Source organism: Pseudoduganella sp. UC29_106 (assembly GCF_044055365.1).
In the GTDB taxonomy this organism is placed as follows: domain Bacteria; phylum Pseudomonadota; class Gammaproteobacteria; order Burkholderiales; family Burkholderiaceae_D; genus Rugamonas.
The window spans coordinates 5,163,362-5,219,379 of record NZ_CP171977.1; the positions used below are offsets into that span (position 1 = coordinate 5,163,362).

General features: G+C 62.7%; 51 protein-coding genes, 1 tRNA gene and 7 pseudogenes (2 of these 59 running past the window's edge). 19 read left to right on the plus strand and 40 right to left on the minus strand.

The window, feature by feature from the left end:
* Both ACHMW6_RS25890 and ACHMW6_RS25895 read right to left on the minus strand, forming a co-directional pair.
* Positions 1 to 96 carry the beginning of a FlhC family transcriptional regulator gene (locus ACHMW6_RS25890; RefSeq protein WP_395401156.1) on the minus strand. It extends 471 nt beyond the left edge of the window, so the window shows 96 of its 567 coding nt (coding positions 1-96); the start codon lies at positions 94 to 96; the stop codon falls past the left edge of the window.
* 18 nt (positions 97 to 114) lie between these two features.
* On the minus strand, positions 115 to 441 hold the full coding sequence (locus ACHMW6_RS25895; protein ID WP_395401158.1) for a hypothetical protein: 327 nt from the start codon (positions 439 to 441) through the stop codon (positions 115 to 117).
* A 330-nt stretch (positions 442 to 771) separates the two neighbouring features.
* Between ACHMW6_RS25895 and ACHMW6_RS25900 the strand changes: the two genes are divergently transcribed.
* Positions 772 to 1,467, plus strand: coding sequence for a helix-turn-helix transcriptional regulator (locus ACHMW6_RS25900; protein WP_395401160.1), 696 nt, complete (start codon positions 772 to 774; stop codon positions 1,465 to 1,467).
* 98 nt (positions 1,468 to 1,565) lie between these two features.
* Here the strand turns inward: ACHMW6_RS25900 and ACHMW6_RS25905 are convergent, their stop codons facing one another.
* The 5 genes from ACHMW6_RS25905 to ACHMW6_RS25925 form a co-directional block, all read right to left on the minus strand.
* Positions 1,566 to 2,327, minus strand: a complete 762-nt coding sequence (locus ACHMW6_RS25905) for a DUF932 domain-containing protein (protein WP_395401162.1) — start codon at positions 2,325 to 2,327, stop codon at positions 1,566 to 1,568.
* Positions 2,246 to 2,620 (minus strand): hypothetical protein, encoded by a 375-nt coding sequence (locus ACHMW6_RS25910; protein WP_395401164.1) that lies wholly within the window; start codon positions 2,618 to 2,620, stop codon positions 2,246 to 2,248. Before ACHMW6_RS25910 ends, ACHMW6_RS25905 begins: the two co-directional genes overlap by 82 nt.
* 103 nt (positions 2,621 to 2,723) lie before the next feature.
* Positions 2,724 to 3,806, minus strand: a complete 1,083-nt coding sequence (locus tag ACHMW6_RS25915; RefSeq protein ID WP_395401166.1) for a toprim domain-containing protein — start codon at positions 3,804 to 3,806, stop codon at positions 2,724 to 2,726.
* 17 nt (positions 3,807 to 3,823) lie between these two features.
* Positions 3,824 to 4,132, minus strand: coding sequence for a hypothetical protein (locus ACHMW6_RS25920; RefSeq protein ID WP_395401168.1), 309 nt, complete (start codon positions 4,130 to 4,132; stop codon positions 3,824 to 3,826).
* A 95-nt stretch (positions 4,133 to 4,227) separates the two neighbouring features.
* Entirely contained in the window at positions 4,228 to 4,722 is a 495-nt protein-coding gene (locus ACHMW6_RS25925; RefSeq protein ID WP_395401170.1) for a hypothetical protein, read from the minus strand.
* Between the two features lie 430 nt (positions 4,723 to 5,152).
* On the opposite strand from ACHMW6_RS25925, the gene ACHMW6_RS25930 reads away from it, so the two are divergent.
* The 4 genes from ACHMW6_RS25930 to ACHMW6_RS25945 all read left to right on the plus strand — a co-directional run bounded on the left by ACHMW6_RS25930 (position 5,153) and on the right by ACHMW6_RS25945 (position 8,614).
* Entirely contained in the window at positions 5,153 to 5,839 is a 687-nt protein-coding gene (locus ACHMW6_RS25930) for a DUF1845 domain-containing protein (protein ID WP_395401172.1), read from the plus strand.
* Positions 5,840 to 6,028: 189 nt separating this feature from the next.
* A complete protein-coding gene (locus ACHMW6_RS25935; protein WP_395401094.1) occupies positions 6,029 to 7,078 on the plus strand; it encodes an IS481 family transposase in 1,050 nt (349 codons plus the stop codon).
* 148 nt (positions 7,079 to 7,226) lie between these two features.
* Complete coding sequence (locus ACHMW6_RS25940; protein ID WP_395401174.1) at positions 7,227 to 7,643, plus strand: hypothetical protein; 417 nt, start codon at positions 7,227 to 7,229, stop codon at positions 7,641 to 7,643.
* Positions 7,644 to 8,506: 863 nt separating this feature from the next.
* Positions 8,507 to 8,614, plus strand: coding sequence for a helix-turn-helix transcriptional regulator (locus ACHMW6_RS25945; protein WP_395408713.1), 108 nt, complete (start codon positions 8,507 to 8,509; stop codon positions 8,612 to 8,614).
* A 121-nt stretch (positions 8,615 to 8,735) separates the two neighbouring features.
* On the opposite strand, the gene ACHMW6_RS25950 is transcribed toward ACHMW6_RS25945, so the two are convergent.
* Positions 8,736 to 8,812 (minus strand) — tRNA-Pro (locus ACHMW6_RS25950).
* 64 nt (positions 8,813 to 8,876) lie between these two features.
* Between ACHMW6_RS25950 and ACHMW6_RS25955 the strand changes: the two genes are divergently transcribed.
* Complete coding sequence (locus tag ACHMW6_RS25955; RefSeq protein ID WP_395401176.1) at positions 8,877 to 9,701, plus strand: SIR2 family NAD-dependent protein deacylase; 825 nt, start codon at positions 8,877 to 8,879, stop codon at positions 9,699 to 9,701.
* A 61-nt stretch (positions 9,702 to 9,762) separates the two neighbouring features.
* Here ACHMW6_RS25955 and ACHMW6_RS25960 read toward each other — a convergent pair whose 3' ends face one another.
* The 3 genes from ACHMW6_RS25960 to ACHMW6_RS25970 form a co-directional block, all read right to left on the minus strand.
* The gene (locus ACHMW6_RS25960; RefSeq protein WP_395408714.1) at positions 9,763 to 10,467 is read right to left on the minus strand and encodes a fumarylacetoacetate hydrolase family protein; all 705 of its coding nucleotides are present in this window, start codon (positions 10,465 to 10,467) and stop codon (positions 9,763 to 9,765) included.
* 9 nt (positions 10,468 to 10,476) lie between these two features.
* Positions 10,477 to 11,088, minus strand: a complete 612-nt coding sequence (locus ACHMW6_RS25965) for a TetR/AcrR family transcriptional regulator (RefSeq protein WP_395401178.1) — start codon at positions 11,086 to 11,088, stop codon at positions 10,477 to 10,479.
* Positions 11,089 to 11,184: 96 nt separating this feature from the next.
* Positions 11,185 to 11,448: a hypothetical protein gene (locus tag ACHMW6_RS25970; protein WP_395401180.1), complete on the minus strand. Its 264-nt coding sequence runs from the start codon at positions 11,446 to 11,448 to the stop codon at positions 11,185 to 11,187.
* A 98-nt stretch (positions 11,449 to 11,546) separates the two neighbouring features.
* Between ACHMW6_RS25970 and ACHMW6_RS25975 the strand changes: the two genes are divergently transcribed.
* Complete coding sequence (locus ACHMW6_RS25975; RefSeq protein WP_395401182.1) at positions 11,547 to 11,750, plus strand: GNAT family N-acetyltransferase; 204 nt, start codon at positions 11,547 to 11,549, stop codon at positions 11,748 to 11,750.
* A gap of 7 nt (positions 11,751 to 11,757) precedes the next feature.
* Here the strand turns inward: ACHMW6_RS25975 and ACHMW6_RS25980 are convergent, their stop codons facing one another.
* From ACHMW6_RS25980 to ACHMW6_RS26005, 6 genes and pseudogenes are all read right to left on the minus strand, one after another.
* Positions 11,758 to 13,146: a TolC family protein gene (locus ACHMW6_RS25980; protein WP_395401184.1), complete on the minus strand. Its 1,389-nt coding sequence runs from the start codon at positions 13,144 to 13,146 to the stop codon at positions 11,758 to 11,760.
* A gap of 1 nt (position 13,147) precedes the next feature.
* Positions 13,148 to 16,279 (minus strand): efflux RND transporter permease subunit, encoded by a 3,132-nt coding sequence (locus ACHMW6_RS25985; RefSeq protein WP_395401186.1) that lies wholly within the window; start codon positions 16,277 to 16,279, stop codon positions 13,148 to 13,150.
* A gap of 17 nt (positions 16,280 to 16,296) precedes the next feature.
* A pseudogene (locus tag ACHMW6_RS25990) lies at positions 16,297 to 17,507 on the minus strand (efflux RND transporter periplasmic adaptor subunit).
* A gap of 174 nt (positions 17,508 to 17,681) precedes the next feature.
* A pseudogene (locus tag ACHMW6_RS25995) lies at positions 17,682 to 19,558 on the minus strand (MFS transporter).
* 87 nt (positions 19,559 to 19,645) lie between these two features.
* Positions 19,646 to 20,566, minus strand: coding sequence for an AbrB family transcriptional regulator (locus tag ACHMW6_RS26000; protein WP_395401188.1), 921 nt, complete (start codon positions 20,564 to 20,566; stop codon positions 19,646 to 19,648).
* On the minus strand, positions 20,476 to 20,709 hold the full coding sequence (locus tag ACHMW6_RS26005; protein ID WP_395408715.1) for an AbrB family transcriptional regulator: 234 nt from the start codon (positions 20,707 to 20,709) through the stop codon (positions 20,476 to 20,478). Before ACHMW6_RS26005 ends, ACHMW6_RS26000 begins: the two co-directional genes overlap by 91 nt.
* Here ACHMW6_RS26005 and ACHMW6_RS26010 point away from each other — a divergent pair.
* Positions 20,630 to 20,926: a hypothetical protein gene (locus tag ACHMW6_RS26010; RefSeq protein ID WP_395408799.1), complete on the plus strand. Its 297-nt coding sequence runs from the start codon at positions 20,630 to 20,632 to the stop codon at positions 20,924 to 20,926. The genes ACHMW6_RS26005 and ACHMW6_RS26010 overlap by 80 nt on opposite strands.
* On the opposite strand, the pseudogene ACHMW6_RS26015 reads toward ACHMW6_RS26010, so the two are convergent.
* From ACHMW6_RS26015 to ACHMW6_RS26060, 10 genes and pseudogenes are all read right to left on the minus strand, one after another.
* Positions 20,884 to 21,945 (minus strand): annotated as a pseudogene (locus ACHMW6_RS26015) (ABC transporter ATP-binding protein). The gene ACHMW6_RS26010 and the pseudogene ACHMW6_RS26015 sit on opposite strands and share 43 nt — an antisense overlap.
* A 27-nt stretch (positions 21,946 to 21,972) precedes the next feature.
* Positions 21,973 to 23,738: pseudogene (locus ACHMW6_RS26020) on the minus strand (ABC transporter permease).
* A gap of 11 nt (positions 23,739 to 23,749) precedes the next feature.
* Positions 23,750 to 24,844, minus strand: a pseudogene (locus ACHMW6_RS26025) (ABC transporter substrate-binding protein).
* Entirely contained in the window at positions 24,841 to 25,011 is a 171-nt protein-coding gene (locus ACHMW6_RS26030) for a hypothetical protein (protein WP_395401190.1), read from the minus strand. The pseudogene ACHMW6_RS26025 and the gene ACHMW6_RS26030 overlap by 4 nt, the downstream one beginning before the upstream one ends.
* A complete protein-coding gene (locus tag ACHMW6_RS26035; protein WP_395401192.1) occupies positions 25,008 to 25,502 on the minus strand; it encodes a hypothetical protein in 495 nt (164 codons plus the stop codon). The genes ACHMW6_RS26030 and ACHMW6_RS26035 overlap by 4 nt, the downstream gene beginning before the upstream one ends.
* A gap of 12 nt (positions 25,503 to 25,514) precedes the next feature.
* The gene (locus ACHMW6_RS26040) at positions 25,515 to 25,745 is read right to left on the minus strand and encodes a hypothetical protein (protein ID WP_395401193.1); all 231 of its coding nucleotides are present in this window, start codon (positions 25,743 to 25,745) and stop codon (positions 25,515 to 25,517) included.
* Positions 25,746 to 25,822: 77 nt separating this feature from the next.
* The gene (locus ACHMW6_RS26045; protein ID WP_395401195.1) at positions 25,823 to 25,945 is read right to left on the minus strand and encodes a hypothetical protein; all 123 of its coding nucleotides are present in this window, start codon (positions 25,943 to 25,945) and stop codon (positions 25,823 to 25,825) included.
* Positions 25,900 to 26,310 carry a porin gene (locus ACHMW6_RS26050; RefSeq protein ID WP_395401197.1) on the minus strand — a complete coding sequence of 137 codons (411 nt, stop codon included), beginning with the start codon at positions 26,308 to 26,310 and terminating at the stop codon, positions 25,900 to 25,902. Before ACHMW6_RS26050 ends, ACHMW6_RS26045 begins: the two co-directional genes overlap by 46 nt.
* Positions 26,294 to 26,659 (minus strand): porin, encoded by a 366-nt coding sequence (locus ACHMW6_RS26055; RefSeq protein ID WP_395401199.1) that lies wholly within the window; start codon positions 26,657 to 26,659, stop codon positions 26,294 to 26,296. Before ACHMW6_RS26055 ends, ACHMW6_RS26050 begins: the two co-directional genes overlap by 17 nt.
* An 80-nt stretch (positions 26,660 to 26,739) precedes the next feature.
* Positions 26,740 to 26,871, minus strand: coding sequence for a porin (locus tag ACHMW6_RS26060; protein ID WP_395401201.1), 132 nt, complete (start codon positions 26,869 to 26,871; stop codon positions 26,740 to 26,742).
* Between the two features lie 115 nt (positions 26,872 to 26,986).
* Between ACHMW6_RS26060 and ACHMW6_RS26065 the strand changes: the two genes are divergently transcribed.
* Together ACHMW6_RS26065 and ACHMW6_RS26070 are read left to right on the plus strand one after the other, a co-directional pair.
* Positions 26,987 to 27,673 carry a response regulator gene (locus ACHMW6_RS26065; protein WP_395401203.1) on the plus strand — a complete coding sequence of 229 codons (687 nt, stop codon included), beginning with the start codon at positions 26,987 to 26,989 and terminating at the stop codon, positions 27,671 to 27,673.
* Positions 27,673 to 29,118 carry a sensor histidine kinase gene (locus ACHMW6_RS26070; protein ID WP_395401206.1) on the plus strand — a complete coding sequence of 482 codons (1,446 nt, stop codon included), beginning with the start codon at positions 27,673 to 27,675 and terminating at the stop codon, positions 29,116 to 29,118. The genes ACHMW6_RS26065 and ACHMW6_RS26070 overlap by 1 nt, the downstream gene beginning before the upstream one ends.
* On the opposite strand, the gene ACHMW6_RS26075 is transcribed toward ACHMW6_RS26070, so the two are convergent.
* The 3 genes from ACHMW6_RS26075 to ACHMW6_RS26085 all read right to left on the minus strand — a co-directional run bounded on the left by ACHMW6_RS26075 (position 29,093) and on the right by ACHMW6_RS26085 (position 31,039).
* Positions 29,093 to 29,614, minus strand: coding sequence for a hypothetical protein (locus tag ACHMW6_RS26075; protein WP_395401208.1), 522 nt, complete (start codon positions 29,612 to 29,614; stop codon positions 29,093 to 29,095). The two genes, ACHMW6_RS26070 and ACHMW6_RS26075, sit on opposite strands and share 26 nt — an antisense overlap.
* Positions 29,614 to 30,420 carry an MFS transporter gene (locus ACHMW6_RS26080; RefSeq protein ID WP_395401210.1) on the minus strand — a complete coding sequence of 269 codons (807 nt, stop codon included), beginning with the start codon at positions 30,418 to 30,420 and terminating at the stop codon, positions 29,614 to 29,616. Before ACHMW6_RS26080 ends, ACHMW6_RS26075 begins: the two co-directional genes overlap by 1 nt.
* 262 nt (positions 30,421 to 30,682) lie before the next feature.
* Positions 30,683 to 31,039 (minus strand): MarR family winged helix-turn-helix transcriptional regulator, encoded by a 357-nt coding sequence (locus ACHMW6_RS26085; protein ID WP_395401212.1) that lies wholly within the window; start codon positions 31,037 to 31,039, stop codon positions 30,683 to 30,685.
* 274 nt (positions 31,040 to 31,313) lie between these two features.
* Here ACHMW6_RS26085 and ACHMW6_RS26090 point away from each other — a divergent pair, with 274 nt between their 5' ends.
* The 4 genes and pseudogenes from ACHMW6_RS26090 (at position 31,314) to ACHMW6_RS26105 (ending at position 35,181) form a co-directional block, all read left to right on the plus strand.
* On the plus strand, positions 31,314 to 32,735 hold the full coding sequence (locus tag ACHMW6_RS26090; RefSeq protein ID WP_395401214.1) for an ATP-binding protein: 1,422 nt from the start codon (positions 31,314 to 31,316) through the stop codon (positions 32,733 to 32,735).
* Positions 32,725 to 33,285: a hypothetical protein gene (locus ACHMW6_RS26095; protein WP_395401216.1), complete on the plus strand. Its 561-nt coding sequence runs from the start codon at positions 32,725 to 32,727 to the stop codon at positions 33,283 to 33,285. The genes ACHMW6_RS26090 and ACHMW6_RS26095 overlap by 11 nt, the downstream gene beginning before the upstream one ends.
* Positions 33,282 to 34,664: pseudogene (locus ACHMW6_RS26100) on the plus strand (sigma 54-interacting transcriptional regulator). The gene ACHMW6_RS26095 and the pseudogene ACHMW6_RS26100 overlap by 4 nt, the downstream one beginning before the upstream one ends.
* Positions 34,665 to 34,869: 205 nt before the next feature.
* Complete coding sequence (locus ACHMW6_RS26105) at positions 34,870 to 35,181, plus strand: BON domain-containing protein (protein WP_395401218.1); 312 nt, start codon at positions 34,870 to 34,872, stop codon at positions 35,179 to 35,181.
* 224 nt (positions 35,182 to 35,405) lie between these two features.
* Here ACHMW6_RS26105 and ACHMW6_RS26110 read toward each other — a convergent pair whose 3' ends face one another.
* Both ACHMW6_RS26110 and ACHMW6_RS26115 read right to left on the minus strand, forming a co-directional pair.
* A complete protein-coding gene (locus tag ACHMW6_RS26110; protein WP_395401220.1) occupies positions 35,406 to 36,728 on the minus strand; it encodes a homoserine dehydrogenase in 1,323 nt (440 codons plus the stop codon).
* Positions 36,729 to 36,755: 27 nt separating this feature from the next.
* On the minus strand, positions 36,756 to 37,985 hold the full coding sequence (locus ACHMW6_RS26115; RefSeq protein WP_395401222.1) for a pyridoxal phosphate-dependent aminotransferase: 1,230 nt from the start codon (positions 37,983 to 37,985) through the stop codon (positions 36,756 to 36,758).
* A gap of 142 nt (positions 37,986 to 38,127) precedes the next feature.
* Here ACHMW6_RS26115 and ACHMW6_RS26120 point away from each other — a divergent pair, with 142 nt between their 5' ends.
* The 3 genes from ACHMW6_RS26120 to ACHMW6_RS26130 all read left to right on the plus strand — a co-directional run bounded on the left by ACHMW6_RS26120 (position 38,128) and on the right by ACHMW6_RS26130 (position 41,084).
* The gene (locus tag ACHMW6_RS26120) at positions 38,128 to 38,505 is read left to right on the plus strand and encodes an Mth938-like domain-containing protein (protein ID WP_395401224.1); all 378 of its coding nucleotides are present in this window, start codon (positions 38,128 to 38,130) and stop codon (positions 38,503 to 38,505) included.
* A gap of 108 nt (positions 38,506 to 38,613) precedes the next feature.
* Positions 38,614 to 39,078, plus strand: coding sequence for a peroxiredoxin (locus tag ACHMW6_RS26125; RefSeq protein ID WP_395401226.1), 465 nt, complete (start codon positions 38,614 to 38,616; stop codon positions 39,076 to 39,078).
* 236 nt (positions 39,079 to 39,314) lie between these two features.
* Positions 39,315 to 41,084 (plus strand): PhoH family protein, encoded by a 1,770-nt coding sequence (locus tag ACHMW6_RS26130; protein WP_395401228.1) that lies wholly within the window; start codon positions 39,315 to 39,317, stop codon positions 41,082 to 41,084.
* A gap of 144 nt (positions 41,085 to 41,228) precedes the next feature.
* Here ACHMW6_RS26130 and ACHMW6_RS26135 read toward each other — a convergent pair whose 3' ends face one another.
* Positions 41,229 to 42,623: a serine hydrolase gene (locus ACHMW6_RS26135; protein WP_395401230.1), complete on the minus strand. Its 1,395-nt coding sequence runs from the start codon at positions 42,621 to 42,623 to the stop codon at positions 41,229 to 41,231.
* 17 nt (positions 42,624 to 42,640) lie between these two features.
* On the opposite strand from ACHMW6_RS26135, the gene ACHMW6_RS26140 reads away from it, so the two are divergent.
* Positions 42,641 to 42,841, plus strand: coding sequence for a heavy-metal-associated domain-containing protein (locus tag ACHMW6_RS26140; protein ID WP_395401232.1), 201 nt, complete (start codon positions 42,641 to 42,643; stop codon positions 42,839 to 42,841).
* A 2-nt stretch (positions 42,842 to 42,843) separates the two neighbouring features.
* Here ACHMW6_RS26140 and ACHMW6_RS26145 read toward each other — a convergent pair whose 3' ends face one another.
* A complete protein-coding gene (locus ACHMW6_RS26145) occupies positions 42,844 to 43,563 on the minus strand; it encodes a glutathione S-transferase (protein WP_395401233.1) in 720 nt (239 codons plus the stop codon).
* A gap of 102 nt (positions 43,564 to 43,665) precedes the next feature.
* On the opposite strand from ACHMW6_RS26145, the gene ACHMW6_RS26150 reads away from it, so the two are divergent.
* Positions 43,666 to 44,427 carry a sulfite exporter TauE/SafE family protein gene (locus tag ACHMW6_RS26150; RefSeq protein WP_395401235.1) on the plus strand — a complete coding sequence of 254 codons (762 nt, stop codon included), beginning with the start codon at positions 43,666 to 43,668 and terminating at the stop codon, positions 44,425 to 44,427.
* Here ACHMW6_RS26150 and cueR read toward each other — a convergent pair.
* The 6 genes and pseudogenes from cueR to ACHMW6_RS26180 form a co-directional block, all read right to left on the minus strand.
* Positions 44,389 to 44,811: pseudogene (cueR, locus tag ACHMW6_RS26155) on the minus strand (Cu(I)-responsive transcriptional regulator); the annotation flags it as partial. The gene ACHMW6_RS26150 and the pseudogene cueR overlap by 39 nt on opposite strands.
* 2 nt (positions 44,812 to 44,813) lie before the next feature.
* Positions 44,814 to 47,054, minus strand: a complete 2,241-nt coding sequence (locus tag ACHMW6_RS26160; protein ID WP_395401237.1) for a heavy metal translocating P-type ATPase — start codon at positions 47,052 to 47,054, stop codon at positions 44,814 to 44,816.
* Positions 47,055 to 47,123: 69 nt separating this feature from the next.
* Entirely contained in the window at positions 47,124 to 47,966 is an 843-nt protein-coding gene (locus tag ACHMW6_RS26165) for a FecR domain-containing protein (RefSeq protein ID WP_395401239.1), read from the minus strand.
* On the minus strand, positions 47,935 to 53,748 hold the full coding sequence (locus ACHMW6_RS26170; RefSeq protein WP_395408716.1) for a beta strand repeat-containing protein: 5,814 nt from the start codon (positions 53,746 to 53,748) through the stop codon (positions 47,935 to 47,937). The genes ACHMW6_RS26165 and ACHMW6_RS26170 overlap by 32 nt, the downstream gene beginning before the upstream one ends.
* A complete protein-coding gene (locus tag ACHMW6_RS26175; RefSeq protein ID WP_395401241.1) occupies positions 53,630 to 55,402 on the minus strand; it encodes a ShlB/FhaC/HecB family hemolysin secretion/activation protein in 1,773 nt (590 codons plus the stop codon). The genes ACHMW6_RS26170 and ACHMW6_RS26175 overlap by 119 nt, the downstream gene beginning before the upstream one ends.
* Before the next feature lie 174 nt (positions 55,403 to 55,576).
* On the minus strand, positions 55,577 to 56,018 hold the 3' portion of the coding sequence (locus tag ACHMW6_RS26180) for a hypothetical protein (protein ID WP_395401243.1). The gene runs 206 nt beyond the window's last position; 442 of the gene's 648 nt are visible here — the last part of the coding sequence; its start codon lies off the right edge, out of view; the stop codon is at positions 55,577 to 55,579.

Sequence of the window (56,018 nt, forward strand, 5' to 3'; positions counted from 1 at the left end):
GATGCGAGACACAGTTCGCATCCGCGCCCCCATTTCCACGCAATCCTTCGCCAGCTGCAGCGCCCGGATATGCGTTTCCGCGAAAACGGCACTCATGATCGGCGGCCCGCTGCGCTAGCCTGCCGACGTGGCCAGCAGCTGATCAGCATTCACAGGTTGGCAGGTTCCAGCCGCACAGAGCAGCATTGCCAAGGCGGGTGGCGCATCAAGGAGGTCCGCCAGGTTGTCGACTGGTTTGAACAGGCTTTCGTGCGGCATGTTGGCCGCCAGCAGCTGCAGTTCGACCGTGGTCATCTCGGTCAGCTTGGTCGCTGTCTCAGGATCAAGGTGGAATTTGTAGATGGTTGCCAGGCGCTCGCTGCGCAGGCAGGCTTGAATCGTCGTGAGGTAGTTCAGGTTAAGGAACTGCACATCCGTCACTTGAATGGAATTTTCCATCATTGCACCTCCATTCTGCCCCGTCAGCCCGAGGCGTGGTCATCACTCCGGTACCGATATCGCGCCGTTATGGCTCGCTACCAACACCGCGCCCAAGAACTCTGTGCGATGCAGCAACCGGCGCTATGTCAACGGTGAGGCTATACCGCGGCTCGCCGCCGGTCAATAGCAACTGCTGCTTGTGTGCACAGCAAAACGAAACTGATCTTGACTTTGATACACACTAAGGTAGATCCTTACGTCTTATAGCATCTTGAAATCTTCGACTGCTATTTGTAGCAATTGCTAAATTCCTGCTCTCTCCGTTCGCCTTGCCCTTCTACCGAGCACAATATGGAGACACACCAGCGCAACGTTCCGCTCACCCGGCCCCAGGCGCAGCAGATTGATCTTCACCTCGTTCCCGGCGTTTGCAACCGACTGATCGCGGAGATGGCGTTACGCGACGTCTCGCAACACCAGCAAGTGCACTATCTCAGTGAGATCACTGGCCGTGCCTTGCAAACCGTCTCGCGCTGGATTGATCCCGACAAGCCCGGCATGCCGGACCTGCGGTCGCTCGCCCTCCTCTCCCTGCAGTTTGGTGTTGACGCAAACTGGCTCCTCGGCCTGTGCGCCCACCGCATGCCGTTCAGGGTTGATCTCCTGCCCGCGTTATTGGTGGCGCAATTGGCGCCCGAGCGCCCAGAGTCGTCGGACTGGCTAGGTCCCCTGTTAGGCAAAACCTTGGGGTTCGCGGCGCACTCGATCGCGACCATGCATGGCAACGATATGGCGCCCGTCATCCAGGACGGCTCTCCCTTCTTCTTCGACGGCACCGTCACCAAAGTCGATTCCAACGGCATCTATTACCTCCAATACCGTGGGCAGCCCCTGGTTCGCCATATAGAAATCCGCATCGGAGAAGGCTTCCTTCTCCGATGCGAAAACGCCCAAAACGAGCCGACCAAGGTGTGTGATCTGGACACGAGCCCCGACCTGCGCATACTCGGCCGCGTGACGCTGGCCCTCAATGCCTGCCGGCTGTAACCACTGTCATCCTGTCGACGCCGCAGGTGCCGGGCTTCTTCCGTTGAACAGTTCAACGGTGAAGCCCGGCAAACTTCAGCGATCAACAGCAGTGAGACTTAAGCAGCTTCCACCAATTGCGTCCAGTCACTCTGGCTCAATTCCAGCAACTTGCCACCGAGCTCCTCGAATTCCGTCGCACGATCATAGTCCTCGACTTCCTGCGAGTAGCCTGTAACGGCGTTGACGAGGCCATAGCCATTCAGGTGATGTTCGGAGATCAGATGTCGCAAAATACCCGCGCACTCGACCTCATTCAAGGCATACCGGTTGGCCAACACCTCGACGACCTTGACCGGATTGCCAGTGATCTGGATGCCCATGGTCTTGCGCATCTTCTCCGAAATCAGCTGGAACGTGGTTTCAGACACAGCGGTCTGCACCAGATCCCGCACCTTCAGGAAGATCGCCTCGTCTTCTGCTTCCAGCGTGTCATCCTGATACACCAGCACCGATTCGTCATCGGAGACGAGCGCCCGGCCGGCGTGGTTCTTGCGCATGCTACGGTCGGCCATGATCAAGCCATTGCTGCACACCAAGCGGTATAGCAGCGGCTCCACGCGCAGCGTTCCGCAACCGACTTCCGAATTGCTGACAATGACGCCGGCCTGCAGTATGTCGCCCGGCGCCACCTCGCATTCGAGCTTCGAGCTGACTACCTTGAGGTACAGCTTCGATTCAGTCAGTTCGACTGATTCGAACCGCGCACCAGGCAGTTCCTTCAGGATCGGCATCACGCTCATGGCGAGATCGAAGTTGTCCAGGCGACGGTAACGCGTGGACAGGAACGCCCGCGCCCTGCCGTCGAGCGTACGCACCATGAGCTATCCGGTGCGTTAATACGCAGCCAGCCGTTGATATTTTGATCCAACAGCTCCGGGGACTGTTCCCGCATCAGCTTGAAGTAGGTGAACGGTATGTTCAGCTTCTTCGCTAGCTGGGAGCAGGCCAATTCGCTGAGTGGGTACCGCACTGCGCCCTCTGCCTCGTCGACAACCAGACCACAATGACGGGACTCGAGCGTCGCGCTGTGCATCATCTTTGCGGGAACGATCAAGTCCCTTTTCGCGGCAACCTGACGTTCGAGTTCGGTCGCCAGGTCAATCAGTTTCACGTCCAGTCTTCATGATGGAACTCCAGAGAAAGATGCGGACGACCGGCCCCTACCGGGGGACGGCCCCCGCGGGGTTGAAATCGATCCGACAAAAATGCCGGTGCTAAGACGTGCCAGAGGGCACACACTCAAGGCTTCGTCGAAGCCTCAAAACGCAGTAACAAGAAGCGCGTTCACAGCGATCAGGCGGCCCGTTCAATGACCGTCTGCTGCGCAAGTACATTTGCCCAATCAGCGCCGGCAGCTCGGGGGATGAAACTTCCGCCGTGCGCCGCTCACCAACTACCCGCTTTTTGAGGAACTGCCGCGCCAGCCCGAACGCAGAAGCCTGACCATCAAACATGGCATCGGCGTCGTTGTCGCCATAAACACGCAGTCGGCGAACCTCGTCCGGAATCCACATGCGCTCCAGGTTTCCAGCGCAGATCCCCGACCAAATGGGTTGGCCTGTCCGCTTCAAGATGGCCAGGCCAGTCTCGATACCTTCACAGACCGCGAGATCGGGGCCAGAAGGCGCCAACCTAATCGCGCCGCCATCGACGCCGCCGCAAAGCAGCTTCTTAGCGTTCCTGCCCGGGACCTTCTGTCCGTTCTGCAGGTACGTGCGGTGCAGCGACACGACCTCGCCATGCCGGTCATGAATACATGCGACCATGGCGGGGTAGCGAGACACCAGCGCTGACTTCCCAGTCTGGGCGTCCAGCTCGTAATATCCCAGCGAAGCATGCGTTCGCAAGGCGTCGGGGTATTCAGACATTCCCAAACCCCGGTTATGCAGGTAGCGGTCCACCTCGTCACCACGCTCGATGGGCGTGGTCTCGGACAGAATTCGCTGAATGAGCGCGGGAATGTCCTTGGGCATCGCCGCGGCGGTAGCCAGCGCAGGCTGCATGCACAGACTCCGTTCAACGCGACAGAGCGCAGTCGCTGCACTCCATCCGAAGTAGCCCATGAGCAGCTTGAACCCGCCCCCTGCGCCACAGGCCCGGCACACATAGTTCCCGTCGCCGAACTTGTCCGTGTATTGAAACCGGTCGGTACCGCCGCATCCCGCCAGGGGACACGGCTGGTTCTTCCGGTTCAGCACTTTCTCATTCACTCCCAACGCAAGCAGCAGGTTCGTCCAGCGCCCGAATGCGTTGGTGCGCGCCAGCTGGAAGCGTGCTTCGAACTGTTCCTTGGTCATGACGCCTCCAGGAACGGTCAGCCGGCCAGTCGCCGCGTGAACAGCATGCCGCTCCTGAGGGCATGGCCAATCAGCGCGTCCATCATCAGACGGCGTGGCAGGTACATCGCTCGGCTTCCAGTGTCTCGTCCCATGTTGCGAATGACGAAGCCACCGAATTCAAGCGAGATCCTGACTGGCCTGTCCTGGCTGCGGATATGGAACAGCCGGCCCTGGCAGCCCGTAACGATCTCGCTTTCTTTCACCAGATACTCCAGTTCGCTCAGGGCGTGCACTTGTACGTAATGCTGGTCCGAGCGTAGAGCAATCGAAATTTCTTCAGACATGATGATCTCCTTTCACATGCGCGGCCGACCTTACGTCGACCGAATAGGCCTGGTCGTCCGGTAAACAAGCGAACTAAGAAAACAGGTCATTGCGTTCACTGTGGCGCTTGACCTCTTCGTTGAGCCACTGGGGGATTCTTCGCGAGGCAGTCGGCCACCCAGTTAGGGTTTGCCATGACCGCTTCTTGAACCCATTTCGGATAGGTACTGATCGTGGCCTCCAGCCAGCGACGCAAACGCACCCGCAGCCAGTCGCGCAGCTCCTCCGGGTCCAAAGACCCAATGAAGGGCAGTTCCGAGAGCGGACTGCATGACACAACACGAAGGCAGTTCACGAAGGAGAACGGCTTGGTATCGCGATCGGGGTCAGTAAACACCCATCGGATGATTTCGAACTTCTCGGCCAATGGCGTGCCTGGACTACTAAGCAGCCTGACCTTCTGCAGCAGCCACCAATGCAGGCGCACGACATCTTCTTCCGAAAATTCTATTGGAGTATCGTCGTTCAGCAACTGATGCCATGGATCGGCAGCGGGATCACGGCTTGAGGGCACGCGAACACCATCTGCCATATGGGCGGACTGGTTCATGATTGTCTCCCTGAGAAATGAAGAGCGAGACAATCATCCCGATGGGATGGTTGTCCCATGAGGATCGAAAAGACGCCGGCACTTACCGGCAAAAGAAAGGACTGGCTTGACTGCTACGGCGCGATGCCGTTCGGGACGGGCTGCCAGCTACCGTCGGGGAATCCGGGAAGATAGAGTTCGCTACCGCAGCCACCCGCCAATGGAACCAGGCCATGAGAAATCGCTGCGCCTAACGTTCAATCTAGGAAATGGAATTAGCAGCGTCAATCCTCGTTCAACGAAAAGGAATAGGCTGCCCCCGTTCACAGACATACGCGCATGCGATACCAATGGCACGGCGAAAAAGGGCAATTCCGTACGCACTTTTCTGGTTGCGTGCCCTTCTCTATCCAGTCAGGATCGGAACTACACGACACGTGCGGAGGGCACCGTGAACTCACCAACCGAAGCGAAACTGACGATCAAGGCTGACCACGGCGCAACCAACCGCAAGTTGCTGGCCCGTCAAGCCGCGGCCGACCTGACACGAATTGAATCTGCCAGCCGCAAGATCAGCATCCATCTATCGAGCCCGGAAGGCAAGCGTCTCTATCTCCGCTGCTTCGACATTACGCAGATGAACCTGCATTTCATCGCGGTGTTCGCGCGCATGAAACTGCCTGGGGAAGACGTTGATAAAGTTGAAGCGGAGCTACGCCAGCTTTTCGACTCCCGCCTCGCACGGCTTAACCAATCGCTCGTGGACATGGAGGCGAAGTGCCAAGCCAACGGCATCATAAGTCTGGCGACCTACGACGTTGAACCCATGCTCATCGAGGCTAAGGTATATTCAACACTCGGCCGGTTGCTGCTCGAGATGATCGGAAAAATCGATCAGCTCATGCCAATGCTCGAGACACTTTGTATCGATGAGGCAATCTCTACAGGCCAGTTGAACGTCGAAAAATCACGGACGAAAAAGAATGTGCGCGGCGCAGCAAGCGCAACGCGCATGCTTAGGATGGCGCTCGAAAAGCGTATCGCAGCATCAGACGCCGTCCTGAGTCAACGTTCCGGAGAACTTTCATCCGCCGAGCAAGCAATCATAGGTGTGAGAGATGCAATTTCAGAGAAGTAGCCGAATGTAAGGAAATTCATTCAGCAAGCAGGCTTTAGATGTAGGGCTCACGCGAACGGCTGCGCAAGCCATTACTTGTAGTAGTTCAGATCTGATCGTACAGTAGGGCCTTGCCAAGGGTGGGGTTACCCGGTTTGATAGAGGTGCGAATCTTTATTAAACCAGCGTGAAAACGCAAGGAGTAACCCCATGCGTAGTTTTCCTCAGAACGTCATTAAACACAAGGTCGGCCTGCTAAATTTGGCGACCGAGCTTGGCAACGTGTCCCGTGCCTGCAAGGTGATGGGATTTTCCCGTGATACCTTCTACCGGTATCAGTCGGCAGTCGAGTCGGGCGGTGTGGATGCCCTGATCGATGCCAATCGCAGAAAGCCCAACATCAAGAATCGGGTGGACGAGGCAACCGAAGCTGCGGTCCTAGCCCTCACCCTGGAGCAACCTGCGTATGGCCAACTGCGGGCCTCTAACGAGCTGCGCGGGCGTGGTGTGTTCGTTTCACCTTCCGGCGTGCGCTCGATCTGGATGCGCCACGACCTTGAGTCATTCAAGAAGCGGCTGCTAGCCCTTGAGCGTCACGTAGCCAAGACCGGCGACGTTCTTACCGAAGCACAGGTAACAGCATTGGAGCGAAAACAAGATGACGACCTGGCATGCGGTGAAATCGAGACTGCGCACCCAGGCTATCTCGGAAGCCAGGACACCTTCTATGTAGGAACGATCAAGGGCGTGGGCAGGATATACCAGCAGACCTTTGTCGACACCTATTCCAAGTGGGCAGCCGCCAAGCTCTATACGACAAAAACGCCGATCACCGCTGCAGACTTGCTCAACGACCGTGTCCTTCCATTCATGGAAGAACACGGAATGGGTGTCATCCGGATTCTGACCGACCGGGGCACCGAATACTGCGGCAAGGCAGAGCACCATGACTATCAGCTCTACCTAGCCTTGAATGAGATCGAGCACACCAAGACGAAGGTACGGCACCCGCAAACCAATGGCATCTGCGAGCGCTTCCACAAGACGGTGCTGAACGAGTTTTACCAGGTGAATTTCCGCAAGAAGATCTACCGCAGCATTGCAGAACTTCAGGTAGACCTGGATGACTGGGTCTATCGCTACAACCACGAGCGGACACACCAGGGCAAGATGTGCTGTGGGCGCACACCGATTCAAACCCTAATTGACGGAAAGGAGGCTTGGCGCGATAAAATCAGCGCATTGAACGACGGAATTTGACCTGACAGAACCGACGTCAAACCGGGGCACTGTCAGATCAGATCGCGACTACTACACATTAAAACATCTTATCACCCGCCTGTTCACGATCCTTCCAGACCAAGCTAAACACTATCTTAAGACCGCCGAGACAGGTAATAATATTCCGATGATGTTAGCAATTTCAGCTGTTGATTGGGCTAAAGAGGTGCCTCTAAAGGAACTCCTTGCAAGGGAATATGCCAGCCAAAGTAGTCTCAATACAGAAAAAGTCATCGAGACTCTGCAGAACACCGTTTCGTTCGGATTGCCCGCACTGTTATCACCGATCTATGCGATGTATGCTCCCAATTCGATCATGCTCTCCGCAATGGAGCGCGGAGCGTACCAACCAGGAACAATTGAACAAATCAATAACAATGTTCCCCGTGAGACTGCTATTGCAGTACTCAAACGTGCGAAGAGCCAAGGCATTACGCTAAACACGCTCCCAGAAGTTGTTCACTACCTTCGTCGCACAAAAGTACAATATTGGAGTGCGATCCAATTTAGACATCTTGTTCCGGTCGAGGACATCCTTCAATGAGTTCCCTCGGCTCAATCTGAACAGGGCACATGAGGAGCCCATCAAGTAACATCTGCGCAAACGGCATGGCAATGCATTTGTTCCTAAACAGAGCAATGAATTGTGCCTTAGTAGCCGTAGAGCAAGCCTTAACAGCTAACGCCCGATCCCTCGCGGACCTCTTCCCATCGTTGAAAAGGAGACGGTGGCCGGATCGGGTGCCGCCTTCGAGCTCCTCTTCCAGCACTAGACATCCGTAGCCTATCCAAGTTCCAACGGCGCTGCTTGCATGCGTTTTCCGGTACACGCAAATTGACTACATCAGCCAACTGTCTTAGAGTGCACCAGCAGTAGCTGGCCCTGCTGAAGTGGGCGAGCCTTCTCCAAATCTCCTGGCTTCGCGACTAATCTTCTCGCACACGCGTTGCAAGCCAAGACGTCTGTTTCACATCTTCAGTTCGATTGCCCTCGATTGCTCCGTTGCGTTTGACGATATGCGAGCGAACATGTCCACGTAAATCGAACCGCCAAGGACTGAAAAATCAGTCGGCACATCCGCCCACATTCGAAGACTGAAGGAGACCGAAATGTGTAATTACGTGTTCTTCATTTGCACTTTAAACGCGGTGTCGTCGCTTGTCCCCCCTCCATGCGAAGAGTCATTTGCCGCTATGCCCTCGTGCCTTGAGACATTCATAACCAATAGACTAACCGATGCTATCGCCGCATCACCCAGTGGGACCAATACTGGTGCACAAACCTTTATCCACGAGACCCATGAGGAGCCGATATGACTACCGTCAAAAAATTCCTGCGGCTGCCGGCGGTCATCGAGGGCGACGGGATGGTCCCGCACGACCATCTGGAGAAAGGTGAAGGCAGGTGTGCTTCCGGCGCCCATCCCTATCGGCCCCAACACCATCGCATGGGATGCGGCGGAGATCGCCCAGTGGCAGCAGCAATGCATCGACATCAGTCGTAAAAGTGCCTGATGGTTTCATGCGATGCCATCGCGTCAATTCCGATGCCACGAAATTGGGGGGGAAATGGGGGGGAAATTTCCCAGAAACGAAAAAGGCCAATCTGACGATTGGCCTAAGTCCTTGATTCTAATGGTCGGGGCGAGAAGATTCGAACTTCCGACCCCCTGCACCCCATGCAGGTACGCTACCAGGCTGCGCTACGCCCCGACTCGAGCCACGCATTATAGCAGAGCAAATTCAATTTTTGCCAACTTTGCCTCATACTAGGCGCATGATGATCGACACTGCCCTTATTCTGCACGCATCTGAACTCATCCGGCAGGCTGACGGCCTCGTTGTGGCGGCTGGCGCGGGCATGGGCGTGGACTCGGGCTTGCCTGATTTCCGGGGCAACGCGGGCTTCTGGCAGGCTTACCCTGCCCTCGGCAAGGCGAAGATGGAGTTCACGCGGGTGGCGTCGCCGGCGACGTTCCGGCGCGATCCGGCGCTGGCCTGGGGGTTTTATGGACACCGCCTGGCGCTCTATCGCCACACCGTGCCGCACGAGGGCTTTGCGATCCTGCGGCGCTGGGCGGAAGCGATGCCGCAGGGCGCGGCTGTCTTCACCAGCAATGTGGATGGACACTTCCAGCGCGCGGGCTTCGAGAACGTGTACGAGTGCCACGGTTCGATCCATCACCTGCAGTGCCTGCAGCCGTGCAGCGCCGATATCTGGAGTGCGGATGGCTTTATGCCGGATGTCGATAACGACGCGTGCCAGCTTCTGAACTCGCCGCCGCATTGTCCGCATTGTGGAGGGCTGGCGAGGCCGAATATTTTGATGTTTGGGGATGGTGAGTGGGTGGAGCAGCGCAGCGCGGAGCAGGCGGAGCGGCTGGGGAATTGGCTGGATAAGGTGCAGCGTCCGCTGGTGATTGAGTTGGGGGCGGGGACGGCGATTCCGTCGGTGCGCTATTTCAGCCAGCAGGTTGTGGCGAGGGGGGGACGGCTGATTCGGATTAACCCCCGCGAGCCGCAGGTGTCGAGCGTGCGGGATGTGGGGATGGCGGCGGGGGCGCTCGACGGGTTGAGGGCGATTGCGGGGGCTTTGGATTAGAACCAAGGGCAAGAGCTGGTGTCTGCCACGATGTGGCAGACACCTGGTTCACGGCGCGGGCTTAGGCGTATTTGACCGAGATGCTGGACAGGCCTTCGACTTGGCCGATCATCAGTTGGCCGCGCTGGACGGCGCCGACGCCTTCGGGGGTGCCGGTGAAAATCAGGTCGCCGGGTTCGAGCTTGAAGAGCGTGGACAGATTGGCGATGGTTTCGCTGATCGACCAGATCAGGTGCGTTACGTGGCTGGACTGCTTTACCGCGCCGTCCACGGAAAGCGAAATCGCGGCGCGCGCGACGTCGCCGGCTTCCGCGGCGCGGCGGATCTCGCCGACGGGCGCCGAATAATCGAAGGCCTTGCCGATCTCCCACGGACGTCCGGCATCTTTCATCTTCCCTTGCAGGTCGCGGCGCGTCATGTCCAGGCCCACGGCATAGCCGAAGACGTGGGACAGCGCATCGTCAACGGCGATGTCCGCCCCGCCCTTGCCGATGGCGACCACCAGCTCGCACTCGTAGTGGAAGTTATTGGTCAGCGAAGGGAATGGCAGTTCGACGGTCGCGCCGGGCGCCACGGGCACCACGGCGTCGCCCGGTTTGCAGAAGAAGAATGGCGGTTCGCGGTCCGGATCGGAACCCATTTCGCGCGCGTGGCCCGCGTAGTTGCGACCGACGCAGTAGACGCGGCGCACCGGGAAGCGTGCATCGGTGCCGGCGACCGGCAGGCCCGCGATGTGATGCGGGGGGAAGACGTATTGAGTGCTCATCATGCTCCTTCAGGTGAATAGCAAGGTCCGGCAGACCGCCTGGAAGCGCGGCAGCAGGCCGTCCGCATCCAGGCCGGGATTATGCAAAGCGCGCAGTTGCAGGCCCTGGAACATCGAGATCAGGGTTTCCATGATGGCGTCGATGGTCTTGTCATCGGCGGGCAGGCCGTGCAATTCGCGTCCCTTGCGCAGGATACCGCGGAATTCCGTGCGTGCGCGCAGGTCCGCATCCTGCGCCACCGTCGCAATGCGCGGGTTACGCGAGGACTCGGCAAAAATCTCCAGCGGCAGCATCCAGTATTCGGGATCGAGATTCTGGCGTATATGCTGGGGCACTTCATCCAGCAGCGCCTGCAGCGGATCGTCGCTGGCTCCCAGGCCGCGGATCATGGTGGACACGCGCTCCATATCCTCTTCCACGAAGGCGATGATGATTTCGTCCTTGCTGTCGAAGTAGTTGTAGATATGGCCGGCGCTCATGCCGGCGGCCTTGGAAATTTCGGACATGCTGGCGCCGTGGAAGCCGCTGCGCTTGAAGCACGCTGCAGCCGCTTCCAGTACCTGGCGGCGGCGGTGGGCGGCGCGCTCTGGGTCGATACGGCGTTTTTCTGGAACGGTCATGGTGACGGGTATTATTCAGTAAGGCACCACTGTGCACATGCACAGCACATTTGTCAAACGGCAGGACTCGATTGCAAATTTACAACGACCCTGAATTTAGCGCGGGGGTCGCTCGTGCAGATGATATGATGGGTAAGCAGCTATCCGTTCTCCTTCCCTTGAAAGTGTAACGAAATGGCCTCCCGCACCACACGCACGATTGAAATGCGCCCTGCCGAAGCGGGCGACCAGCGTTTCATGCAGCAGCTGTACGCCAGCACCCAGAACGGCGAACTGCGCATGGGCGGCTGCGACGCCAATACCGAAGTCCTGCTGATCGGCCTGCAATTCAAGGCCCGCCAGACCTGGTTCCAGAATCACTATCCCCACGCCGACCTGGCCGTGATCATGGACCGCGACCGGCCCGTCGGCCGCCTCTACGTCGACTACGGCGTCGAGGAAATTCGCATCCTGGATATTTGCCTGATCCCGAATACCGCAACCGTGGCATCGGCCTCGGCCTGCTGCGCAGCCTGCAAGCCCAGGGCGCCCGCATGCGCGTGCCGGTGCGCCTCAGCGTGCTGCTCGGCAGCCCCGCCCAGCGCCTCTACCAGCGCTGCGGCTTCGTGAACCTGGGCGTGGACGGCCTCCACAACAGCATGGAGTGGCAGCCGCCACGCTGAACTTCCCTTAGCCCCAGCCGCCGCCCAGCACCTTGTACAGGGTGATCTGGTTGCTGGCCTTCGCCAGCCGGGCCGTGATCAGGCCCTGCTGCGCCGCATACATCGCACGCTGGGATACCAGCGCATTCAGGTAAGACTCGGCGCCCTGCTTGTAGCGGGCCTCATGCAGCTGGAAGCTCTTTTCCGACGCGGTGGTCAGCGCAACCTGCGACGCCAGGCGCTCGTCCATCGTACCGCGCTGGGCCAGCGCATCGGCCACTTCGCGGAAAGCGGACTGGATGGACTTCTCGTAGCGGGCCACGGCGATCTCGCGATCGGTCCTGGCAATCGACAGGTTGGCGCTGTTTACGCCGCCATCGAAGATTGGCAGGCGCACCTGCGGCATGAAGGTCCACGAACCGCTGCCGCCCTTGAACAGGCCGGAGAGGTCGCCGCTGGCACTGCCGGCGCTGCCGGTCAGGGTGATACTGGGGGAAGAAGGCCGCGCGCGCCACGCCGATATTCGCATTGGCCGCCTGCAGGCTGCGTTCCGCTTCCAGCACGTCCGGACGGCGCTGCAGCACGGTGGAGGGCACGCCTTCCGGCAGATCCGCCAGCTGGGCCACGTTGTCGATCGCCCCTTGCGGCAGCAATTCCTTCGCACCGGTACACCGACCAGCAGGGCCAACGCGTTTTCGTCGGCCGCTACCTGGGCGGTGTAGATTGCCATGTCGTTGCGGGCAGCTTCCACGCTGCTCTGCGCTTCGTACATGTCGAGTCCCGATGTGGCACCGGACTCAAAACGGCGCTTGCTCAATTCATAGGAAATCTGCTGGCTTTTCAGCGTGTCCTGCGCCAGGCGCAGGCGCTCCTTATCGGCCGCCAGCGTCAGCCAGGCGGTGGCCACTTCGGACACCAGGCTGATTTGCTGCGCATTGCGCGCTTCCTGTGTGCCCAGGTATGTCTGCAGGCCCGCTTCGGACAGGTTACGCACCTTGCCGAAGAAGTCCAGCTCATAGGACGGGAACAACAGGCCGCCGGTGTACTGGCGCGTGATGCCGCCGCCCGGCGCGCGGGTCGCTGTCTGGTCCACGCCGGCCGAGACTTTCGGCAGCAGGTCGGCGCGCTGGATGCCGTACTGGGCGCGCGCCTTCTCGATGTTCAGCGTGGACACGCGCAAGTCGCGGTTATTGGCCAGCGCCATGCTCACCACCTGGCGCAGCTTTTCATCGGCGATGAAGTCGCGCCACTGGATGTCGGCAGCAGCCTTCGCATCAGGCGCCGTCTTGCCCGGCTGGTAGGCCTCGCCCTGCGGCCACGCCGCAGTCACGGGCGCATCCGGCCGCTGGTAGACGGGCGCCAGGCTGCAGCCGCTCAGGAAGGCCGCTACAGCAAGGGTAATCAAAGTCTTGTTCATATCAGTTTGCTTCCACAACGTTTGCGCCGTGCGACGGGGCGGCCTTGCGGCCTACCCATGCGCGCACCAGCACGAAGAACACGGGCACGAAGAAGATGCCGAGGAAGGTCGCGCTCAGCATCCCGCCCAGCACGCCCACGCCGATCGCGTTCTGGCTGCCGGAACCCGCGCCGTTCGAGATGGCCAGCGGCAGCACGCCGAGGCCGAAGGCGATGGACGTCATCAGGATCGGACGCAGGCGCAGCTTCACTGCCTGCAGCGTGGCTTCCACCAGCTCTACACCCTGCTCCTGCAGCTCCTTGGCGAATTCCACGATCAGGATCGCGTTCTTCGCGGAGAGGCCAACGACCGTCAGCAGGCCCACCTGGAAATACACGTCGTTCGACAGGTGGAAGCCCCAGGTGGCGAGCACGGTGCCCAGCACGCCCAGCGGCACGACCAGCAGCACGGAGAACGGCACCGACCAGCTTTCATACAGCGCGGCCAGGCACAGGAACACGATCAGCACGGAGATCGTGTACAACATCGGCGTCTGCGCACCGGAGTCGCGCTCTTCCAGCGACAGGCCGGTCCACTCGATGCCCACGCCGGCCGGCAGCTTGGCCGCGATCTTTTCCATCTCGGCCATTGCCACGCCCGAGCTCACGCCCGGCGCCGCCATGCCCTGGATGTTCAGCGAAGACACGCCGTTATAGCGTTCCAGGCGCGGCGAGGCGTAAGTCCACTCGCCGGTGGCGAAGGCGGAGAACGGCACCATCTCGCCCTGGGCATTGCGCACGAACCATTTGTTCAGGTCTTCCGGCGCCATGCGCGATTCAGCCTGGCCTTGCACATACACTTTCTTTACGCGGCCACGGTCAATGAAGTCGTTGACGTAGGAGCTGCCCCAGCCCGTGCTCAGCACCTTGTTCACGTCGGCGATGGAAAGGCCCAGCGCAGTTGCTTTCTGCTGGTCGATATTCAGCTTGTACTGCGGCGTATCTTCCTGGCCGTTGGGACGCACGCCCACCAGCAGCGGATTCTGTGCGGCCATGCCCAGCATCTGGTTGCGCGCTTCCATCAGCTTCTCGTGGCCCACGCCACCGATATCCTGCAGCTGCAGGTCGAACCCGGAAGCGTTACCAAGCTCGATCACGGCCGGCGGCGTAAAGGCGAAGGCCATGGCGTCGCGCAGTTGCGAGAACGCGCCCATTGCACGGCCGGCGATGGAGTCGGCACGGTTCTCAACGCCATGGCGCAGCGACCAGTCTTTCAGCTTGACGAATGCGATGCCGGAATTCTGGCCGCCACCCGCAAAGCTGAAACCAGCCACCGAGAACACGGATTCCACGTTCGCCTTCTCGTCCTGCAGGAAATGCTGTTCCACCTTTTCGATGGTCTTCAGCGTGCGCTGCTGGGTGGCGCCGGTCGGCAGCTGGACCTGCGCAAACAGCACGCCCTGGTCTTCTTCCGGCAGGAAGGAAGTCGGCAGGCGCATGAACACCAGCGCCAGCACGCCGAGGATGGCGGCGTACACGATCATCGAACGGCCGCGGCGGCGCAGCATCGCACCCACCCAGCCCTGGTACTTCGTGGCGCTGCGGTCGAAGCTGCGATTGAACCAGCCGAAGAAGCCCTTGCCCGTGGCCGGGTGGCCCGGCTGCAGGAAGGTGGCGCACAGCGCCGGGGTAAACACCATCGCCACCAGCACGGACAGCACCATCGCCGATACGATCGTGATCGAGAACTGTCGATAAATCACACCGGTCGAACCGCCGAAGAAGGCCATCGGCACGAACACGGCGGACAGCACCATCGCAATACCCACCAGGGCGCCCGAGATCTGGCCCATCGACTTGCGCGTCGCTTCCTTGGGCGACAAGCCCTCTTCCGTCATCACGCGCTCCACGTTTTCCACCACCACGATGGCGTCGTCCACCAGCAGGCCGATGGCCAGCACCATGGCGAACATGGTCAGCGTGTTGATCGAGTAGCCCAGCGCGGACAGGATGCCGAAGGTGCCCAGCAGCACAACCGGCACGGCCATGGTCGGGATCAGCGTGGCGCGGAAATTCTGCAGGAACAGGTACATCACGAGGAAGACCAGGACCACGGCCTCCACCAGCGTCTTCACCACTTCGTGGATAGAGAGCTTCACGAAAGGCGTGGTGTCGTACGGCGTTACGGTTTTCAGGCCAGCCGGGAACTGCTTCTGCAATTGCGCAACCTTGGCATTGACGGCAGTAGCGGTGTCCAGAGCATTGGCGCCGGAAGCGAGCTTGATCGCCAGGCCGGTTGCAGGCTGGCCATTGTAGCGGGCCACTGTACTGTAACTCTCGCTGCCCAGTTCAATTTTCGCCACATCGCGCAGGTGCACGGTGGCGCCGCTGGTCGTGGTCTTCAGCAGGATGGCGCCGAACTGCTCGGCGGTCTGCAGGCGGCTCTGCGCCGTTACGGTTGCATTCAACTGCTGGCCCGGCACGGCGGGCGCGCCGCCCAGTTCACCGGCGGAGACTTCCGTGTTCTGCGCCTGGATGGCATTGGACACGTCGTCCGGCGTCAGCTGGTAGCTTTGCAATTTGGACGGGTCCAGCCAGATGCGCATGGCGTACTGGGAACCGAACATCTGCACGTCGCCCACGCCTTCCACGCGGCTGAGTGAATCGACGATGTTGGCGGCCACGTAGTCGGCAATGTCGACCTGGTTCATGCTGCCGTTGTCGGACACGAAGCCCAGCACCATCATGAAGTTGTCGGTCGCTTTCGACACCACCAGGCCTTGCTGGGTCACTGCGGCAGGCAGCAGCGGCGTTGCCAGCTGCAGCTTGTTCTGCACCTGCACCTGGGCGATGTCCGGATTGGTGCCGTTGGTGAAGGTCAGCTTGATGCTGATGCCGCCGGTGGAATCGCTGGTGGAGGTCATGTAGCGCAGGCCGTCGATACCCTTCATCTTCTGCTCGATGACCTGAGTTACGGCGTCTTCCACCGTCTTGGCGGACGCGCCCGGATACATGCCGTTGATCGAGATCGACGGCGGCGCAATGCTCGGATACTGGGAGATGGGCAGCTGGGTGATGGCCAGCACGCCCGCCAGCATGACGACAATCGCGATCACCCATGCAAAGATGGGGCGCTCAATGAAAAATCGGGACATGGTCGTTCAGCTCCCGATTACTTGGCCGCGGCCGCGTCGTTCGCCGCGCCGCCGGCCGGTGCGGACTTGCCGCCGGCCGGTGCCGTGCCTGCCGTCGCTGCTGCCTTGGACGCGACCGCAGGTGCGCCTGGACGCACTTTCTGTACGCCTTCCACGATCACCTGGTCGCCCGCCGCCAGGCCGGACTTGACCAGCCACTTGTCGCCCAGCGTGCCGCCAGTGCGCAGCACGCGCTCTTCAACTACGCCCTGCTTGTTCAGCACCAGCGCGGTCGCTTCGCCTTTCGGATTGCGGGTTACTCCCTGCTGCGGCACAGCGATCGCATTCTGGTCGGTGCCGTTTTCCAGCACGGCGCGCACGAACATGCCCGGCAGCAGTTCATGCTTCGGGTTCGGGAACAGCGCACGCAGGGTCACGTTGCCGGTACCCGGGTCCACGCTGGCGTCGGCGAATTGCAGGCGGCCTTCCTGGGCATAGGTGCTGCCATCGGCCAGTTTCAGCGTTACGCGCGGCTGGCCGCCATTCTTTTTCAGGCTGCCGCTATCCATTTCGCGCTTCAGGCGCAGCAGCTCTTCGCTGGACTGGGTCACGTCCACATAGATCGGATCCAGCTGCTGCACGGTGGTCAGGGCATTGGCCTGGCCGGCGGTGACCAGCGCGCCCGGGGTCACGGTCGAACGGCTGATGCGGCCCGAAATCGGCGACGCGACCTTGGTGTATTCGAGGTTGATGCGCGCCGTGTCCAGCGCGGCCTGGGCGGCTTCCACTTCCGCCTTGGCCTGCTCGTTGGCGGCCACGGCGTCGTCGTAATCCTGTTTGCTCACGCCTTCGATCGCCACCAGTTCCTTGTAGCGCACCACTTTCGGCTGGCTGGCGGCCAGGTTGGCCTTGGCCTTCGACAGCGTCGCCTTGGCGGAGTTGTAAGCCGCCTGGTAGGTCGCCGCATCGATCTGGTACAGCGGCACGCCCTCTTCACGTCCGCGCCTTCGGTAAACAGGCGCTTCTGGATCAGGCCACCCACTTGCGGACGAACTTCGGCCACCTGGTAGGCGGCGGTGCGACCCGGCAGCTCGGTGACGATGGCCAGCGGCTCGGGGTTCACGGTGAACACGCCAACCTGCGGCGGCGGCATCTTGCCCTGCGCGCCGGCCTCGGATTGAGCGTGATCGCAACCTGCTACCAGCGCCGCAACGCCCAGCAGGATGAGACTTTTGTAAGTGTTTTTCATCGCAATAAGTTCCTTTCAGAACATAGAATGAACGATCATTCTAACTTAGTCAAGCGGTTTCTGACTTTCGGGTCATAAAAAACCCGCCTCATCGGCGGGTTATTTAGAACCAAGGGCAGAATCAAGTGTCAGGCACGTTGTGCCTGACACTAGCTTTAGGCCGTGGGTTTTGGCTTACTTCCAGTCGCCGCGCAGGGCACTTACGCGCTGGAACAGCAGTTCGGGAGTCACATCAACCGGCTCAACAGGTTGCCCCACGGCAAGAGCCAGCCGCGACCGGAACCCCTTGCGGAACGCCCGCTCGAGCAGATTGTCCTGGCTCCGGCTGAGCAAATGTCCCCAAAGCCCGCGCAGGGCCATCGGAATCACCGGCACCTGCGAGCGCTCGATGACCTTGGAAATGCCGCCTTCTGAACTCATTCATCTCGCCGTCTTGGTCAGCTTCCCTTCCGGAAAATGCAGACCAGTTCACCGTCGTGCAGGGCGTGGGCAATATCGACGAGCTTCTCCATCAGCCACGGGTCCTCGCTGGAGGGCGCGATCGGGATGGCTTTGGCCGTGCGGAAGATCCAGCCGAAGAACGGCATGTTGAAGATCTTGTGGTCGATCACGAAGCGGATGGGACGCGGGCTGGCGGCGCCGATCACGATCGCGTCCACATAGCTCACGTGGTTGCAGACCAGGACCGCGGCGCCCTCGTCCGGGATGCGGTCGGCATCGACGGTCTTCACCTTGTGCACGTGTGGATCAGCAGCCAGGCCAGGAAGCGCATCAGGAATTCCGGCACCAGCGAGAAGATAGACCGCGACCACGGCGTTCATGATGGCCGTGGCCAGGGACAGTTGCGGGATCGAGAGGCCCTGCCCCAGCAGCAGCAATCGCCACGCCGGCGGCCGCCACCATGAACAGCGCGTTCAGGATATTCATGCCGGCGATGGTGCGCGACAGGTGCTTCGGGTCGCAGCGCAGCTGGATCAGCGCGAACAGCGGCACGATCAAGAAGCCGCCGAAGATGCCAGCATGATTACGTCGAACACAATGCGCAGGGCGCCCTGCTGCGCCAGCAGGCCGAAGGCGTCAACGGCGGCGGTGCCGGTGAAGGCGACGCTGGCGAAGTAGAGATCCACGCCAAACACGGTGAGGCCGATGAGCCGAAGGGCACGAGGCTCAATTTCCACCTTGCGGCCGGAGAGTTTTTCCACAACAGCGAACCGGCGCCGATACCGAGCGAGAAGACCGTCAGCAGCAGCACGAACACGCTGTGGTCGCCTGCAGGTAGGTCATCGCGTAGACCGGGAACTGGGCCAGCACCATGGCGCCATAGAACCAGAACCAGGAGTTGCCCAGCATGGACAGGAAGACCGTGCGGTTCTTGCGACGAGTATTTGATATTGCGTGGATGTATCCGGAACTTCCAGTTTGATCTTCAGGTCCGGGCCCCGGCGCGGGTGTAACCGGAATGCGGTAGGCGGCAATCAGGCCAAGCACCGCGAAGCCCACGGTGGCTGCGGCCACGAAGGGAATGCCATAAGGCTTCTGCATCACGATCAAGTCGCCCATCACCTGCCCGAGCAGGATGCCGACGAAGGTACCCATTTCGTACCATGCCGTTGCCACCCGTGAGTTCTTCAGGCTTCAGCTGCTGCGGCATGTAGGGTATTTTAACGGGCCGAACAGCGTGGAGTGCGTGCCCATGCCGACGATGGCCAGGATCAGCAACCACAGGGTGTGCGTCAGCCAGCCGATGCCGGCCACGGTCATGATGCCGATCTCCAGCCACTTGATGAAGCGCGACAGCTGGGACTTTTCGACCTTTTCAGCAATCTGGCCGGAAGTGGCCGAGAACAGCACATACGGCAGGATGAACAGGCCGGGGATCATATTGGTGACCGTGGACGGCGACATGCTGGTCCAACTGGCGGCGTCGAAGGTCAGGATGACGATCAGCGCGGTCTTGAACAGGTTATCGTTGAAGGCGCCCAGGAATTGCGTCCAGAAGAAGGCGCGAAGCGGCGCTGTTTCAGCAGGGTGAACTGGCTGGCGTGGCTCATGATAGGTGCTGCGGCTTATGGAATTACCGACAACATACAGGACATTGTGCCTCGCGACAATATCCCGGCCCGCGGCCATGAGCCAGCTTAAATCTGCTGTTGCGTCTTGCGGAAAATCGGGCCGATGGTCAGCACCAGTACCGCCATGCGGCAGACGTGGAATGCCGTCACGATCGGCACGCCGAGGTGCAAGGTGCGCGCGGTAAGCGCCATCTCCGCGATGCCGCCCGGCGAGGTGGCCAGCACGGCGGTGCCGCCGTGGATACCCGCTGCCCAGGCGAGTAGCCCCGCGAATCCCGCCGCCAGCGACATGGCCACGACGTTGCAAACCGCAACGCTGGCCATGAAAACGGGCGCGGCGCGCAGGAATTCGGGCGAGAACCTGGTGCCCAGTGAAATGCCGATCGACAGCTGCCCTGCCCGCACCATCCACTCCGGCACGCTGCTCAGGTGGATGCCGCAGGCGGTGAGTGTCGCCGTCGCCAGCAGCGGGCCGATGACCCAGGCGTTTGGCACGCCCCTCTTCTTGAACAGCACCGCAACGATGCTCGTCAGCGCGATCAGGGCAAGCAGGCCGCCGAGGTGGACGCCCGATACCGCCGCCATCGATGCGGCCTTCGCGCCTGCAGCGGTCCCGGCGGCGATGGCGGCAGCGCTTGCGCCGCCTGGCTCAGGAAGCGCCGCCATGCCGTGCGCGCTCCAGTAGCGCACCGCGAACGGGATCGTCGCCACGACCATCATCACGCGCAGGCTGTGCGCGGCGGCTACGCGCTGCACGTCGCCGCCATGGCGCTCGCCCTGCACCGCCATTTCGGACGCGCCGCCCATTGCCATCGAAAAGAATGCCGTCGCGCGGTCGGTGCCGGTCAGCTTTTGCAGCAGTAGTCCGCACAGCCAGCCGAGGCCCAGCGCGAAAGCTACCGCCAGCGCGATATACCCGGCGCGTGACGCCAGCACGGCCAGCACCGGCGCCGTGAAGTAAGTCCCAGGGCTGTGCCGATCGCCCACTGCCCCGCTTCGCGTACGCGCACAGGGCTATGCAGATGCACGCCAGCGAGCCGCAGCGCAGCCGTGCCAAACAGCGGACCGATAATCCACGGCAGCGGCGTGTTCAGCCAGACGCACAACAGCGCCGCCGCCACGCCCACCACCAGCGCGCCGGCGAACGGCCAGCGCAGCGGGTGCCGCCAGAATCCCGCCGCCCCCATCGCCCTCAGCCAACCCGACCCGCGCTCCTGCGAGTCGCCTGGCGGCTCCGGCGCGGACGAACCACTTCCTGGCTGCTCGCCTTCGGGCGGCGAACCGCCCGCGGGATCGATCATCGGTCAGAAGACCCAGAGCTTGTCGGCCGGCAGCTGCAGCCAGTAGCTGCCTTCGTCCAGGCGATACTTCGAATAAGCGCGGACGCTCAAATCGCCGCGCTTGAACAGGCACTCGAGCGGTCGCCGAGGTACATGCAGGTGAACAGATCCAGCTGCAGCGCATTGTCGACCTGAGTGCTGCTGACCTTCACTTCTTCCAGGCGAATCAACGGAGCAATCTCGGAACCGACATTGCCGCGCGCCGTCGCATTCAGCTGCGTACCCGCCACCTCGATGCGCAAATTGGAACCGTCGCGGCTCAGCAGCTTGCCAGGGAAGCGGTTATTGCTGCCCATGAACTCCGCCGTGAACAGCGTATCCGGCGTTTCGTACATCGACTGCGGCGTCCCCCTGCTGCTCGATCTTGCCATTATTGAGCAGCAAAATACGGTCGGAAATGGCCATCGCCTCGTCCTGGTCGTGCGTGACCATCAGCGCCGACAAGCCAAGCCGCACGATCAGCTCGCGCAGGAAGGCCCGCGCCTCCTCGCGCAGCTTCGCATCGAGGTTGGACAAAGGCTCGTCCAGCAAAATCACAGGCGGGTTGTAGACCAGCGCCCGCGCGATCGCCACGCGCTGCTGCTGGCCCCCGGACAGCTGGTGCGGGTAGCGCTCGCCCAGGTGCCCTAGGCCAAGCTGCTTCAGCACCTCGGCAACGCGCGCAGCGATATCGTCCTTGCCCATCTTGCGCAGCTTCAGGCCATAAGCGACGTTTTCATTGACCGTCTTGTGCGGCCACAGCGCATAGGACTGGAACACCAGTCCCAGGTTGCGCTGCTCCGCCGGCATCTCGAAATTCTTCGAACCGTCGAACACGCGGCGCTCGCCGATCTCGATCGTGCCCTTGTTCGGGCTTTCCAGGCCGGCCACCGCGCGCAGCAGCGTGGTCTTGCCGGAGCCGGAGGGACCCAGCAGTGCAACCACCTCGCCCTTGTGCAAGTGCATCGAAACGCCCTTCAGGATCGGGTTGGCCGTCGCGCCGCTGCCATATTCCAGGTGCAGGTCATTGACGCTCAGTTCATTCATGGTCAGGTCTCGTTTCATGATAATCACTCAGTTATGCAGCTTGACGCCAAAGCGCAGCGCGATACCCAGGCCGATCGCCACCAGGGTAATGTTAATGAAGGACAGCGCCGCCACCAGGTCGGTCGAACCGCCCGCCCACAGCGACACCAGCATCGCGCCAATCACCTCGGTACCGGGCGACAGCAGATAGACACCGGTCGAGTACTCACGCTCGAAAATCAGGAAGATCATCAGCCATGCACCGAGCAGGCCGTATTTGATCAGGGGCACGGTCACGTCGCGGGTGACCTGGCCGCGCCGTGCGCCCACAGCGCGCGCCGCCTCTTCCAGCTCAGGGCCGACCTGCAGCAGCGCGGTCGAAATCAGGCGCATGCCGTATGCCATCCACACCACTGAGTACGCCAGCCACACGGCGAAGATGGTGGACTTCAGCGCACGCAGCGCAGGCACCAGCGAGCCGGAAATCCACATCGCCACCGCATTCTCCGAACCTTTCACCAGTCCATCCAGCCAGGAAGGCACGAACAGGAAGACCCACAGGAAAGCCAGGCCGGCCAGCAGGCCAGGAATGGCGCGCGGCACCAACACGCTGTAGTCCAGCAGGCGGGTGATCGTGTCCGGCTTGCGGTGCATTGCCAGAGCGATGAAGCAGTAGCAGAAGATCGCCAGGCCGCCGCCGATCACGCCGATCAGCACCGTATTGACAATCCCGCGGATCAGCGAAGGCTGCTCGAACACTTCACGGAAGTGCTGCAGGGTCAGCACGTCGGCCAGTTTCACGCCCTCGCCCCAGTACTGCACGAAAGAGCGCAGCGCAATGCCGGTCAGCGGCAGCACGATGGTGAAGATCAGCCATGCGGCCAGCAGTGCGAAAGCCAGCCATTTCCACTGTCCCAGCGGCATGGCCTTGGTGCGGGCGCCCTTGCCCTTGATGGACACATATTGTTGGCGGATCTTCAGCAGCCAGCGCTGCATCATCACCAGCGGCATCGTCACCGCCACCAGGCAAACCGCCACGGCGGCCATCAGGTGGTAGGACGGCGTGCCAAGCTTGTTGGTCAGCTTGTAAAGATAGGTCGGCAGCACCAGGTGGCCCTCAGGGTCGCCCAGCACCAGCACTAGGCCGAACACCTCGAAGCCGAGGAAGAACACCAGCACGCCGGCATAAGCCAGCGCCGGCATGATCATCGGCAGCGACACATTGAACATCACCTGCAGCGGCGAGGCGCCGGCCACGCGGGCCGCCTCTTCCACGTCCGAACCCAGCGACTTCAGCGCGGACGAGGCGTACAGGTACACGTGCGGCACGTGGGTCAGGCCCGCGATCACCACGATGCTGGTGAAGGAGTAGATATTCCAGGGCACGAAGCCGATCAGGTCCTTGGCCCAGGTCGAATAGAAGCCCACTGGGCCCATCGACACCACATAACCGAAGCCCATCACCATCGGCGACACGAAGATCGGCACCAGCAGCAGCGGCGCGATCCAGCCGCGTCCGGGCAGGTCGGTGCGGATCATCAGGAAAGCCAGCATACCGCCCAGCGGGACGGCAATTGCCGCCAGGCCGGCCGCCAGGATCAGGCCGTTCTTGAAGGCCATCGCGAAATCCGGATCGTCAAAGATGAACCGTAAGCTTCCAGCCCAACTCCTTGCCCGGCATGAAGAAAGGCGCCGAGAGGAAGCTCTGATAGAAGATCAGGAACAGCTGCAGGAAAATCGCTGATCGAGGTCAGTACGACGACCACGCCGCGCGGCCAGTTCAGGGCTGGCCGGCCCAGGGTTGCGGTATGCATGGACTACTCCATCACTTCTTGCCGGCCGTTCCTTTCCACTGCTTCAGGAAGGCCATGCGCTTGGCCGGGCCGAGGAACTGCAGCAGGATCGGGTGCACGGGCACGGGCTTGATCTCGTCCTGGCCGATCTGCTTGACCAGGTCGGCGGAAGTGGTTTCGCCCGTCACGTCGGCGCGGATCGCGTACAGCTTGGAGTTGTTGGCAATGACGGTCTGGCCGCGGTGGGACAGCATGTAACTCCAGCCACAGCTTGGCGGCGTTGACGTTCTGGCGCCTTCTGTTGATGAACACCACGCGCGACATCACCAGCGTGTAATCCTTCGGCAGCTGCACGCCAATCGAAGGATCGCTCGGCCCGCACCAGCGCGTAGGAACCAGCACGTTGTAGCCGATCAGGTTCTCGCCGGAGGAAGATACGCTCCATCATGGTGCCGGTGGAGGATTGCACGCGCACTTTCGCTTCGCCGAAGGCGTTTTCCAGTTCCTGGAATTTCGGATATTCGCGCGCATCCTGCGTCATGAACATGAAGCCGACGCCGGATTTCTCGATATCGCAGGTAGTGACCTTGTCCTTGAACTTGGGCTGCTTGATCAGGTTGACGAAGTCGGCGTGGGTCTGCGGCACTTCCTTGGCATTCGACCAGGCGCTTGTTGTAGACGATGGCGGCCGGCTCTAAGGTGGTGCCGTAAGCCTGATCGTCCCACACTGCCCAACCCGGGATCTTCGACGCTTCAACGGACTTGTACTTCAGCGCATAGCCATCGGAGGCGAGGCGCATCTGCAGGTCCATGGCGGAAGACCACACCACGTCGGCCGTGGCGCCGCCGGAAGCAACTTCGGAAAATGAAGCGGTTATAGACCTCGGTCGAGTTCATGTCGTTGTACTCGACCGTGATGCCCGGATAAGAGGGCGCTGAAAATCCTTGATCAGCGGCTGGGTGGCCTTGCTGTCGGTGGCGCCGATAGAGTACCAGCTTGCCTTCCTTCTTCGCCGCGTCAACGACCTTCTGGTAGTCGGCAGGGTAGCCCGCCGGCAGTTGCGCAAAAAGCGGGAGTCTGCAAACAGGCCTGCGGCAGCAGCCGCCACGGTCATCTTCATCTTCATTGGTGTCTCCTGAGAGGTTTTTCGTCAGCGCACCAGGCCAAGCTGGCTGGCGCGGCGGCCGAGTCGTCCACGGCCTTTTTCACATAATCGGTCAGCGCCCGCCCCGTCATGCTGAAGGGGAAGCCCGCCGCTTCGCGCAAGCGCGGAAAATCAGGGTCGGCCATCATGCGTTCGAGCGCTTGACCCACTGGGCGTAATCGGCATCTTCCACCTGGGGTCCCATCCACACGCCGCGGGATGACGGGCCAGACCACGTCGTAGCCCTGCTCGCGCGCAGTCGGAACATTCGCCAGCAGGCCCGGCAAACGCTGTTCGGACAGCACCGCCAGCACGCCGCACATTGCCGCCCGGCGCCATCAGGTGCGCTTCGGAGGCGTCGCCGGAGACCACGTGCACAGTTCGCCTGCAGCGCGGTGAAGGCCTCGCCGCCGCCCTCCAGCGCCACGAAGCGCAGCACTTTCGGATCGATGCCGGCCTGGCGCACCAGCAGCGCCACCTTCAGCCAGTCCTGGCTGCCGATGGTGCCGCTGACGCCGATCAGCACCTTGGACGGGTCGCGCTTCAGCGCCGCCACCAGTTCGCCCAGCGTTCTGTAGGGCGAATCGGCGCGCACGGCGATCATGCCGTAGTCGGCGCCCAGCGCCGCCACCCAGCGCACGTCCGCACGGTTTCACCTTGCCGAACTTGCCTGCGCCAGATCGAGCAGGGACCCGCCGGAAAAGGCGACCATCGTGTTGTGGTTGGCGCGGCGCTGCGATACCAGCGAGTGCCAGGCCACGGCACCGATGCCGCCGGGCAGGTAGCTGATGCGCAGCCGCTGCGGATCGTCCGAGGCCTTCAGCCCTTGCTGTACCAGCTTGCAGGTCAGGTCCACGGCGCCGCCCGGTTTGGACGGCACCATGCGACTCGGCGCCGGAAGCCAGCGCCGCGCCGCTCCAGGGTGGCGGCAAGCAGCAGGCGAGCAAGGGTTTTCATGGCTTAGAAGCGGTGCTGGATGCCGACCATCAGGCCGCGCCGGCTGTCGCCAAAGCCCGCATCGTCGCGCGACAGGCCGGTCAGCAGGCCGTGCTTGGCCTTGGTGTAACCGAGAGTCGCGTACAAGTCGGTACGCTTGGAGCCAGGTGGCGATAGCGCAGTACGTACATGATGGGGTCAGCATCCTTGCCCGCGGCAACGTTCTTGACATCGACATAATAGATCGCGCCGGTCACGGTGGCCTGCGGCAGCTTGTAGGCGACGCCGGTCCAGTAGGTGGTGGCTTTCACGTCCGCCGTGGCGGCCTTCCCGGCCTGCAGCTTGTAGTCGCGGCCCGCCAGCCAGAATTTGAAGGGACCCGTTTCGTAGTAACCGCCGGCGTGGATGGCCGTGGTTTCGTCGCGGTTGCCGGTGGCGGCGACAGTGTTGCCGTTGATGCGCTCATAGGTCAGCATCAGGCCCAGGCCCTCGGTTTCATAGCTGGTGGCCACGGCATACTTTGGCGCTGTCCGCAGCGCTGCCGGGGCTTTGCTCGCCGAAGGCATAGGTGGCGCCGTACTTGAAGGCGCCGGTGCTGCCGGAGTACTTGACCAGGTTGTCGAAGCCGGTGGTCATGCCGTACTTGCTTGGACCGGTGGCATTGCCGCTGGTGGCCCAGGAGTAGAACGGCGCGAAGCCCATCGGGTCGAAGCGGATCACCGTGTCATAGACACTGGTGAAGGAACGGCCGGCCACGATACGGCCCCAGTTGCCTTCCAGGCCCACATTGGCCTGGCGGCGGAACAGCGCGCCGTCGGAAGCGCCCGTATCCATCAGGATGCCGCCTTCCAGCTGGAACACGGCTTTGAGTCCGCCGCCCAGGTCTTCGGAGCCGCGCAGGCCCCAGCGGGGAAGTGTTCATGCCGCCGAGCTGACGCGGCTCAGGGTGCCCCGCCCGGTTTGGCGTCCGACGCGATATCGACGCCAACGTCGAGCAGGCCGTAGACTTGAACGTTGGATTGTGCGTGGGCTGCGCCGGCAGCGACGAGCGTCGCCGCGACGGCGAGCGTCATGGAAGTTCTTTCACAAGCTGTCTCCTGGGTTTATAGTTAGTTGTGCTGGATCTTGCTCTGGCACGCTTCAACTATAAAATCGTCAACCTTTCAATCGCCTTTCAGCCTACCCCCGATGCGCATACTTTTAGTGGAAGACCACACAGAATTACAACACTGGCTGTCGAAAGCGTTGCGCGATGCCCACCTGACGGTCGAATGTGCGGACAACGGCGCGGACGCGGATGCCCTGCTGCTGACCCAGGAGTATGGCCTGATCATCCTCGACCTGACCCTGCCGAAGATGGACGGGCTGGAAGTGCTGAAACGCCTGCGCGCCCGCGGCGGCAAGACGCCGGTGCTGATCCTGACCGCGCGCGGCGGCCTGGAAGACCGCGTCCAGGGCCTGAACCTGGGCGCGGACGACTACCTCGCCAAGCCTTTCGAACTGGTGGAGCTGGAAGCGCGCGTGAAAGCCTTGCTGCGCCGCAGCACGGGCAATGAAGCCCTGGTCTACGAATGCGGGGAACTGAAATTTGACACCATTACCCGCATGTTCAGCTACTACGGCCAGAGCCTGGCGCTCACGCCGCGCGAACATGCCGTCCTGGAAGCCCTGATTACGCGCGGCGGCAAGCCCGTGGCCAAGGAAAAGCTGTTCGACGAAGTCTTCGCCCTGGCGGACGACGCCAACCTTGATGCGATTGAGCTCTACATCCACCGCGTGCGCAAGAAGCTGGAAAGCACCGAGCCCGGCGCGGCGGCCATCACCACGCTGCGCGGCATCGGCTACCTGCTGCAGCCGCGCGAACCGAAAGCCTGATGGCAGCGTTGATCGACCGTCTGCGCACGCGCTGGCAGGCAGGCCCGCTGGGCAGCCTGCGCGGGGAGCTGCTGCGCTGGCTGCTGCTGCCGCTGATCCTGCTGGAGATTCTGAATACCGTGTCCGTCTACCGCAATGCGGTCGACGCGGCGGACCAGGCGTATGACCGCTCGCTGCTGGCATCGACGCGGGCGCTGGCCGAGCGGGTGTCGGTGGTGGACGGCCATGTGGTGGCCGATGTGCCCTATGTGGCGCTGGACAGCTTCGAGACCGATACGCTGGGGCGCATCTACTACAAGGTTACGGGCATCAAGGGCGAGACGGTGTCTGGATACGACGACCTGCCGGCCGTGCCGGCCAATGTACCGCGCTCGGAGAACTACCCTGCCCTGGTGCGCTTTTACCATGCCAACTACAACGGCCAGCCGATCCGCATCGCCGCGTTGCTGCAGCCGGTGTATGACGATTCGATGCGCGGCATTGCGCTGATCCAGGTCGGCGAAACGCTGGACGCGCGGCGCGGGCTGACCAACAAGATCCTGTTTGATACCATCGCCTGGCAGGCCAGCCTGGTGCTGGTGGCGGCCTTGCTGGTGTGGTTTGCCGTGCGGCTGGTGCTCAGCCCATTGATGCGGCTGCGGCATGAGGTGGAAACGCGTAGCGTCTCCGACCTGTCCGACCTGGACCCCACGCTGGTGCACAAGGAAGTGCGGCCGCTGGTGCAGGCGATGAATGCATCGATGTCGCGCATTCAGGAGCTGATTGCCAGCCAGCGCCGCTTCATTGCGGACGCGTCGCACCAGCTGCGTACGCCGCTCACGGTGCTGAAGACCCAGGCCGAACTGGCGCAGCGCGAGCTCGATCGCGGCGCCAACCTGCGTGAAATCGTCATGAGCATCGCCAACACCACGGACGCCACGGTGCACCTGGCCAACCGCCTGCTGATGCTGGCCCGTATCGAACATAGCGGCAACCACACGCCGGAGCCCGTGGCGCTGCGCGCGATGGTGCAGCAGGTGGCGCTTGAAATGGCCTTATCCGCCGTCAACCGCAATATCGACCTGTCGCTGGAAGGGGAAACCGAGGCCGAAGTCGCGGGACAGGCACTGCTGCTGCATGAGCTGGTGTCCAACCTGGTGGACAACGCCCTGCACTACACGCCGCAAGGCGGCAGCGTGGTGCTGCGTGTGGTGCGCTATGCCGAGCATATTGTGCTGGAAGTGGAAGACAGCGGGCCGGGCATCCCTGAAGCCGACCGCGATCGCGTATTCTCGCCCTTCTATCGCGCCGCCACGTCGATGCAGGCCAACCCGGGCGGCTCCGGCCTTGGCCTGGCCATCGTGCGCGATATCGCTGCACTGCACCACGCCACCGTCACGCTCCACAGCGGCGCTGGCGGACGCGGGCTGCTGGTGCGCGTCAGCTTTCCTGCGGCTGCGGCTTGACGGCGGCCGGGTGGCCGCTGAGCGGCAGCTCGGGCAGCATCAGCAGCGCCAGCAAGCCAAGTCCCACCATTACGCCGCCCGCCGCGAATACGCTGGCGATGGCGTGGCGATAGACCGCAACCTGCGCCGCGCCGGCCACGGTGGCCGCCGTGCTGCCATGCGCGCCGACCGCCGCCACGGCCTGGATGCCGTGCGCATGCAGCTGGCGCGCGAGAATGGCGCCCGAGCCGGTGACGCCCAGCAGGCCGCCCAGTGAGCGGAAGAAGGTCAGCATGGCCGTGCCCACGCCGCGGCGCGCCAGCGGCAGCGCGTTCTGCACGGCGATCGTCATGTTCGGCATCACCAGGCCAAGGCCCAGCCCCATCAGGAAGATGGCCGGCTCGATGACGAAGTAACCCAGCCCCTTCTCCATCGCCCACGCCAGCACGGCAAAGGCGATGGCCGCGGCGAGCAGGCCCGCCACCTGCACCATCTTGTACTTGCCCGACTTCGCCATCAGGCGCCGTTGAGGAAGGACGACAGCACCAGCCCCACCATCATCAGCACCGTCAGGATGCCCGACTGCGCTGGGCTGCTGCCCATCACCACCTGGAAGAACAGGGGGAAGAAGATGGTCGCGCCCATCAGGCCGGTGAAGGTCAGCGCCATCACGATGCTGGCGATATTGAACACGCGGCTGTGGAACAGGTCCGGTGGCAGAACGGGTTCGGCGGCGCTGCGCACATGGATGGCGAGGGCAATGCCCATGCCGGCGGCCAGCGCCAGGCAAACGTAGACTTGCGTGGAATCCCAGGCCCACTCGGTGCCGCCCATCGCCAGCACCAGCAGCAGCGCGGTCAACGAGCCTGTCAACAGCACGGAGCCCAGGTAGTCGATGCGGTGCGCGTGCTTGACCACCGGCTTGTGCAGCGAGCGTGCGATGGCCCAGAAGGCCAGCGCGCCGATCGGCAGGTTGACGTAGAAGATCCAGTGCCAGGACAGCCAGTCCGTAATCAGGCCGCCCACGACGGGACCGAGCACGCTGGTCACCGCGAACACGATCGGGATCATGCCCATGCGCTTGCCCCGTTCGGAAGGCGGCACCACGTCGCCGATGATGATCTGCGCCAGCGGCATGAAGCCGCCCGCACCTATGCCCTGGATCGCGCGGAACACGATCAGCTGCAGCATGTTCTGCGACAGGCCGCACAGGGCGGAACCGAGCAGGAAGATGCCCAGCGCCGCGAAGATCAGGGGTCGGCGCCCCGTACTGGTCCGCCATCTTGCCGTACAAGGGCATCGTGACCGTGGAGGCCAGCACATAGGCCGTCACCACCCACGACAGGTGCGCCATGCCGCCAAGATCGCTGACGATGCGGGGCAGCGCGGTCGAGACAATGCTCTGATCCAGCGCGCTCAGTCCGAGCACGGTCATCATGGCGAAATAGATGGCGCGGATTTCCGCTGCCGTGGTGGTGGCGCTTGCGTCCTGGGTCATTCTGCAATCTCCTTCAAGGGGCCGATGGCCGCGGCCAGCGCCGCCATCGCTTCCGGGGACAGGCGCGCGATGCGGCGCGCCATCCAGTCACGGCGCTGCTCGCGCAGCTCCTGTATCTTGCGCTCCCCTTGCGCGGGAGAGGCGCAGGCCAGAGCGGCGGCGGTCGGCCGGATCCACGCCGCAGCGCTCCACCAGTCCCGCCGTTTCCATCGCCTTTACGTGCGCGCTGATGGTCGGCCCGCTCACCTTCTCCATGCGCGCCAGCTCCGCCACGCCGATGCCGGGATGCTCGGCCAACGTCGCCATCAGGATGAACTGCGCCATTGGAATTTCATGTTCGATGATGCCTGCATCGCGACGCATCTCGCGCATCAGCATCTTCAGCGCCGTGCGCAACTCGTTCGCCAGCTCCAGCGCCTGCGGAGGAATGGATTGTTCTTGCATATAAAATAAATAGATAGCCTACCTACCCATCCTGCCACAATTCGGGGTCAGCTCTGTCATTCGGACACACGAACCAACTGTTTGATCTGGCTCAATACGCGAAAACGGATGTTTTGGCGTATTGATCTGCCTCAAATGGTAGCGCTGGCTGTCCGAAAGACAGAGCTGACCCCGAATGGGGGTGTGGACGGGAGGCAAGCAACAGAACGCGGCGAGGGGGCAATTTCACCTATGATGAATTGGATAACTTGCCCATCAAAACCCGACTGCGACGATGTTTACGAAGCTTTCTTTCCGCCAATTGCTGCTCGGCGTTTTCTTGCTGATTGCCCTGCTGCTCAGCGCAACGTCGGTTCATGCCCTGCTCACGCTCGACCGCCTGGCGGCGCATAGCCGGGAAATCGGGCGCGATGCGGTGATCCTGACGGCGAACGCGCAGCGGCTGGCCGAGCGCAGCGTGGCGATGGAGCGCAGCGCGCGCCAGTTCCTGGTGCTGGATGATCCGGCCTTCCGCGAGCGCTATCAGGATGCCTGGCGCGATGGACAGGCCGCGCTCGATGCGCTGGCCACAGGCTTGCCGCGCGCCGAGAGGGCGTCCTTCGAGGCCTGGCGCGAACATGGGGAGGCGGCGTGGAGCGCCATGCAGGTGCCGCGTTCGCGCCGCGCCGCGCGTCAGCAGATGCTGAATATGGCTCTCGTCGGCCTGCCCGCGATTAATGAAACCCTGGCCGACGAGGTCAAGCGCGAGGTCGATTACCGCAATAACCAGATCACGCTGGAACTGGAGAAGCAGCGCAGCGTGCTGACCGGCCAGGTGGTGGCGTCGATCGCCGTCGCCGCCGCATTGGCGCTGGGCTTCGGCATGTGGCTGTCGCGCCCCCTGGCGCAAATTGAGGACGCCATCGGGCAGCTGGGCGGCAGCCGCTATGACCGCGCCATCGAAGTCCAGGGTCCGGACGACCTGCGCCGGCTCGGCCAGCAGTTGAACTGGCTGCGCCAGCGCCTGGCCGACCTGGAGGCGGACAAGTCCCGCTTCCTGCGCCATATCTCGCACGAACTGAAAACGCCGCTGGCCGCGCTGGTGGAAGGCGTGTCCCTGCTGGAGGACGAGGTGGCCGGCCCGCTGGCGCCCAACCAGCGCGAGATCGCCGGCATCCTGCGCCAGAATACTGCCTCGCTGCAAACCCAGATAGAGGACCTGCTGCGCTACAACACGGCCAATTTCGAAGCCCAGCATCTGAATCGCAAGCCCCTCGACGCCACCGAGATGCTGCGCAAGGTGATCGACTCGCAACGCCTGCAATGGCAATCGCGCAACCTGGATGTCAGCGTCGAAGGACACTCCCCGCTGATCATGGCCGATGCCGACAAGCTGGCCGTCGTCACCGGCAACCTGCTGTCGAACGCCGTGCGCTTCAGCCCCGAAGGCGGCAATGTGCGCTTCAAGGTTGGCGAACATGCCGGCACGCTGCTGATCGACTGTGCCGACCAGGGTCCGGGTGTCGCCGCGACCGACGCCGAACATATCTTCGAGCCCTTTTACCAGGGCGAACGCCAGCCGCCCGGCGCACGCCGCGGCAACGGCATTGGACTGTCCATCGTACGCGAATACGTTAGCGCTCATGGCGGCACGCTGCAACTATTGCCCTCGATAGAAGGGGCCCACTTCAGGATTGAATTGCCTTATGAACGCTAAGAACTTATTGCCGCCGCTGCTGCTGTGCTCAGCCTGCGCGCTGCACCGGCCGCCCGAACCGGCGCCCTTGCCGACCATGGCGGCGCCGGTGGTGCACGCGCCGATCACCGTCATGCCGGCGCAGACCGACGAGGTCAGCCCGCTGCTGGCCTACCACCAATCCCTGCGCAAGATGACGCAGGGTGAGCTGATCAAGGAGATCAGCGGCCTTTCGCTGCAGCAGAAATCGCCGAAGAACCTGCTGCAGTCGGGCATGGCGCTGATGCTGACGCGCAGCCCCGGCGACCTGGCGCGCGCCCAGGCCCAGTTCGATGCGGTGGCCGGCGCCAGCGAAGCCGAAGCGGCGCCGCTGAAGCCACTGGCCCAGCTGCTTTCCAGCTACTGCACCGAGCAGCGCCGCCTGGCCGACCACGCGGACAAGCTGAACGCGCAGCTGAAGGAAGGCCAGCGCAAGAACGAGCAGTTGAACGATATGCTGGAAGCACTGAAGGCCATCGAACGCGGGCTGCCCGTGCGCCCATCCAGTGGCCCGTCGGCGGGGGTGAAATGATGGCGGCAGGTGCACATCTTCTGCTGGTGGACGATGATCCCGACCTGCTGCGGCTCCTGTCGATGCGGCTGGAGGCCAATGGCTACAAGGTGACGGGCGTGGACAGCGCGGAAGCGGCGCTGGCGCGCATCTCGATGGAGCTGCCGGCCATGGTGATCAGCGATATCCGCCTGCCCGGCCGCGACGGCATGGCCCTGTTCCAGCAAATCCGCAAGCAGTACCCTGCCCTGCCCGTGATCTTGCTGACCGCCCACGGCACCATCCCGGACGCGGTGGAGGCCACGTCACTGGGAGCCTATGCCTACCTGACCAAGCCTTTCGACGCCAAGGTGCTGCTGGACCGCATCGGCCAGGCCTTGAGCCTGAGCGCGCCCAGCGTGGTGCAGTCGCGCAGCGACGAGCACTGGCGCGAGGAAATCATCAGCCGCAGCCAGGCCATGGCCGAACTGCTGGCGGAGGCGAAGCTGGTGGCGGTGTCCGACGCCAGCGTGCTGATTCGGGCGAGAGCGGCACCGGCAAGGAGCTGCTGGCGCGCGCCATCCACCGCGCTTCACGCCGCGCCAAGGCGCCCTTCATTGCCGTCAATTGCGGCGCAATTCCGGAGCAGTTGCTGGAGTCCGAACTGTTCGGCCACGTGAAGGGTTCCTTCACGGGCGCCGTGAGCAGCCGCGAAGGCCTGATCCAGGCGGCGGACGGCGGCACTCTTTTCCTCGACGAGATCGGCGACATGGCCCTGCACCTGCAGGTCAAGCTGCTGCGCGTGCTGCAGGAGCGCGTGGTGCGCCAGGTGGGCTCGGACGCGGGCCGCCCGGTCGATGTGCGCGTGCTGTCCGCCACCCACCGCGACCTGGAACAGGCCATGCTGGAGGGCCAGTTCCGCGAAGACCTTTATTACCGCCTGAATGTGATCACACTGACGCTGCCGCCCCTGTCGCAGCGGCGCGAGGACATCGGCCTGCTGGCCACCCAGTTCCTGCAGATGCTGTCCGCCAAATACCAGAAGACGGTCAACGGATTCGCGCCGGATGCGTTGGAAGCATTGACGCGCGCCGCCTGGCCCGGCAACGTGCGCCAGCTGTACAACGTGGTGGAGCATGTATGCGCCCTGGCCACGGCGCCGCTGGTGCCGCTGACGCTGGTGCAGCGGGCGCTGCGCGTGCCCTCGCTGGAAGTGCTCAGCTATACGGAGGCCGAAGCAGCGCTTCGAGCGCAATTATCTGATCCAGCTGTTGAAGCTGACAGACGGCAATGTGGCCGACGCCGCCCGCCTGGCCGAACGCAACCGCACCGAGTTCTACCGCCTGCTGCAGAAGAACGACCTCGACCCCGCCCAGTTCCGCTCTGACGGACCAGCTGTCGCCGACGAGCGACAGGAATAGTCCTTTATAAATCAGCCACTTGTAACAAATGTTCGCAGACCTGTCGCTATTCGGCGACAGATTCTGTCCCTGGAGCATTGCTGGCTGGAATTATTATCAATTAACTCTTTGATTTTATTGACTTTGCAAGAGCTGGCACGGCAATTGCGATACCTTGGTCAACGTCCTAAGGCGTTTTCTTGTGAACCTTATTGGAGATAGACCCATGACGAGCACCAAACTGATCGCTTCCCTGATTACCGCTGCCACCCTGTCCGCAGCTTCGATGACGGCTTTCGCCCAGCAGGATGGCGCGATGGCCGGCGCTGTGGCGGCTACCAGCGATAGCGCGCTGGCTTCCAAGGTAAAGGCTGCGCTGGCTGACCAGAAGCAGATCAACGTGACGTCCAACCAGGGCGTGGTGGTTTTGAGCGGCAGCGTGGCCTCGACTGACGAGGGCACCAAGGCAATCCAGGCAGCTTCCGCAGTGGCCGGCGTGAAAGAGGTCAAGAGCGAACTGACCGTCGCGGCCAAGTAAAGTTCCCCCGTAGTACCCGCAGTAACGCAGCAAGCAGTACGTGAGAGAGTAGTAGAAGTACCTCCCCTTCGAGCGGGTGACACCTTCGGGTGCCGCCCGTTTTTTTTTCTTCAAAACCGGGAGAGGCTGGTGTCAGGCACTAAAGTGCCAGACACCTGTTCGAAGTCCGCGGCCCCAATCAGGTGGCTGGCACATCGTGCCTGCCACCAGGGTCTGGGGTGGGTTTAAGAAAGGTTCTCCAGGCGAATCTTGGTCACCTTGCCCACGACCGTAGCCAGCGCCTCCATCTTCGCAATCGCCGCCGCCACATTCTTCTCCTGCGTCTGGTGCGTCAGCATGATGATATCGGTGTGGGTTTCGCCCTCGGCCGGCTCCTTCTGCATCATGGCATCGATCGAGATCGAGCCGTCGGCCAGGATGCGGGTCAGCTCGGCCAGCACGCCCGGCTGATCGGCCACGTGCATGCGCAGGTAGTAGCTGGTGGTGATCTCGGACATCGGCAGGATCTGGATGTCGGTCAGCGCGTTCGGCTGGAAGGCCAGGTGCGGCACGCGGTGTTCCGGATCGGCGGTGGCCAGGCGGGTGATATCGACCAGATCCGCGATCACGGCCGAAGCGGTCGGCTCGGAGCCGGCGCCCTTGCCGTAGTACATGGTGGCGCCGATGGCGTCGCCCTGCACCAGCACCGCGTTCATTGCACCTTCCACATTGGCGATCAGGCGCTTGGCCGGGATCAGCGTCGGGTGCACGCGCAACTCGATACCTTCCGAGCCGTTGACGCGGGCGCGCTTGGCGATGCCCAGCAGCTTGATGCGGTAGCCCAGCTGCTCGGCGTACTTGATGTCCGCCGCTTCCAGCTTGGTGATGCCTTCCACATAGGCCTTGTCGAACTGCACCGGGATGCCGAAGGCGATGGCGGACATGATGGTCGCCTTGTGCGCCGCATCCACGCCCTCGATATCGAAGGTCGGATCGGCTTCTGCATAGCCCAGGCGCTGCGCTTCCTTCAGCACGGTGTCGAAGTCCAGGCCCTTGTCGCGCATCTCGGACAGGATGAAGTTCGTGGTGCCGTTGATGATGCCGGCGATCCATTCGATGCGGTTGGCGGTCAGGCCTTCGCGCAGCGCCTTGATGATAGGGATGCCGCCTGCAACGGCAGCCTCGAAGGCCACCATCACACCCTTCGACTGGGCGGAGGCGAAGATTTCATTGCCGTGCGTGGCCAGCAGCGCCTTGTTGGCGGTAACCACGTGCTTGCCGTTGGCGATGGCTTTCAGCACCAGCTCCTTGGCTACGCCGTAGCCGCCAATCAGCTCGATGACGATGTCGATTTCAGGGTCGTTGACGATCTCATTGCCGTCCGCAACCACTTTGACGTTGCCGCCGGTGATTTCCTGGGCGCGTGCGGTGTTCAGGTCCGCCACGGCCACGATTTCGATGCCGCGGCCGGCGCGGCGCATAATCTCTTCCTGGTTGCGCGACAGAACGTTGAAGGTGCCCGCACCTACGGTGCCTATGCCTAACAGGCCAACTTTGATGGGTTTCATAAATCTCGTTATCTATTGTGATCGGTTTCAGCCCTGCCCGTGGCGCTTGCGGTAGCCTTCCATGAAGCGCGCAATCTTGCCGAATGCGTCCGTCATGTCGTCCGTGTTCGGGAGGAACACGACGCGGAAGTGGTCTGGCGTATGCCAGTTGAAGCCCGTGCCTTGCACGATCAGGACCTTGGTTTCAGCCAGCAGGTCATATGCGAATTGCTGGTCGTCCGCGATCGGGTAGATCTTCGGATCGAGGCGGGGGAACATGTACAGCGCCGCTTTTGGCTTGACCACGCTAACGCCCGGAATCTCGGTCAGCAGCTGGTATGCCAGGTCGCGCTGCCGCAGCAGACGCCCGCCGGGGCCCACCAGATCGTTGATGCTCTGGTAGCCGCCGAGTGCAGTCTGGATCGCAAACTGCCCCGGTGCATTGGCGCAAAGGCGCATCGAGGCCAGCATGTTCAGGCCTTCGATATAGTCCTTCGCGTGTTTCTTTTCGCCCGAGAGCACCATCCAGCCGGCGCGGTAGCCGCAGGAACGGTAGCTCTTGGACAGGCCGTTGAAGGTCACGCACAGCACATCTTCGCACAGGGCGGCGATGGAGGTGTGGGTGTGGCCGTCGTACAGCACCTTGTCGTAAATTTCGTCGGCGTAGATGATCAGCTGGTGCTGGCGCGCCAGTTCGATAATCTGCAGCAGTACCTCGTCCGGATACAGGGCGCCGGTCGGGTTGTTGGGGTTGATGACCACGATCGCCTTGGTATTGGGCGTGATCTTCTTGCGCATGTCCTCGATGTCGGGGTACCAGTCCTGCTGCTCGTCGCAGATATAGTGCACCGGGCGGCCGCCGGACAGGGACACCGCCGCCGTCCACAGCGGATAGTCGGGCGCCGGCACCAGCACCTCGTCGCCGTTGTTCAGCAGCGCGTTCATGGACATCACGATCAGCTCGGAGGCGCCATTGCCCAGGTAGATGTCGTCGATCGCCACCCCGGCGATGTTCTTCGCCTGGGTGTAGTGCATGACCGCCTTGCGCGGGGCGAACAGGCCCTTGGAATCGGTGTAACCCGCCGCGTTGGGCAGGTTCATCATCATGTCGTGCACGATCTCATCCGGCGGATCAAAGCCAAACGGCGCCATATTGCCGATGTTCAGCTTGGTGATCCTGTGGCCCTCTTCCTCCATCTGGCGGGCCTTCTCAGGCACCGGGCCGCGGATTTCATAGCAAACTTCGTTGAGCTTGTTCGATTTCTGAACCGGTCGCAAAATCAATCCCTTACATGTCCATGCTGCATTGCGAAAATACCCATTCTGCCGAAAGCTCTTCATTTAGGCAACCATGGAAAGCTTCTTGCAAGGGAAAACGATACAATAGGCCTTCTATTGCGATTAAATACAGGCATTTCCCATGAAGCTTCACCAGTCCAGCAACCAGCAGTACCAGACCGTGTCCGGCTATTTTCCCGGCGGCGTCGAGATTAATGGCCAGCCCTTCGATTACAGCCTGCTGGTGCTGCCGGAGAGCGCGCCCCGCCCCTGGCCGGTGAGCCGCTTCGAAGATCTTTCCCTGGAGCATTTCGAGCAACTGGCGGCCGAACAGCCGGACGTGGTCATTCTCGGCACCGGCGAGCGCCAGCGCTTCGTCCACCCGCGCCTGACCACGCCGCTGACCGCGAAGCAGGTGGGCGTGGAATGCATGGATACCAATGCCGCCTGCCGCACCTACAATATTCTCATGGGCGAGGGACGCAAGGCGCTGCTGGCGCTGATCATCGAGAAACCGTAAAACGAGTGTCAGGCACCATGTGCCTGACACTCGGGTTTGCCCTGGGGTTGAAAAAGGAAACATTGCCCCGATATAAATGCCCGCCCCCACACGCTCAGGAGAAAAACAGTGGCAACAAGCCCCGCCCCCCTCGCCGACTTCAGCGCCGCGATGACCAGCGGCCAGACCTTCCAGCTGTCCGGCCGGCCGGCCAAAGCGACGGTGCTGTTCTTTTACCCGAAGGACAACACCCCCGGCTGCACGACCGAGAACATGGCCTTCCGCGACCTGCACGAGCAGTTCCAGGCGGCCGGCGCCGAAATCTACGGCATCAGCCGCGATTCGCTGCGCTCGCACGAAAACTTCAAGTCCAAGCTGGGCCTGCCCTTCGAACTGATTTCCGATCCGGACGAAGCGATGTGCCTGGCCTTCGGTGTCATGAAGATGAAAAAAATGTACGGTAAAGATGTACGTGGAATCGAGCGCAGCACGTTTGTCATTGACGCTCAAGGGCGATTGGTGAAAGAATGGAGAGGCGTGAAGGTTCCCGGTCACGTAGACGAAGTACTGGAATTCGTGGCAAGCCAGGGCTAATGGCAAGGCCCTTCTTGCCCGCGGATGTTCCGCTCAACCGCAAAGCAGAGCATATAGCCAGATTTTGAGTTCAGCTTCTTCAACCCACTTTCCCCGGTGCCAACCGGGCTGTAACACTGGCCGCAGCAGCGGCCTTAGGCAGCCTTTCATTTTCCGAATTTCCCCCGCATCCATCCCATGCCCAAACCGTTGCGGCGGCTTTGGCGTGGGCGGAACTTTTTTAGATTGAGATCCTGATGCCACTGCCAAAACTGCCTAGCAAGCCAGCCACACTCCTGCTGGCCAAAGACTATCCGAAGGCGAGCGGATCGAACCCCGTTCCCTTCCCTGTCGAAGAAGAAGCAGCGCCCGCGCCGAAGAAAGCGGCAACCAAGGCACCTGCTAAGACTGCGGCGAAGAAGACCGCAGCTGCAAAGAAAACTCCGACCCTCAAGGTCGCCAAGCTGCCGGACGATGTGCCGGCCCCGCCACGCACCAAGGCCGCGCCGGCTGCACGCGCCAAGGTGACGCCAATCAAGGCCGATGCCCCGCATCCGGCCAAGCACAAGGCGCACGAGGTGGTGCTGAAGTCCGCCACCAGCCGCCACGCCGACCAGGTGGGCACTACCAAGCTGTTCGTGCTTGACACCAACGTGCTGATGCACGATCCCTCCTCGCTGTTCCGCTTCGAGGAGCACGATGTCTTCCTGCCGATGATGACGCTGGAAGAACTGGACAATCACAAGAAGGGCATGTCCGAAGTCGCCCGTAATGCGCGCCAGGTATCGCGTACGCTGGATGCCCTGGTCAGCAACACCGACGACGACGACATGGAAACCGGCATCCCGCTGAACAAGCTGGGCAACAAGGATGCCAAGGGCCACCTGTATTTCCAGACCAAGGTGCAGGTAGCCGACCTGCCGGAAGGCCTGCCGCAAGGTAAGGCCGACAACCAGATCCTCGCGGTGGTGCGTTCGCTGGAAGCCGAACAACCGGGCCGCGCGGTGGTGCTGGTGTCGAAAGACATCAATATGCGCATCAAGGCGCGCGCCCTGGGCCTGCCGGCGGAAGACTACTTCAACGACCACGTACTCGAAGACACCGACCTGCTGTACTCGGGCATCGTCCAGCTGCCGGACGATTTCTGGAACAAGCATGGCAAGGACATGGAGTCGTGGCAGGAGAACCGCAACGGCCAGAGCGCCACGTTCTACCGCGTGACCCGCCCGTTCATCCCGTCGCTGCTGGTCAACCAGTTCGTGTTCCTGGAACCGCAGAACGGCGAGGCCTCGTTCTATGGCCAGGTCAAGCAGATCAACGGCAAGACCGCCGTGATCCAGACGTTGCGCGACTATTCGCACAACAAGAACAGCGTATGGGGTGTGACTGCCCGCAACCGCGAGCAGAACTTCGCGCTGAACCTGTTGATGAACCCGGAATGCGACTTCATCACCCTGCTGGGCCAGGCCGGTACCGGCAAGACCCTGCTGGCCCTGGCCGCCGGCCTGGCGCAGGTGCTGGAGACCAAGCTGTATAACGAGATCATCGTCACCCGCGTCACCGTGCCGGTGGGCGAGGATATCGGCTTCCTGCCGGGTACCGAGGAAGAGAAGATGGGCCCGTGGATGGGCGCTTTCGACGACAACCTCGAAGTGCTGAACAAGTCCGACGGTGAAGGCGGCGAGTGGGGCCGAGCGGCGACGCAGGACCTGATCCGCTCGCGCATCAAGATCAAGTCCCTGAACTTCATGCGCGGCCGCACCTTCGTCAACAAGTTCCTCATCATCGACGAGGCGCAGAACCTGACGCCGAAGCAGATGAAGACCCTGGTGACGCGCGCCGGTCCCGGCACCAAGATCCTCTGCCTGGGTAATATTGCGCAGATCGATACGCCTTACCTGACCGAGGGTTCGAGCGGCCTGACCTACGTAGTGGACCGCTTCAAGGGCTGGTCGCACAGCGGCCACGTCACCCTGGCCCGCGGCGAACGCTCCCGCCTCGCCGACCACGCGAGCGACGTGCTCTAAGCCCTTCGCTCCCGTCTCCCCAAAGCCCCGCCCCGTGCGGGGCTTTTATTTTTCACGCATGCCGCAGACTCCACCGAAACCAGAGGCGTAACCCAGGTGGCTGCCACGATGTGGCAGCCACCAGCTCCTGCCGTGGGTTCTGTCTTACAGCGGCCACCACTTTTTCGTCGCCACGCGCGCGTGGCGCGTGACGTTGCCGTTGCGGGTCAGGAGAAGCTCGACCACCCTCCCCTGCGGATCGCGCACGAATTCAGCCAGCGCCTGCGAATCGGTAAAGAAGGCATTTTCCGCGTAAGGATAGACTTCGACCTTGGGAGCGCCGCTGCGCTCGATCACCAGGTGGTCGCCATCGCGCTTCACGGTGCGCGTCATGCCATCGTCGGCGCGATAGATACCGGCGAATTCCTCCAGGGTTGATTTACCCAGCGCGATCTTGCGGTAGTCCGGCAGCGGCTTGCCCATGGCGACGGCTTCGATGCGCCGCGCCAGCGGTTCAATCGGCACGTCGCCGCTGGCATTGGTCATCACCGCCACATACAGCCCCTGCTGCGGCAGCCGTGCCACGAAGCTGGTGTAGCCGGAGATGATGCCGCCGTGCGCGTACTCCGGCGTGCCCTGCAGTTTGCCGATGCCCCAGCCAAAGCCGTAATGACCCGGCGGCGCGGCCGTGAACACGCGCTGCCAGCTGGGGGCTTTCAGCAACTGGCCGCTGCTGATGGCCGCATCCCAGCGCGCCAGGTCGTCCGCGCTGGAAACCACCCCGCCCGCCGCATACGCCATCGACATGCTGATCGCCTTCGGCTTGCTGAATTTGCCGCCGTCCGCCTCATAGCCTTTGGCGCGCATGGCCGCGGCGCGCTCGTAGCCTCCGAAAGCCGTATGGGCCATGCCCAGCGGGATGAAGATGCGCTCCTCGACGAACTTGCCGTAAGGCTGGCCGCTGGCCTTCTCGATGATGGCGCCCAGCAGCACATAATTCGAATTGCTGTAGTCGAAGCGCGAGCCGGGCGCAAAGTCCGGCGCCTTGCCGCGGATGCGGCCCAGCAGGTCGGGCAGCGCGATCTCGCCGGCGGTATCGAGCAGCCAGAAGCGCCATTGCTGGGTGTAGTCCGGCACGCCGGAGGTATGCGTCAGCAGCTGCTCGATCGTGACATCGCGCAGCTGGACAAAATCGGGCAGATGCTTCGTTACCGGATCATTGAGGGACAGCTTGCCCTCGTCCACCAGCAGCATGACCGCGGCGGCAGTAAACTGCTTGGTGACCGAGCCTATAGGCATCTGCACGGCCGGGTCCATCGGCTGCCGCTTGTCGATATCGGCCCAGCCATAGGCCTTGCGGAAGACCGTTTCGCCATTGCGCGCCACCAGCACCACGGCGCCGGGCAAGCGGTCCTTGCCGACGCGGGCAACCACGTCATCGATCTGTTTCGCGACGGCCGGGTCGAGCGGCGCAGCCTGCGCAGCGCCGCATGCCGCTGCCAGTACCGAAACGACAAGCTTGACCTTCCCATGGTAGCAAGGCTTAAGATGAATCATCATTGTGAAAGGAGTCTCTGATGTACGAACTGCAAGTTGAAAATATGAGCTGCGGCCATTGCGTCGCGACCGTCACCAGGGCCGTGAAGGCCGTCGATGCGGGCGCCACGGTCGATATCGATCTGGCCGGCAAGAAGGTCAGGGTGGACAGCGGCGCCGCACTGGACGCCGTCAAATCGGCCATCGTGGAAGCAGGCTACCCGGTCACCAGCGCGCATTAAGCTCACTTCTCGAGCTCCGGATAGTGGCGGAAAATGCCGTCCTCGTTGAAGGCAATCCGCCGATTCGATTTCAGGTAGGCCGCGATATTCGGGCGCGCGGCCACCATCGCATGCAGCGCGACCAGTCCGGGCCATTCCAGCTCCAGCTTCGCCATCGTTTTCGGGAAGGCGTAGCGCAGGCCTGAAATCAGCTGGAACATCGACAGGTCCACATAGCTGATGCGCGAGCCGGCCATGTATTTGCCGCGCCCCGGATTGTTCTGCAGGACCTGCTCGAAGTAGCCCAGGTATTTGGGAATGCGCTCGGCGCAGAAGTCCTTCGCGCGCGCTTTCGCTTCCTTTTTCTGGTCTTCGTAGTAGTGGTTGGTGGAAATCGGGTGGTGCGTATCGTGCGCCTCGTTGACGATGTCCGCGATCGTCAGCTGCAGCTCATTGCACCACAGGCGCCCTGCTTCCGCGCGCGGCGCCAGGCCGTGGCGGGCGCCGATGAATATCAGGATATTCGCCGTCTGGCCGATCAGCAGCTCGCCGGCGCGCAGCACGGGCGGCGCGAACGAAGGATGATCCTCCTGCGAGGGGTCGATAGAGCACATCAGCGCCGGCATGCCTTTCTTCTGGCGCGCCACGTCCACATACGGCACGCCGGCCTCCTCCAGCGCCAAGCGCACGAATTCGCCGCGTCCCTGTATGGTGGGCCAGTAATACAGTTCGTAGGGCTTCATTGGATATCCTCCCGCCGCACATGATAATGGAAACAGCGGGCCGCAAGCGCCCCGTGGCGGTCGCGTGTACAATTATTGCACCTCATCACGCCCCCCTTCACCATGCCCGACGTCCCGCCGCTCGAACTTCACACCATTTTGCTGGTTGCAGCGGCCGGCCTGTTCGCAGGCGTTCAGAATGCCCTGGCGGGCGGCGGTTCGTTCATTACCTTCCCCACCTTGCTGCTGGCCGGCCTGAATCCCGTCTCGGCCAATATGACGTCGACCATCGCACTCTTTCCCAGCCAGACCACATCCGCCGTTGCGGGGCGCAAGCTGGTTCAGGATGTGGGGCCGCTGACGTTCAAGCGGATGTTCATCATCAGCATTATCGGCGGCATCGTCGGCGCGATCCTGCTGTATCTCACGCCGCCGACCTTCTTCGCGAAGCTGGTGCCGTGGCTGGTGCTGTTCGCGACCTCCATGTTCGCCTGGGGCGCCTTCCGCAAGCAGCCCATCCACGCCACGGCCGGCATGCCGGCCTGGGTGCTGATGTTGATCCAGAGCTGCATCGCCATCTACGGCGGCTATTTCGGCGGCGGCATCGGCTTCCTGATGCTGGCCACGCTGACCATCGCCGGCCAGCAGATCCGCGCCGCCACGGCGACCAAGAATATGCTGGCGATGGCGATGAATGCGTCCGCTACGCTGATCTTCGCCTTTTCCGGCATGATCAGCTGGCCAGCCGCCCTAGCGCTTTGTGTTGGCGGTATTGCGGGCGGGCTGATTGGCTCGTGGCTGATCTACCGCCTTCCGCCCCAGTTCATGCGCATCTTCGTGGTGTGCGTGGGCACAGTGCTCACCATCTACATGTTCATGCGCTGAAGTCCCCAGGGTTTGCAGGATCGGGCAGTCGGGGCGGTCGTCGCCGTGGCAGCTTTCGGCCAGCGTGCTCAGGGTGTCGCGCATTTCCGTCAGTTCGAGAATCCGCTGGTTCAGTTCATCCACATGGTTTAGCGCAATAGCTTTCACATCCGCGCTGGCACGCCCGCTGTTCTGCCACAACGACAGCAGGTCGCGGATCTGCTCCAGCGAGAAGCCCAGGTTGCGGGCGCGCTTGATGAAGCGCAGCGTATGCAGGTCCTTTTCGTTGTAGATGCGGTAGCCGGCTTCAGTACGCGCCGTTTCGGGCATCAGGCTGATGCTCTCGTAGTAGCGGATCATCTTGGCGCTGACGCCGGATGCGGTGGCGGCTTGTCCGATATTCATGGTCATTCCTTTGCTGGTTTCCAGCGGCGCAGCAGCAGTGCGTTGCTGATCACGCTGACGGAGCTGAGCGCCATCGCGGCGCCGGCGAATACGGGATTCAGCAGGCCGAAGGCTGCCAGCGGAATGCCCGCCAGGTTGTAGATGAAGGCCCAGAACAGGTTCTGGCGGATCTTGCTGAAGGTTTTCTGCGAGATGTCGATGGCGTCAGCGACCAGTTGCGGGTCGCCGCGCATCAGGGTGATGCCGGCGGCGTGCATGGCCACGTCGGTGCCGGTGGACATGGCAATGCCCACGTTTGCCGCGGCCAGCGCAGGGGCGTCGTTGATACCGTCGCCGACCATTGCCACGTTCTTCCCTTCCGCGCGCAGCCTGGCAATGGCATTCGTTTTCCCGTCCGGCAGCAGGTTGGCTTCCACGCGGCGGATGCCCAGCTGCCTGGCGATGGCGTCCGCGCTGCCCTGGTTGTCGCCGGTGAGCATGACGGTGTCGATGCCGCGTGCGTGCAGGCGCACGATGGCTGCTTGCGCGGTAGGCTTGGGCTGGTCGGCGAAGGCCAGCAGGCCAGTGAGCTGCCTCTTGCCGGCGTCCGCCAGCCAGGAAATGGTGTGGCCGGTGGCTTCCAGTTCGCGCGCCTGCTGCGCCAGCGGCGCTGTATCGACGCCGCGTTCCTGCATCAGCCGCGAGCTGCCCAGAATCAGCTCGCCGCCCTCGACGATGCCAGTCATTCCCCTCCCCGGCAACGCGCTGACGGCCGATGCCGACAAGGGTGCTTCCGCCGGACCCGATGCGGCGGCGTCGAGGACGGCGCGGGCGAGCGTGTGTTCGCTGTTGTGCTGAAGCGCGGCGGCGAGCGACAGCAGGCGCTCCCTAGTGACGCCGTGCGGCAGCAGCGTGGCGAGCACGGGCTTGCCCCGGGTGAGCGTGCCGGTCTTGTCGAAGACCACGGTGTCGACCTGGCGCGCCAGTTCGAGGGCTTCCGCGTCCTTGATCAGGATGCCGTGGCGGGCGGCGACGCCGGTGCCGGCCATGATCGCAGTCGGTGTTGCCAGTCCCAGTGCGCAGGGACAGGCAATCACCAGCACGGCCACGGCGTTGATCGTGGCCTGCTCGAAATCGCCGCCGGCGAACCACCAGCCTGCCAGTGTGATCGCAGCCAGCACCAGCACCACCGGCACGAAGATTTCGGCGACGCGGTCGACCAGGCGCTGCACAGGCGCTTTCGCAGCCTGCGCGTCCTCCACTAGCCGGATGATGCGCGACAGCGTCGTTTCGGCGCCGATCGCCGTGGTACGCACCAGCAGCAGTCCTTCGCCGTTGATGGATCCGCCAGTGACATGGCTGCCCGGATGGCGCGCCACCGGGAGGCTTTCACCCGTGATCAGCGATTCATCCACGTGGCTGCTGCCGTCCGTGACTTCGCCGTCCACCGCCACGCGCTCGCCGGGGCGTACGACCACCATGTCGCCAAGGCGCACTTCCTTGATCGCCACGTCGCGGTCCGATTCGCCGGGACGGCGCACGCGCGCCGTGGCGGGACGCAGGTCCTGCAGCGCGCGGATGGCCGACGTGGTCTGTTGCTTGGCGCGCGCTTCCAGCCATTTGCCCAGCAAGACCAGGGTGATCACGACCGCCGAGGCTTCGAAATAGAGGTGAGGCATGGCGTTCGCTTGCGCCAGCAACAGGTAGACGCTCAGGCCGTAGGCGGCGCTGGTGCCGAGGGCGACCAGCAGGTCCATGTTCCCGGCCAGGTTCTTCGCGGCCTTCCAGCCGGCGCGGTAGAAGCGCGCGCCAAAGACGAATTGGACGGGCGTGGCCAGCAGCCATTGCAAGCGCGCGTCCAGCATGAAGTGAATCCCCAGCCAGTCGAGCACCATCGGCGCCAGCAGGGGCAATGACAATGCGGCGGACAGGAGGACGGCCACGCCTTCAGGGATGCTCGGGCGGGCGAAGGGGCTGGCGCTCGCCGAGGCCGCGGCCGGAGATGCGGCGACGGCGGACGCCGTGACGGCAGGTGCGGAGGGCACAGCGTCGGGCGCTGCCTCATAGCCCGCCTTCTCGATCGCCAGCTGCAGCCGGTCGAACTCCAGCGGCCCCTCGGATTCAACGCGCGCGGTCTCGGTGGCGAGATTGACGGTCGCGCGTCCCACGCCCGGCACGGCGGACAACGCCTTCTCAACCCGCGCCACGCACGAAGCACAGCTCATGCCGCCGATGCGGACCGTTTGTTGATAATTGCTCATCATGGATACCCTTCAAGCCTATGTTACTGGCTACAGCTTCAAGTATCCCATGATGGGAAGGTCAAGCGTTTTTTACCTCACTATGCAGTCCACGCCGTTGCTCTTCGACGGATCCGCCCCCGGGGATACCGGTCCCGCAGATGGGTTGAACGAAGGCGGCGGTGTGAACTGGATGTTCGGGTTATGCGGCACGATGACTGGCGGCATATTCACGCTCGGCACGTAGCCAAACTGCCCTGCCTGGAAGCCGAGCGAGCCGCCACTATTGGTCACAATGATCGCGCCGTCGGTCACCTGCAGGTGCAAGCCAGGCGCCAATGACGGCGGCGTTGCGAGGCCCGCCCCCGACTGCGATGGGGCCGGCATGGCAGGACCTGGCGAAGCGGGAGCCTTCGCGGACGGTAACTGCCCGGGCAGACCCGTCGTCGCCGTCGGCGGCGGCGGCACATACTGTGCGATAAAGGTGGTGCCGCGGATGCCGATCGTGCCCGTTGGCGTTTTGAGCTCGAACTTTTCCTTGCTGCGCTTGCCCAGCAGGCCCGTCACAGAGCGCAGGCCTCCCTTGACGAGATTGAAGTGGGCACGGTCCTCATCCTGCTTGCCGTTGTCGAAGCTGAAGTTCTCGATCGTCAGCGCGGAATCGGGACGCAGCGTGATCTCGCTGTTGTCGATGAACTTCACCATGGCGTAGGTGTTCTTCTCGGTGACCAGCGTGTCGCCGTTCTCCACCTCGGACTTCAGCACCAGCACCTTGATCGTGCCATTGGCCTTCTTCGCCATCAGCGGACCGCTCAACTGCACCACCGTGCCGGCTACCGGTGCGGCCAGCGCCATCGCGCCCGCGGCCCAAAGGGCCAGCAGGAGCAGGCAGCGCAGGGCAAACTCAGTTGCAGTAAGTTTTCTTGACTGGATCATTTTTGGTGCCTTCCTTGTCCTTGCTTGCGTCGGCCGCGGCCTTCGCCTCGATCTTCTTGTCGTCCGGAGTGCTGGACGTCGAACTGTTGCCGCCCGTGCCGCCGCCCGAGGACGACGACGATGACGACGTGGGCGAGTGCATCTCCGTGTTGTTAATGGTGCGGATCACCTGACTCTGCGCCACCTGCACCGGCTTGACCGGCTCACTCGCCGTCGGCGGCGAGAGTACCTGGCAGAGCGGCTGCGACGGCGCGATCGCGCAGACGTCGGGCGACGACGGGATCGTGACCGGCGGCGTCACTGGCGGCGTGACCACCGGCGGTTCAACCGGCGGCGTAGGCGGCGTAACCACTGGCGGCGTAACCACTGGCGGTTCAACCGGCGGCGTTACCACTGGCGGCGTCACAGGCGGCGGTTCGACCGGCGGGGTGACTGGCGGCGGCGTAACTGGCGGCGGCGTAACTGGCGGCGGCGTGACCGGTGGTGGCGTGACCGGCGGCGGCGTCACCGGTGGCGGCGTCACTGGCGGCGGCGTGACCGGCGGCGGCTCTACCGGCGGCGGCGTGTTCGTGTCCGAGACGCTCGTTACCGTGCCGCCCGTGGCAGTCACGGTCGCTCCGCTCTGGCGGACGATCTGGTCGCCGGCCACGAGCCTGATATTGCCCGTGGTCGTCATCACTTCACCGGTGCTTTCGATGGTCAGGTCATCGCTGGCCGAACCGGTGCTGCCCGCTTCCAGTGTAATCGACCCCGCCGTCGACAAGACCTTGCCGCGCACCGTCAGCGGGCTGTGGGCAGTAATGGTGATGTCACCAGTGCTGGTCCAAACCGTCGGGCTATGATCGGTCGTGGCCTCGATCGTGGTCGCGCCGTAATTGTCGACAGTGATCGCGCCACCGTTACCGCCCGCAATCCTCAGCTTCCTGATGCTCAGCGCATTGGAATAGCCGGCCTTGTTATTAGTGATTACGATCGGCATCGTGCCGGTGGTCGCCCTGCTTTCAGCGCTCAAGGTGCTCACAGCAGTCAACAGCGGCGCGCCAGTCGACCCAATGCTGCCTGCAGCCGAGATGTCCAGATTATTGGCCTTGATCACGCCATCGCTGCGGCTCAGGGAGCCGCCGACGTCCAGGCTGATGTTGGTGGCGCTGGCAATGCCATTCAAGTCATACACCGTCTCACCGTTGTAACCTGTCCCGGTCAGGCGTGCGACGGACAGGTCGCCAGCGCTCTTGAACGTCAGGTCGTTGCTCACGTTGGCCGCCAGCTTGCCAACATTGTTGGCCATGGTGAGCAATACCGGCTGACCGGCCTCAATGCCCAGTTCCTGCACTGTGATCACGCCGGTCTGCGTGATGCCGCCCGTGGTCAACAGGCCAAGACGCGTGGTCGTAGCGCTCAGGCCAGTGGTATCCACCACCCTGATCGCGCCGCTATAGTCTTCCGAGGAACCGATACCGACTGTCTGCGCCTGTACTTTGTTCAACTGTGTCAGCGACAGGCAGCTGCCGGCGGCGCTGCATGCGCCGCCTACCGCGATTTCGTAGCCGGAACTGGATGGTTGCAGCGACGCGATGTCGGCGTTCACCGTGCCCGTGATATCGATCGTGTTGCCGATCAGGTTCACGACCTTGGCTGTCACGTTGGCGCCGATGCTCAGGCCGGCCACGCCGTTCGATTCCAGCTCAAGTACTTGGCCTGGACGATTGATCGCACCGGTAACGGCCAGCGCGCCGGCCGATCCGATCGTCAGCTTGCCGGCCGAAATCGAAGTCAGCGCGGCGTCGCCGAGGAAGCTGTCCGGCGCGCCGGCGCCCGTGGCGGCGTTAGCACCACCCAGGCCGATCGTGCCATTGCTGTAAATGGACACCGTGCCCGCGCCATTGTTCGCATTGATGCCGGTACCGGTTGCTCCGCTCAGCGCGAGGCGGTTGGCGTCAACCTCCACTGCCTTGGCGGATACCAGGCCATTATTGGTCAGTGTGTACCAGGCTTTCAGATACACCGAATCCTTACCAGTCACATTGGCGCCAATGGTCAGTCCATCGCTGCCGTGTGCCAGCAATTCAAGATTCTGCGCCGGGCTGCTCATGGCGCCCGTCACGGCCATCGCATCGTTCGATTCGATCTTCAGCTTCGCCGCCGAAATCGACGCTAGCGCTGCGTCCCCGATGAAGCTGTTCGGCGCGCCTGCGCCGGTAACGGCGTTCGCGCCGCCCAGGCCGATGCTGCCGCTGCTGTAGATCGATACCGTGCCCGCGCCATTGTCCGCATTGATGCCGGCACCCGTGGCGCCGCTCAGCGCAAAGCGGTAGGCTTTCATGTCCACCGATTTGGCAGTGATCATGCCGGCATTGGTCAGCGTATTGGCGTCGATTTCCACTGCTTGGGCGGATACCGGGCCGTTAATTGTCACCGTGCCAGAGGTTTCCAGGTTCAGGATCGCGCTGCCTAGTGCGATCGAACGAGACAGGTCGATGCTGCTGCCATTGACCCTCAGGCGGCCGGTCAGCAGTTCGTTGGTCAGCGCCAGGTTGTCGAGGAAGATGGCGCCGCCGTAGTTGCCATAGCCATTGCCGTAGCTGCCATTGCCATCGACGAAAATGGTGTAGGCGCTGATCTTGCGCAGTTCGGCATTACTCAACGCCAGGCCACTCGGGCTTGCCTGTGGGTCGCCAAGCGTGATCGTGCCGCCGGAATACGTGCCGAGAGTCACCTGGCCGGCGACGTTCGTGCCGGTGTAGGTGTTAGCCTTGATATCGCCCCCAAGGTTCATCGAGTCGCCGCGCAGGCTAATCCAGTTGCCCTCCATTTTCGAGCCGCTGGCCGTAGTCAGCGATCCGCCTTCGGCAGTCACATACACGTTGCCACCCTTGACGCTGGCGTTCGAGGCCAGCGACACGGTGCCGCCGTTCAAATGCAGATACTGGCCGCGGGCATCGACATTCTTCACGGCCAGGTCATCGGCGCGGATACTGATGCTGGCTTCGCTATGAGAATTGGACGTGATCGAGACCGACTCCACCGTCGTGCTGCCGCTGCCTAAGTATTGCAGACTGCCCACATTCTCCGCCGTGAGCGAAGCCACCCGGTTGGACTCGCGAGCATAAAGGCTTACATCGCCTGTCGCGTTGATGGTCAGCTTGGGCGCGCTGATCGGTGCATTCGTGTCCTGGATAAGACCACCGACATTCAGGGTCACATCACCGCTGGTCGAGATGCCGCCGAAATTCATGCCATTAAGGCCTGCCTGAGTGCTGGTGTGGGTCAGGCCCACGCCGTTTGCCGCGCCCAGGGTGATGTCGCCGCTGCTGGACTGGGCTGCAACGCCGCCCACCACATTATTGGCGTTCAGCGTGATCGAAGTGCCTGTAACATACAGCGAGCCGGCCGTGATCTCGCCAGTCTGCGTGATCGCGCCCGTGCCTTGCAGCGCGAGGTCGCCGGCAGCCGTTACCTTGCCGTTGAGGGCAATACTGCTTCCGCCCAGCGCGAACAGGCCGGTGCCGGTGGCGCCGTTGTTCAGATTCAGGTCGCCGTCTACGGTCACGGAGCCCGTATGCACGGTGCCGGTGCCGACGGTCAGTCGCTGCGTGGTGACTCGGCCCAGTTCTGCGCCGGTCAGCTCCAGTGTACCGGTGGCGCCGGTCTTGCTCGCGCCGATGCGGATCGCGGAGGCGCTGGTGTAAGGATCGATGCTGACGCTGGCATCGCTGGCGGCGCCGGTACTAATTGAAGCGCCGCTGTTGATGCTGACATGGTCGCCCTGGATGGCCACATGGTCGGCCGCCAGCGCCGCTCCGCTGTTCAGGTTCACCGCTCCCGTGGGGTCATACGCCACCGCGCTGATCGCGCCACCGGTGCGCGACAAGGTCACGCCGGCCGACACATCGAGATTGCCGCGGCTGGCCAGCGCCAGCGCATCGACGTTGGCCAGTGTGACGGCGCCGGCCACTTCAAGGCCGCCCGCGTTCATATTGCCGATGTCCAGATTGCGCGCGGTGATGCCGGCCAGTTCGGTCGGCGTGAATTCCAGGCCGGTTCCGGTCTTGGTGGTGCGCACGCCGATGGAGGTGCCGGCTGTCAGCGGCGCGAGCCAGACGTCCGCGCCGCCGGTGATGCCGCCCGTAAGGTCCATCTGGTCGGCCGTCAGCTGCACCAGCGGCACGTTTGTGGACGTGCTGGACGCGATGCTGCCAGTGGAGCCGATCATGATCTTGCCGCCGGATTTGTTCGAGGCGACAGTCACATTGCCGGCGCCGGCGTTCAGCGCGGCGTTCAGGTTGACGTTGGCGCCGCTCAGCGACACGGCCCCGCCGCCGCTGGTCAGCGCAGCGCCGACGGTCAGCACGCCACTGCCGGTGGCCGGTGCTCCGGCGTCGTTCGCGGAAAGGACGATGCGGCCGGCATTGGTCGTGATGGGGGCGTTGATGTTCAGGTGATTGCCAGCCAGCGCAGTTACGCTTGCGCCCTGGGTGCCCAGATTCAGCGCATCGGAAATGGTGAGGTCATTGCGCGCCTGCAGCACAATGTCAGCATTGAGGTTCAGCGCGGAGACTGCAATCTGGGTCAGGCCACTGGTAGCGCCATTAAGGAAGGCCAGAACGTCATTCACTACACCGCCGCCGGTGGCGTTCACTTCGATATCCCACGGATCGAGCAGCCAGGTGCCATGCTTGCCATGCGCAGCACCGGCATCAACGTACAGGCCGGCCACATCCAGCGTGTGCGCCGAGGTTTCGGTGAAGCCGCCGTTGCCGCCGGCCGCGCCGCCGCGCGCGGTGATCGTGCCGTGCACGCTGGCCGCGTCATCGCCCCAGACCACGACCTTGCCGCCGTCGCCATTGTCGACGGCGTCCACGGAAATCACGGCATCCTTGCCGACATAGGTCTGCTTCGCATTCGGCACGGACGGGTTGGCGCCCTGGTAGTCGCCGCCCACCAGCACCGAGCCGCCGCCCTGGGCGCCGCTGGCGTCCACGCGGGCGTCGCCGGTCAGGGCAACCTGCTTGCCGAGGATCTGGATATCGCCGCCCTTGCCGGCGCCGCGCGCGCTGGTCACGCTGCCCGCTTCGAGCGAGGTGCGGCCGCTGGCCTTGAGCACGATCGTGCCGTTCTCGCCCATCACGGCGCTGTCGGCGTTCACGCTGCCGCGCTGGTTCACCAGTGCGCCGAAGATGCCGATGCGGCCGCCCTGCGCCACGACCTGGCCCAGGTTCAGCGCCTGGTCGGACGGTGCGGACACCACCACCTGCACGGAGGGATTGGCCGAATCGACCAGCTGCACGCTCTGGCCCGCGGCCAGGATGATCTCGCCCTTGGGCGAGGTGATGATGCCGCTGTTCTCGACATTCGGCGCGATCAGGAATACCTGTCCGCCTTGCGGCGTGGTGATGCGGCCCTGGTTTTCCACCTTGCCGGCCGCGCCGTCCGCCTTGAAGTTGTGCTTCCCGGCCAGGAAGTCGGCGTTGGACAGGGACAGGCTGGAGGCCACCAGCCCGTTCACGTCAATCCGCGCATCCTTGCCGAACAGGACGCCGTTCGGGTTGATCAGGAACACCTGGCCATTCGACTGCAGCGAGCCGAGGATCTTCGTCGGGTCCTGGCCTGTGATGCGATTCAGGACCTTGCTGTCCGCATTCTGCTGGATGAAGCGCGTGATCTCATTCGGCGCGATCGAGAAGCTTTGCCAGTTGATGATGGTATTGGGCGTGTTCGTAATCGAGAACACATTCCCCTGCTGGCTGAAGGCCGCCTGGCCCGCGACCACCTGTGGCGCCACCGGGTTCGCATGGGCGCTGCCGAAGCAGGCCGCGATAGTCGCCACGAGCAGTTTGCGCTGCAGATTGAATTGTTGGTGTTGTTTCATGGTGTTGCCTCAATAGGAAAGGCCGAGGCGCACGTGCAGGCGGTCTGTCGCCATTACGCCCCGTAACGCCGGCCCTGGTCACATGGCCGTAGTCCAGTTGCAGGTTCACATAGGTGGACAGCAGCACGCGCAGACCCAGGCCCGCGCTGCCGATGGTGGTGCTTTCCAGTTCGCCCGGCAGCGCGTGGCGGCGCTTGACCCAGGCCGTGTCGTAGAAGGCCAGCGCGCGGCACTGCCAGTTATCGCCGCACAGGTTCGGCGTGTAGACCTCGAGGTTGGCGCCGGCGCCCACGTCATTGGACACTTCGCGTTCAATGAAGCCGCGCACCGAGGACGAACCGCCGATGCCGAATTGCTCACCCGGCACCAGCGCATCGCTGGTCAGCTGGCCGTTCAGCAGCGCGCGCAGCTGCCAGTCGGCCGGCAGCACGCGGGTGTAGCTGGCGCCGAGGCGCAGGATGCTGTAATCGTCCTTGGCGCCGACGCGGGCGCGCGTGAAGTCTTCCTGCTTGCCGCGCGAGCCGCCCGGAATATTGCGCAGCAGCGTGGCCGAGAAAGCCGCTTCAGCCTGCGGCAGCGTCCAGTTGCCGGCATAGGACACGCTGAGCGGGTGCACGCTCACATCGTTGCCCAGCTCCTGGCCCAGCAGCAGCACGCTGTTCTTGAAGGCCTTGTAATCGACGCCGAACTGCAGCTTCGATTCGTAGTTCCCGACCTTGGCCAGGTTGTGCGTATAGCGCGCGCCATATACGGCGCCCTTGCCGCTCACTGCCAGGTTGAACACGCCGGCGGTCACGGTGCCGGAATCGATGTTCGAATAGCTGGCGTAAAAGTCCAGCGCATCGCCCAGTGCGTACAGGGGAATGTGGTAGCCGGCGCCATACACCTTGACGCGGCTCGGCTCCTCGGCCGAGGTGGTGTACTGCAGGCTGGCCACGTGATCGCGGCCAAACAGGTTGGCATGCTGCAGGATCACGCCCAGGTGCGTGCGGCCGGTCTGCTCGGTGCCGGTATTGTCCGCATTGAGCATGGCCTTCCAAGGGCTCTCGTCGCTCACGTCCAGCCTGGCGTCCACTTCGCCGTCCTGCTCGCCGCTTTGCAGCTTCATCGTCACTTTTTTGGACGGGTTTTCATTCGCCAGCTTGAGGTCGTTCGATACGCGGGTCAGGTTGGGCGACTTGCCCTCTTCCAGATGCGGCAGGCTGCGGCGAATGTTGGCTTCATCAAAATACCGGTTGTTTTGGACCGTCACGCGACCGATCTTGGTCTGCACCACATTCAGGCGCACCACGCCGCGGTCGAGTTCCTGTTCGGGCAATTCCACCGTCACCACGCCGTACCCTGCCGTGCGGTAAGCCTCTTCCAGCGCTTCCAGGGCGCGCTGGACATCGCCGAAATCGCGGTTTTTACCGGCAAATGGGCTAACGATGCGCTCGACTTCGGCCAGAGGCAGCAGGGTATTGCCCTGCACATCGAAGCGGCTGATTTCGAAACGGATCACGTCCTGTCCCAAAGCAGCGGACGCAAACGTAGACGCGGCAAGCAAAACGGCCAGGCGGTATTTCATAAATGGAGTGTTTTTATTGGGATGAGGAAACAGCAGGGAGAATTATCCGTTATTTATCTGAGGAAATAACTAATTAACCAATGCAAGTCGCGCATTTTAAGCCGAAATGACACACTTTGTGAGCAATAATTTAACGGCCGACCGTTCGCAAACGGTGGAAAAGGCAGGAAAAATCTAGAAGGAATAGCCGAGGCGCAGGCTGACGCGGGCGCGGGCATCGTCCGGCATCTGGTTATTACGCGTAACGCGTCCGGCATCGAGCTGCAGGTTCATGCCCTGCCGCACCTGCATGCGCACGCCCACGCCGATGCTGCCGACGGTGCCGCTGCGCAGCTGCCCGCCATAGTCGCGGTTGTAGCGGATGTAATTGCGGTCATAGAACATCAGGGCGCGGCAGGTATGCAGCCAGGCGGCGCACAGGTTGGGAGAGCGCAGCTCCACGCTGCGGGCGAAGCCGCCATCTTTCAGGTAGTCGCGTTTGGTCATCAGGGCCAGCGAGGTGCTGGTGGCGGGGGCAAACAGTTCCTGCTGGGTCACGTCGCCGTTGCCGTACTGGGTGCTGAGGCTGGCGCTCACCGCCCAGTCGCGCGGCAAGGATTTTGTCATCGTGGCAGCC

What these genes read in the sequence shown, in the direction of transcription:
- ACHMW6_RS26060 (WP_395401201.1), bottom strand. Translation starts at nt 26,871, where the DNA reads ATGACGCTCGCCGTCGCGGCGACGCTCGTCGCTGCCGGCGCAGCCCAC.
- ACHMW6_RS26080 (WP_395401210.1), bottom strand. Translation starts at nt 30,420, where the DNA reads ATGTGCTGGCCTCCACGGTCACGATGCCCTTGTACGGCAAGATGGCGG.
- ACHMW6_RS25955 (WP_395401176.1), top strand. Translation starts at nt 8,877, where the DNA reads ATGATGATCGACACTGCCCTTATTCTGCACGCATCTGAACTCATCCGG.
- ACHMW6_RS26085 (WP_395401212.1), bottom strand. Translation starts at nt 31,039, where the DNA reads ATGCAAGAACAATCCATTCCTCCGCAGGCGCTGGAGCTGGCGAACGAG.
- ACHMW6_RS25935 (WP_395401094.1), top strand. Translation starts at nt 6,029, where the DNA reads ATGCGTAGTTTTCCTCAGAACGTCATTAAACACAAGGTCGGCCTGCTA.
- ACHMW6_RS25985 (WP_395401186.1), bottom strand. Translation starts at nt 16,279, where the DNA reads ATGTCCCGATTTTTCATTGAGCGCCCCATCTTTGCATGGGTGATCGCG.
- ACHMW6_RS25895 (WP_395401158.1), bottom strand. Translation starts at nt 441, where the DNA reads ATGATGGAAAATTCCATTCAAGTGACGGATGTGCAGTTCCTTAACCTG.
- ACHMW6_RS26140 (WP_395401232.1), top strand. Translation starts at nt 42,641, where the DNA reads ATGTACGAACTGCAAGTTGAAAATATGAGCTGCGGCCATTGCGTCGCG.
- ACHMW6_RS25980 (WP_395401184.1), bottom strand. Translation starts at nt 13,146, where the DNA reads ATGAACAAGACTTTGATTACCCTTGCTGTAGCGGCCTTCCTGAGCGGC.
- ACHMW6_RS26095 (WP_395401216.1), top strand. Translation starts at nt 32,725, where the DNA reads ATGAACGCTAAGAACTTATTGCCGCCGCTGCTGCTGTGCTCAGCCTGC.
- ACHMW6_RS26130 (WP_395401228.1), top strand. Translation starts at nt 39,315, where the DNA reads ATGCCACTGCCAAAACTGCCTAGCAAGCCAGCCACACTCCTGCTGGCC.
- ACHMW6_RS25960 (WP_395408714.1), bottom strand. Translation starts at nt 10,467, where the DNA reads ATGAGCACTCAATACGTCTTCCCCCCGCATCACATCGCGGGCCTGCCG.
- ACHMW6_RS26065 (WP_395401203.1), top strand. Translation starts at nt 26,987, where the DNA reads ATGCGCATACTTTTAGTGGAAGACCACACAGAATTACAACACTGGCTG.
- ACHMW6_RS25940 (WP_395401174.1), top strand. Translation starts at nt 7,227, where the DNA reads ATGATGTTAGCAATTTCAGCTGTTGATTGGGCTAAAGAGGTGCCTCTA.
- ACHMW6_RS25900 (WP_395401160.1), top strand. Translation starts at nt 772, where the DNA reads ATGGAGACACACCAGCGCAACGTTCCGCTCACCCGGCCCCAGGCGCAG.
- ACHMW6_RS25965 (WP_395401178.1), bottom strand. Translation starts at nt 11,088, where the DNA reads ATGACCGTTCCAGAAAAACGCCGTATCGACCCAGAGCGCGCCGCCCAC.
- ACHMW6_RS26160 (WP_395401237.1), bottom strand. Translation starts at nt 47,054, where the DNA reads ATGATGAGCAATTATCAACAAACGGTCCGCATCGGCGGCATGAGCTGT.
- ACHMW6_RS26165 (WP_395401239.1), bottom strand. Translation starts at nt 47,966, where the DNA reads ATGATCCAGTCAAGAAAACTTACTGCAACTGAGTTTGCCCTGCGCTGC.
- ACHMW6_RS26110 (WP_395401220.1), bottom strand. Translation starts at nt 36,728, where the DNA reads ATGAAACCCATCAAAGTTGGCCTGTTAGGCATAGGCACCGTAGGTGCG.
- ACHMW6_RS25915 (WP_395401166.1), bottom strand. Translation starts at nt 3,806, where the DNA reads ATGACCAAGGAACAGTTCGAAGCACGCTTCCAGCTGGCGCGCACCAAC.
- ACHMW6_RS26135 (WP_395401230.1), bottom strand. Translation starts at nt 42,623, where the DNA reads ATGATGATTCATCTTAAGCCTTGCTACCATGGGAAGGTCAAGCTTGTC.
- ACHMW6_RS26040 (WP_395401193.1), bottom strand. Translation starts at nt 25,745, where the DNA reads ATGGTGCCGTCCAAACCGGGCGGCGCCGTGGACCTGACCTGCAAGCTG.
- ACHMW6_RS26090 (WP_395401214.1), top strand. Translation starts at nt 31,314, where the DNA reads ATGTTTACGAAGCTTTCTTTCCGCCAATTGCTGCTCGGCGTTTTCTTG.
- ACHMW6_RS26120 (WP_395401224.1), top strand. Translation starts at nt 38,128, where the DNA reads ATGAAGCTTCACCAGTCCAGCAACCAGCAGTACCAGACCGTGTCCGGC.
- ACHMW6_RS26105 (WP_395401218.1), top strand. Translation starts at nt 34,870, where the DNA reads ATGACGAGCACCAAACTGATCGCTTCCCTGATTACCGCTGCCACCCTG.
- ACHMW6_RS25905 (WP_395401162.1), bottom strand. Translation starts at nt 2,327, where the DNA reads ATGGTGCGTACGCTCGACGGCAGGGCGCGGGCGTTCCTGTCCACGCGT.
- ACHMW6_RS26075 (WP_395401208.1), bottom strand. Translation starts at nt 29,614, where the DNA reads ATGGCGAAGTCGGGCAAGTACAAGATGGTGCAGGTGGCGGGCCTGCTC.
- ACHMW6_RS26070 (WP_395401206.1), top strand. Translation starts at nt 27,673, where the DNA reads ATGGCAGCGTTGATCGACCGTCTGCGCACGCGCTGGCAGGCAGGCCCG.
- ACHMW6_RS25925 (WP_395401170.1), bottom strand. Translation starts at nt 4,722, where the DNA reads ATGAACCAGTCCGCCCATATGGCAGATGGTGTTCGCGTGCCCTCAAGC.
- ACHMW6_RS25920 (WP_395401168.1), bottom strand. Translation starts at nt 4,132, where the DNA reads ATGTCTGAAGAAATTTCGATTGCTCTACGCTCGGACCAGCATTACGTA.
- ACHMW6_RS26030 (WP_395401190.1), bottom strand. Translation starts at nt 25,011, where the DNA reads ATGATGGCCGACCCTGATTTTCCGCGCTTGCGCGAAGCGGCGGGCTTC.
- ACHMW6_RS26150 (WP_395401235.1), top strand. Translation starts at nt 43,666, where the DNA reads ATGCCCGACGTCCCGCCGCTCGAACTTCACACCATTTTGCTGGTTGCA.
- ACHMW6_RS26145 (WP_395401233.1), bottom strand. Translation starts at nt 43,563, where the DNA reads ATGAAGCCCTACGAACTGTATTACTGGCCCACCATACAGGGACGCGGC.
- ACHMW6_RS26175 (WP_395401241.1), bottom strand. Translation starts at nt 55,402, where the DNA reads ATGAAATACCGCCTGGCCGTTTTGCTTGCCGCGTCTACGTTTGCGTCC.